Below are 55,358 nucleotides of genomic sequence, written 5' to 3' on the forward strand. Positions count from 1 at the left end.
CGGCTGAGATGGTCGAGCGAGGCGAAGAGGCGGGCCAGGTTGTAGGGCTCGCTGTAGGTGGTGGACGCCGTCGCGATGAGGCCGATCCTTGAGGTGACGGCGGCGATCGCGGAGAGCCAAGTGAAGGGCTCCAGGCGGAATCGGCTCGCGTGGCGGACGTTGTCGGCGAGCGCCGGGCCGTCGGCGAAGAAGACCCCGTCGAAGGTGGCGGCCTCCGCGCGCCGTGCGAGGTCCTGGTAGAAGTCGATGTCCAGGATCCGTGCGGGATCGGACGCATGGTGCCGCCAGGCGGCCTCGTGGTGCCCGCCGGGGTAGACGAAGAGGTTGAGGTGCAGCTCGCGAGGGCTCATGCGACGGCCACCTCTTCCTTGCGGGCGTGCTCGCCGGCGTCGATCCGTGCGGGGTCGGTCCGTGCGGGGTCGCCCTCGGCCGGATCGACCCCCAGTTGCCGCAGCAGCCGCCCCCGCAGCGCCACGTACTCCTGGCTCCCCTGTGCGCGCGGCGCGGGAAGCTCCACCCGTACGTCGGCCGCGATGCGTCCGGCGTCCAGGACGACCACCCGGTCGGCGAGCGCGATCGCCTCGTCGACGTCATGGGTGACCAGGAGCACGGCGGGGCGGTGTGCCTCGCAGAGGCGTCGCAGCAAGGCGTGCATGCGGATGCGGGTGAGCGCGTCCAGGGCGCCGAACGGCTCGTCCGCGAGCAGGAGTTGCGGCTCACGGACCAGGGAGCGGGCCAGCGAGACCCGCTGTTGTTCGCCGCCGGACAGGTCCGCGGGCCAGGCGTCCTCCCGGCCCGCCAGACCCACCTCGGCGAGGGCCGCATGCGCCCGCTCCCGTGCCCCGGCGCCCGTCAGGCCGAGGGCGACGTTGTCCAGGACCCGCTTCCACGGCAGCAGCCGTGCGTCCTGGAAGACCACCGAGACATCACCGGGCGCCGCGAGGTCGCCGCTCCCCTCGACCTCGTGATCGAGTCCGGCGAGCGCCCGGAGGAGCGTGGATTTCCCGGAGCCACTTCGGCCCAGGAGGGCGACGAACTCCCCTGCTGCGATGTTGAGTTCGAGGCCGTCCAGGACTCTTCTCTCGCCGAACGAGCGGACGAGGTTCTCGATGCGGACCGTCAGCCCGCCAATGTGCGTCGCCATGACAGCGCCTTCCTCTCCACGAGCCGTACGAGTGCGTCCGAGACGAGACCGAGGAGGCCGTACACGACGAGGCCGACGATGATGATGTCGGTCTGCCCGTAGGTGCGGGCGAGCTCCATCATGTAGCCGATGCCGCTCGTCGCGTTGACCTGCTCGACCACGACGAGCGAGAGCCACGCCGCGGTGACCGCGAACCGCATGCCGAGCAGGAAGCCCGGCAGCGCTCCCGGCAGGACGACGTGGCGCACGAACCCGGAGCGTGAGAGCCCGACGGTCTCGGCGAGTTCGGCGTAGCGGCCGTCGATCGTCCGCAGGCCGTTGTGGGTGTGGATGTAGACGGGCACGAACACGCCGAGCGCGATGGTGATGACCTTCATCGACTCGCCGATGCCGAACCAGAGGATGAGCAGGGGGATCAGCGCGAGCGAGGGGATGGCCCGCTTGATCTGCACGGGTCCGTCGATGATGCCCTCGCCGATCCTGCTGAGTCCGGCGGTGATCGCCAGCGCGAGTCCGGCCGCGGTGCCGAACAGCAGCCCGAGGGCGGCGCGTTGGGCGGAGGTGGCGAGGTTCGACTGGAGCCGCCCCTCGGCGATCAGATCACCGGCGGTGCTCACCACGGTCCAGGGCGCGGAGAGGTTACGGGCGTCGATGAATCCGGCGGCCGATCCAGCCGACCAGAGCGCGAGCAGCAGCAGGGGGCCGATGGCCCAGCCGTACGGGATGGGCCTGCCGGGGCCCAGCCTGCGGCGGCGCGGCTTGCGGCGGACGCCGGCCACGGGCTCGGCGTGTGGGGCGGTCTTGGTCAGAGCGGGGGCCTCGGCGCTCATGTTCCCTCCCCCGCACCGGATTTGACGGCATCCGCGGCAACCGATTCGTAGCGTCGGTCGAAGAGGACCTCCGCATCGAAGGTCTCCTTGCCGGTCTCCTTCGCGAGCAGGTCGACGGTGTCCTGCTGGCGCGCGATGGCGGCGGTCCAGTCGGCCGGGATGTCCGGATGGCCGATTCCCTTGACCAGGTACTCGCCGTCCGCGCGGGTCAGGCCCTGATCCTTGACGTAGTAGCCGGCGATCCACTCGTCGGGATGTTTGTCGGCCCACTCGGCGGCGCGTGCCCAGGCCTTCACGAACTCCCTGATGGCCGCGGCCTTCTGCGGGTCCTCCACCGACTCGGTCGGCACCCACAGGTGCCCGGGATCGTCCCGCAGGCCGTGCTGGATGGTCTTCGCGCCGTCCTTGCCGTACTTCGCGGGATAGCGCTTGATGTTGACCCCGCCGAGGGGCGCCGCGTCGACCTGGCCGTTGCCGAGGGCGGACGGGTAGACGTCGCCGGTGCTCGGCAGCTCGACGAGCTCCACGTCGTCCTTGGCGAGCCCGGCCTTGGCGAGGATGCGCAGGACCAGGGCGCCCTGCGCCTGCCCCGGGCTGTAGGCGATCTTCTTTCCGCGCAGGTCCTTCAAGGTGTCGATGTCCGCGCCGGGCGCGATGCCGATTTCGTACGTGGGGTGCTTCAGCGGGTCCTTCCGGAATTTCGCGGCGACCAATTTCGTGTCGAGTCCCGTCCAGTGGGCGTGAATGGACGGGATTTCCGCCGCCGAGCACACGTCGAGGGAATTCGCCCGGAATGCCTCTGAGCACTGGGGGCCGCCGCTGATGTTGGCCCATTTCACCTTGAAGGGCAGCTTGTCGAGCTGTCCGGAGAGTTTCAGGGCGACCTGGGATTCCGGCGCCCCGATGGTGAGGGTGGTGTTCGGATCCACCTTCGCCGGGATTTTGGCGGAGACCTGCTTGGCGTCGACGGTCGTGGTCGACGTGGCGTTGTCTGCGCAACCGGCCAGGAGCAAGGGGACGATGAGGGCAGCGCCGAGCGCCGCCCGTATATGTGTGGGCATGAGTTCTTTCCCGGAGTGCGGACCTACACGGCAGGGGAAGACCGGCAGGAGATTTCCCTGCGGCTTCCCACGAGGAAACGCGCGCTGCCAGGTGCGCCGCTGTGCGCGGCGAAACCTGCGTTCCTGAGGTCAGCTACACAGAGCGGCGGCCACGCGCATCAGATCAACAGCGCGCCGCTGCTTGAACCGCCGGGATATTCGCATGGCGTCGAAACTAACCACGGCATCAAGAGAGGGTCAAGCCATCGCGCCCGCACCGGCTTTGCGGAAACGCAGCCTTCGCACTCCGGCCATACGCACGTCACACCACCCCGCGGTGCCCCGTCACCACCGTGCACGGAACGCAATCGCGCCAATGTTCGCGCCCGTGACCTCGTGCCGCTTCCGCCCCGTGAGTGCCATCCGTAAGCTCCTGCGCCTGACACGGGAGTTACTTACGGTAAGGGGGCCGACGCATGGGGTACTCGGGAGCTGCGGGCAGCACGAGGCGGACGTTCGTCGCGGGGGCGGCCGCCGCGGGCGGCGTGGCGGCGCTCGGCGCGGGGGCGCTTCCGGCGGCGGCCGCGGACCGGGCCCCGCGGGCGGATCCGGCGAAGATCTCCGTGGCCGTGCTCGGTGGCGGCGTCGCCGGACTGACCGCCGCGCACGAGCTGGCCGAGCGCGGCTTCGCCGTCACGGTCTACGAGCGCAGGGCGCTCGGCGGCAAGGCCCGCAGCATGGACGTACCGGACAGCGCGAAGGGCAACCGGAAGCCGCTGCCGGGCGAGCACGGGTTCCGGTTCATCCCGGGGATCTACCACAACCTCCCGGACACGATGCGCCGCATCCCCTTCCCCGGGAACGCGAACGGCGTCTGGGACAACCTCGCGGCGCCGCGCGAGATGTCGTTCGCGCGCACCGGACGCGAGGACATCCGGATGCCGATCCCGTGGCCGGGCAGCGAGCCGGAGAAGCTCACCCTGGACGACATCGCGCGGGCCCTGACCGCGCTCCTCGACACCGCCTTCAACCTGCCCGCGCACGAGGTCGCGTACTTCGTGAACCGCGCCCTGGTCTTCCTCACGAGCTGCGACGAACGCCGCGACCGCACCTGGGAGTCGATGCCCTGGTGGGAGTTCACGCGCGCCGCGAAGATGTCGAAGGACTACCAGCGCATTCTCGCGATCGGCGTCACCCGCAACATCGTCGCCACCAAGGCCGAGGAGGCGAGCACCCGCACCGTCGGCACGCTCGGCGAGGCCTTCGTCTTCAACGCGCTCGGGCAGGGCGCGGACGGACCGCCGGACCGGCTCCTGAACGCGCCGACGAACGAGGCGTGGATCGACCCCTGGGTGACCCATCTGAAGTCCCTCGGCGTGGAGTTCAGGATCGGCTGGAGCGTGCGCCAATTGGGCTTCGCGGACGGTCGCATCTCCAAGGCCGTCATCGAGGATCCCGACGGCGTACGCCGCGACATCACCGCCGACCACTACATCCAGGCCATGCCGGTGGAGCACGCGCGCGAGACCTGGGGCGCGGAACTGAGGTCGGCCGACCCGCAGTTGGCGCGCTGCGACAAGCTGGAGACGGACTGGATGACAGGAATCCAGTTCTATCTGACGGAGCGTCCGCCCACCGTCAAGGGTCATTTCAACTGCATCGACTCGCCCTGGTCGCTCACGGGTGTCGCCCAGGCGGGCCACTGGCCCGACCGCGACTTCGCGGCGGACTACGGCGACGGTGTCGCGGTCGAGTGCCTCTCCGTGGACATCTCCGAGTGGGACAAGCCGGGGATCCTCTACGGCAAGACCGCCAAGCAGTGCACACGTGACGAGGTCGCCAAGGAGGTGTGGGCGCAGCTCAAGGCCGCCCTCAACGACACCGGCAAGGTGGTCCTGAGCGACGGCAAGCTGCACTCGTGGTTCCTCGACCCCGGCGTCGACGGCATCGGGACGCCGGATCCGACCAACGAGGACGAGCTGCTCATCCACCCGGTCGGCACCCTGCACAACCGCCCGTCGGCGGCGACGAAGATCCCCAACCTCTGTCTGGCGGGCGACTACGTGGCCGTGCCGATCGACCTCGCGACCATGGAGGGCGCCAACACATCGGCGCGCCAAGCGGTGAACGCCGTCCTGGAGAGGGTCGGTTCGGATGCCGAGCCCTGCACGGTGACCTCCTTGTACCGCGCTCCGGCGATCGAGCTGCTCAAGCGCCACGACCGCACCCGCTACCGGCTCGGCCTGCGCAACGCCCTCGATCTGGGCTGAGAGCGGGAAAGCAGGTGCGTACGGGGTAGGACACCCGTATGGGAACGCGGACACGGACACGACGCACGACGGTGGCGGTGGTGGCGGCCGTCGCCGCCCTGGCGCTGGCACCCGGCTGCACGCTGAGCAACACGGACGGGAAGGGGCCCTCCGCCGGCGAGGGAGGACGCGTGCTCGCCGTGAAGATCGACAACGTGGGTCCGGCCCGCCCGCAGACGGGCCTGGACGCGGCGGACCTCGTGTACGCGGAGCAGGTCGAGGCCGGGCTCAGCCGCCTGATGGCGGTGTACGCGGGCCGGCTGCCGCCGGTCATCGGCCCGGTGCGCAGCGCGCGGGAGACGGATCTGGAGCTGCTGCGGCAGTTCGACGACGCGGCTCTCGTGTTCTCCGGGGCGCAGTCGAAGCTCCTCCCGCTGATCTCGGCGGCTCCCCTGCGTCAGCTGTCGCCCGGCAAGGCGCCGGGCGACGCCTATTTCCGCGGCGCCGACAAGCCGGCCCCGCACAACCTCTTCGTACGCCCGAAGGCGCTGGACGCCGATCCGGGCGACGGGGGCCTGGAGAGCACGGGCTTCAGCTTCGGCCCGCGCCCGAAGGGCGGCACACCGGAACGTGAGCGCACCGTCCGCTTCCCGGCGGCGCGGTTCACCTTCACCTGGGCCGCCGAGCAGAAGCGCTGGCTGGTCTCCATGGACGGCGAACGGGCCCGCACGGCGGGCGGCAGGACACTCGGCGCGTCGACGGTCGTCGTGCAGTACGTGAAGGTGCGCGCGTCGCAGTTCCACGACCGCGGGGGCAACAACACGCCGTTCACCGAGACGGTCGGCTCCGGCAAGGCGCGGGTTTCGCGGGACGGCCGTGCCTACGAGGCGCGCTGGGAGCGGTCCGCTCCGCAGGACGGCACGGAGTTCACGACGGCGGACGACGGCGAACCGCTGCCGTTCGCGAAGGGGCAGGTGTGGGTGGTGTACGCGAAGGCGTGACTCAGCCCTGGGGGGCCGCGACCGGCTCGATGGGGTTGCGCAGGCCCTCCGCCGCGTCCGAGACCCGCTGGATGAGGTCGAAGAACACCGTTTGCTCGGCGGCGGAGAGCGGTCCGAGGAAGACCTGGTTCATCCGGGCCGTCCGCACCGTCAGCTTGCGGTGCGTGCGCCTGCCCTCGTCGGTGAGGTGCAGCAGATACCGGCGGCCGTCCTGCGGGTCGCGGACCTTGTCGAGCAGTTCGCGGCGCATCAGGCGGCTGATGACCTCCGCGATGGTGGACCGGTCGAGGCCGACCCGCTCGCCGACGGTGCGCTGATCGAGGCCCGGCTCGGCGACGAGCGCGTTCAGGACGGCGAACTGCGGCGAGGTGATCTCCTCGGAGACCATCGTGTTCCACAGCAGGTAGTGCGCCTGCTGCAGCCGCCGGGCCAGGTGCCCGGGGTGGGTGGTCAGGTCCACCGCGGCCATGAGTTCCTCCACTGCCTTGAGCCTGCCGGTCGAGCTGTTCGAGCCCGTGATTTCTGTAGGTGCACTGAACAGTACCTGCCCTTGACGGCTTAGTGAACGAGTGGCAGCGTAAGCCGAACTTCGTGGAAATAGTCAGTGCCCTGATTAATGGGCGGGGCATCGAAGGCCTGGAAGAGATGGGGCTCGACAGATGGACAAGGTGGTGGCCTCGGCCGCCGACGCGGTGGCCGATGTGGGGGACGGCTCGTCCCTGGCGGTCGGCGGGTTCGGGCTGAGCGGTGTGCCCGGCGTGCTGATCGCGGCGCTGTACGAGGCCGGTGTGTCGGGCCTGCGGGTGGTGTCCAACAACTGCGGGGCGATGGAGTCGGGCCTTGCCGTCCTGCTCTCGGCGGGCCGGGTCGCGCGGGTGACCGGGTCGTACATCGGCGGCAACAAGGAGTTCGCCCGTCAGTACCTGGGCGGTGAGCTGGAGGTGGAGATGATCCCGCAGGGCACGCTCGCCGAGCGGCTGCGCGCGGGAGGCTGCGGCATTCCGGCGTTCTACACCCCTGCCGGGGTGGGCACGCAGGTCGCCGACGGCGGGCTCCCGTGGCGCTACGACGGTTCGGGCGGGGTGGCGCTCGCCTCGCCGGCCAAGGAGGTGCGGGAGTTCGACGGGCGGGAGTACGTCCTGGAGCACGGCATCCGGACCGACTTCGCCCTGGTGCGGGCCGCCAGGGGCGACCGGCACGGGAACCTCGTGTTCAACAAGTCCACCCGCAACTTCAACCCCCTGGCCGCGATGGCCGGACGGGTCACCATCGCCGAGGTGGAGGAGCTGGTGGAGCCGGGCGAGATCGACCCCGACGCCGTGCATCTCCCGGGGATCTACGTCCAGCGGGTCGTCGAGCTCACCCCCGAGCAGGCCGCCGACAAGCAGATCGAGCGGCGTACGGTCTCCGCGCCGCCGGCACGAGGAACGGTGGACGACTGATGGCCTGGACGCGAGAGCAGATGGCCGCACGCGCCGCACGCGAGCTGCGCGACGGGCAGTACGTGAACCTGGGCATCGGCCTGCCCACGCTGATCCCCAACTACCTCCCCGAGGGCGTCGAGGTCACCCTGGAGTCGGAGAACGGCATCCTCGGCGTGGGCCGCTACCCCACCGACGCCGAGGTGGACCCGGACCTGATCAACGCGGGCAAGGAGACGGTCACCGTCCGCCCCGGCGCCTCCTACTTCGACTCGGCCCTGTCCTTCGGGATGATCCGCGGCGGTCACATCGATGTCGCCGTGCTCGGCGCCATGCAGGTCTCCGCGCGCGGAGACCTGGCCAACTGGGCGATCCCCGGCAAGATGATCACGGGGATCGGCGGCGCCATGGACCTGGTGCACGGCGCCCGCACGGTGATCGTGGCGATGACGCACACCGCCAAGGACGGCTCCCCCAAGATCCTCCAGGAGTGCGCGCTGCCGCTGACCGGCAAGGGCTGCGTGAACCGGATCATCACCGATCTCGGCGTCCTGGACGTCACCGGAACCGGCCTGGAACTGGTCGAGACGGCGCCCGGTGTCACACCCGAGGAGATCGCCGCCAAGGCCGCGGCCAGGGTCCGCGTCCCCGAAGCCCTCTCCGAAGGAACCCCGTCATGAGCCTGCGCGACGTCTACATCGTCGACGCCGTACGCACCCCCGTCGGCAAGTACAACGGCGCACTCGCGGGGGTCCGGCCTGACGATCTCGGCGCGCACGCGATCCGTTCGCTTCTCGCCCGTACGCCGGACCTGGACGCCTCCCGGATCGGCGACGTCTACTTCGGCAACGCGAACGGCGCGGGCGAGGAGAACCGCAACGTCGGCCGCATGGCCGCCCTGCTCGCCGGTCTCCCCGTGACGGTGCCGGGCGTGACCGTCAACCGGCTCTGCGCCTCCGGGCTCGAAGCGGTCATCCAGGCGGCGCGGGCCATCGCGCTCGGCGACGTCTCCATCGCCCTGGCCGGCGGGGTCGAGTCGATGACCCGCGCCCCCTACGTCCTGCCGAAGAGCGACCGCCCCTTCCCCGCCGGGCACACCGAGCTGTACTCCACCACTCTGGGCTGGCGCATGGTCAATCCGAGGATGGAGCCGCAGTGGACGGTCCCGCTGGGCGAGAGCGCCGAACTCATCGCGGACAAGCACGGGATCACCCGCGAGCAGCAGGACGCGTACGCCCTGAGCAGCCATCAGAAAGCCGCCGCAGCACAGCGGGAGGGCCTGTTCGACGCGGAGATCTCTCCGGTCTCCCTACCGCAGCGCAAGGGCGAGCCCGTCCTCTTCGCACGTGACGAGTGCGTACGCGCCGACGCCTCGCTCGAGGCCATGGCCAGGCTCAAACCGTCCTTCCGCACGACGGACGGGACCGTCACACCGGGCAACGCCTCGCCGCTCAACGACGGTGCGGCCGCGCTGCTCCTGGTCGACGAGGAAGGCCTGCGGGCGACGGGCCGAGAGCCGCTGGCCCGCGTTTCGGCGTCCGCCGTCTCCGCGACCGAGCCGCATTACTTCGGCCTCGCGCCGGTCGAAGCCGTCAACCGCGCCCTCGCCAAGGCGGGCAGGACCTTCGGTGACCTGAGCACGCTCGAGCTGAACGAGGCTTTCGCAGCCCAGGTGTTGGGGTGCGCGGCCGAATGGCCCGACCTCGACCCGGCCGTCCTCAACCCGCTCGGCGGCGCGATCGCGCTCGGCCATCCGCTCGGCGCGTCCGGCGCGCGACTCGCCGGGACCGTCGCCCACCAGCTCGCCCGGCGCGGCTCGGGCACGGGCGTCGCCGGACTCTGCATCGGTGTCGGCCAGGGCCTGGCCCTGGTCCTCGAACGCTGACCCGCAGCCCCCCTTCCCCAGCACGCCGTACTCACGGAGCCGAGAGACATGACCCTCACCGAACCCCTTCCCGACGGGCTGAGCCAGCAGGAGATAGACACCGAGGTCGCCAAGGCGCAGGCCGCCGCGGCGCCCTCCGACCACCCGCCGCGTGACTATCCGCCGTACCGCAGCAGCCACTTCCGCCATCCCAAGCAGCCGCTGGTCCCGCTGCGCGACCCGGAGGCGGTGGAGCTGAGCGGCCCCGCGTTCGGCGTCACCGACATCACCGCGCTCGACCGCGACCTCACGCGCCAGCACCTGGGCGAGCCGCTCGGCGAGCGGATCACCGTGTCCGGCCGTGTCCTGGACCGCGAAGGGCGGCCCGTACGCGGCCAGTTGGTCGAGCTGTGGCAGGCCAACGCTTCCGGCCGTTACGCCCACCAGCTGGACCAGCACCCGGCTCCGCTCGACCCGAACTTCACGGGCTTCGGCCGCTGCCTGACCGACGACGAAGGAACGTACAGCTTCACGACGATCAAGCCGGGCGCGTACCCGTGGCGCAACCACGTCAACGCGTGGCGGCCCGCGCACATCCACTTCTCGCTCTTCGGCACGGCGTTCACCCAGCGCCTGGTGACGCAGATGTACTTCCCGGGCGACCCGCTGTTCCCCTACGACCCGGTCCTGCGCTCGGTCACCGACGAGTCGGCGCGGGCGCGCCTGGTCTCCGCCTACGACCACGATCTCTCCGCCCCCGAGTGGTCGCTCGGCTTCCGCTGGGACATCGTGCTCGACGGCCCGTCCGCGACGCTCTTCGAGGAAGGCGACAACCACTGATGTCGTACGCTCCGACTCCCTCTCAGACGGTGGGCCCCTTCTACGGCTACGCGCTGCCCTTCCCGCGCGGCGGCGAGGTCGCGCCGACCGGCCACCCGGACACGATCACCCTGCACGGGCACGTGTACGACGGCGCGGGAAACCCCGTCCCCGACGCGCTCATCGAGACCTGGCAGCCTGCACCGGACGGCTCCCGCACGGGCGCGCCGGGATCGCTGCGGCACGACCCGGTGACCGGCGAGGTCATCGGCCGTGACGGCGTCGCGTTCACCGGGTTCGGCCGTGTCCCCACCGACGCGGACGGGCACTGGACGGTCCGTACGCTCCCGCCGGGCGGCGCCTCGTACATCGCGGTGGCGGTCTTCGCGCGCGGCCTGCTCCATCACCTGTACACGCGCGCCTACCTGGTCGACGAGCCGGGCGACCCGCTCCTCGGCTCCCTCGACCCGGCGCGGCGTACGACGCTGATCGCCCGCCCGGAGGCGAGCCACACGTACCGTTTCGACATCCGCCTTCAGGGCGAGGGCGAAACGGTGTTCCTGGAGTTCCAGTGAGTGGTGACGGTACCGACGTCGGCCTGCTCGCCCCCGGGCGAGCGGGCTCCCCGGCCGAGTCGATGACGAGCGACACGGCCTTCCTGCAGGCGATGCTGGACGCGGAGGCGGCGCTGACGCGGGCGCAGGCAGGGGTGGGCCTGGCCCCGGCGGAGGCGGCGACGGCCGTCGGCGCGGCGGCTTCCGCCGACCGCTTCGACGTACGTGACATCGCGCTTCGCGCGCGGTCCGGCGGCAATCCGGTGATCCCGCTGGTGGCGGACCTGACGGCGGCGGTGCCGGCGGAGGCCGCGCCGTACGTGCACCGGGGGGCGACGAGCCAGGACATCGTGGACACCGCGATGATGCTGGTCGCACGGCGCACGCTCGACCTGATCCTGGCGGATCTGACCCGCACGGAGGCGGCACTGGCCCGCCTCGCGGCGGAACACCGGGACACGGTGATGCCGGGCCGCACCCTGACCCAGCACGCGGTCCCCACGACGTTCGGCCTCAAGGCCGCGGGCTGGCGATCGCTCGCACTGGACGCGCGGGACAGGGTGCGGTCGGTGCGTGACACCCTCCCGGCCCAACTGGGCGGCGCTGCGGGCACGTTGGCGGCTTTCGGGGCTTACGGCGCCTATGGGGCTGACGGTGCTGACGGTGCTGACGGTGCTGACGGGGGCAGTTCGGCGGGGGTGGGCTCCGCAGGGGCTCCCCCCGCTGATAGCAGCCTCGGGGAGGAACTCGTCGCTGCCTACGCCAGGGAACTCCCGTTGGCCGCACCGGCTCTGCCCTGGCACACCCTCCGTACCCCGGTGGCCGACCTCGCCGGAGTGCTCGCCTTCGTCGCCGGCGCCCTGGGCAAGACGGCCGTGGACGTCCTCACCCTCAGCCGCACGGAGTTCGCCGAGCTCTCCGAAGGTGCGGGCGGTGGTTCCTCCGCCATGCCCCACAAGGCGAACCCCGTGCGCTCCACCCTCGTCGCGGCCGCCGCCCGTCGCGCTCCCGCCCTGGCCGCGACGCTGCACGCGTCGATGGCCGCCGAGGACGAGCGCCCGGCAGGGGCCTGGCACGCGGAGTGGGAAGCCCTGCGCGACCTCCTGCGCACGGTGGGCGGCGCGAGCCACCACGCGGCGGAGCTCGCCGAGAACCTCAGCGTTCATCCGGAGGCGATGCGCGAACACCTCGGCCTCACCCACGGGTTGATCGTCTCCGAACGCCTCACCGCGGAGCTGACCCCTCTCCTGGGCCGGGCCCGCGCGAAGGAACTGCTCACCTCGGCGGCCCGCCGTACCCGCGACGAGGGCACGACCCTCGCGGAGGTACTCGCCGAGGAGCCCGGACTTGCCTCCGTGAACCTCACCGAACTCACCGATCCCGCCCGATACACCGGCTCCGCCGGAACCCTCACCGACCGAGCCCTGGAGCGACGATGACCGGCAAGCTGCCGCACCACACGAGCGAGGGCGCCCCGACCGCGCCACCCCTCCTCCTCGGCTCATCCGTCGGCACATCCACCGCCCTGTGGGACGCCGTGGCACCCGAACTCACCACCACCCACCGGGTCATCCGCTGGGACCTGCCCGGCCACGGCAAGTCCCCCGCCGATCTGATCGGCCCGGGGGCGACCGTCGCCGACCTGGCGGGGCTCGTCCTCGCGCTCGCCGACTCCCTCGGCATCGAGCGCTTCGCGTACGCGGGCGTCTCCCTCGGCGGCGCCGTCGGCCTACACCTGGCCGCGCACCACCCGGAGCGCGTGCGGAGCCTCGCCGTGATCTGCTCGTCGGCGCACTTCGGCGGCAGCGCCCGCTGGGAGGAGCGCGCGGCGCTCGTGCGCCGCGAAGGACTCGAATCGCTGGCACGGAGCGCGCCGGAACGCTGGTTCACCCCCGGCTTCACGGTCCCCGGGCTGGTGGAGGACCACCGGACCACCGACCCCGACGCGTACGCCGCCTGCTGCGACGCGCTGGCGGCGTACGACATCAGGGACGCACTGGAGTCGGTCACCGCGCCCACGCTCGTCGTCGCCGGCCGCGAGGACCCGGCGACGCCGCCCGCCCACGCACGCGAGATCGCCGACGCGGTGCCCGGCGCCTCCCTCACGGAGCTGGCGGGCGCCTCCCATCTGGCGCCCGCGGAGCGCCCGGAGGCCGTGGTCGCGGCGTTGCGCACGCACTTGACGGGGGCGGCCGCGAGCGGCATGGCGGTCCGGCGGGCCGTGCTCGGCGACGCGCACGTGGACCGCGCGCAGGGCAACACCACTCCCTTCACGGCCCGCTTCCAGGACTTCATCTCCCGCTACGCCTGGGGCGAGATCTGGACCGACCCCACCCTCGCGCGCCGCGAGCGCAGCATGATCACCATGACGGCCCTGGTCGCGCACGGGCACCACGACGAGCTGGCCATGCACATCCGGGCGGCCCGCCGCATCGGGCTCACCCCCGAGGAGATCGGCGCGGTGCTGCTCCAGACGGCGGTCTACTGCGGTGTGCCCGCGGCCAATTCGGCGTTCGCAGTAGCACAGCGGGTCCTCGCGGAGGAGTAGCGAGGTAGTAGAGGAGTGAACAGCTTCGGGCCAACCCTTTAGGCTGCTGCTGATCAGGGGGATCAGGGGAACCGGGGGGGCAAGAGGCGATGAACGACGCGACCGAGGTGTTCCAGCCGCTGCAGGCGGAGGATCCGCCGGTGGTGGCCGGATACCGACTCGCGGCCAGGCTCGGCGCCGGTGGCATGGGCCGGGTCTATCTGTCGCACACCCAGGGCGGCCGACCGGTCGCGATCAAGGTGGTACGGCCCGAGCTGGCCGACGACCCGGCCTTCCGGCGGCGGTTCGGCCGGGAGATCAAGGCGGCCCAGCGGGTCCGGGGCGCCTACACGGCCGAACTGATCGACGCCGACGCGGACGGCGCACCGCCCTGGCTCGCCACCCTGTACGTACCCGGTCCCTCGCTGACGGAGGCCGTCGCCCGGCGCGGTCCGCTGCCGGTACCCGCGCTGCTGTGGCTGATGGCGGGGATCGCCGAGGCGCTGCAGGCCATCCACGGCGCCGGGATCGTGCACCGTGACCTGAAGCCGTCGAACGTGCTCCTCGCCGCCGACGGCCCGCGCGTGATCGACTTCGGCATCTCGCTGACCTCCAGCGCCACCTCCGCTTACACGGCCACGGGTTCCGCCGCCGGCACGCCCCAGTTCATGGCTCCCGAGCAGGCGTCCGTGGGGGAGGTCACGGCGGCCACCGATGTCTTCGCGCTGGGCCAGACCGCCGCCTTCGCCGCACTGGGTGTGCCGCTGTACGGGGACGGCCCCTCGGTCAGCGTGCTGTACCGGATCGTGCACTCGGAGCCCGACCTGTCCCTTCTGCCCGCGCAACTGCGTCCGCTGTTCGCCATGTGCCTGGCCGCCGATCCGGCGGACCGGGCCACCCCGGCGGAGATCGTCGAGTGGTGCCGCGGGCGTCTTGGCCGGGACACCGACGCGGGTGCGGGCCTCGCCGTCTGGCGGGATGTCATGGGGCCCGAGGTCACGGTCCCGGCGCCGGTCCCCCACCCCACCCCGGTGCAACCGCTGCCGCTGTTCGCCCCGCCTCACCCGTTGCCGACGACCCGGCCGACGGGGACGGACGAGCGGCGGGCCCGCCGAAGACGCAACGCGCTCATCGCGGCCATCGTGACGGGGTGCGCTCTGCTGGTGCTCGGCCTGACGTGGACGGTCATGGACGCGATGGGCCTGCGCGCCCGGGACACGCACGCGAAGTCCGGTGCGGACGCCACCGGTTCGGATGCCTCCGGCCGGTCGTCGGGGTCCACATCGGGCTCCGCGTCCGGATCCACGTCGGGTTCCGGGGACGGCAAGAGATCGGCGACCGGCGAGAACGCCGAGGCCGGTGACAAGAGTGACGGGACATCGGACGCGTCACGCCCCTCCACGAAGTCGTCCGCGACCGCGCCCACCGAGCCGCGCCCCGCCGCGTACCCCCAGGAATGGTTCGACGAGAAGAACTCCGTGAGCCTCCGGGAGCCCATCCGCCGCAAGGACCGCAAGGGCGATCTGCGCTTCGTCTGCGGGCAGGGCCGTTGTTCGCTGGAGAGCGACAAGAGCGTGATCTCCTTGCTGTACAGCAAGCCGGGGGCCACCCTCGACTCGTGCCGCCTCGCCGTCGAGGGCGCCGACAGCCACGACCTCCCGCTGGCCGCGGTGGCGGCCGGCAGCGAGATCTGCGTGAAGAACCCCGCAGGGGACATCGCCCTGCTGGTGGTCCAGGTGAAGTCGACCGCGCTCCCGAACGACGGGTTCAGCTTCCTGACCGCGGACATGACGGTGTGGCGGGCGGCGGCGTAGGAGACGGATGCCGGAGCGGAAGGACCCGGGCACGGTTCCGGCCCGCAAGCCTTGACTAGGTGGCGCTCCGCTCGCTCGCCTCGCGATACCGCCGCTCGATCGCGTCGACGTACGCCTCGTCTCCCGGCCGCCCCGCCCGCAGCAGTCGCCACCACTGCTCGATGCTCCAACTGGCCGGTTCCGTCGCCCCGATGAACTCCTCGACGAGCCCGAGGAAGCGCACCGGATCGGTGTGAAAGGGGAAGTGCCCGGCCCCCGGAAAGATTTCGAGACGGCTGCCGGGCATCGCCTCGTGTGCGGTGTAGGCGTGGTCGACCGGGAGGACACCGTCCCGGTCGCCCCAGACGATGAGCGTGGGCATGCCCTGGGCGAGGTAGCAGCGGTCCAGCATCGTGATCACTTGGCCGCGCCAGTCGACGACCGACCGCAGCGTGCGGATGAACGCGGCCCGCGCCCACACGTCGGGCAGCGCGTCCACCAGACCCATCAGCTCCGGTGCGTCCTGCCCGAGTCCGGTGTCGAGCAGCCGCAGCAGCGCGACGGCCGCCCGCACCGGCAGATCGGCGCCGGGCAGCCCGAGCAGGGAGAGCAGCAGTGCGGCGCCGGGCAGTGAGACGCCGCGCAGCACGGGGGTCACCTGCGGGCCGACCCCTCCGGTGCTCACCAGGACGAGCCGGTCGACGCGCTCGGGGAACTGGTAGGCGAACTGCATCGCGACCCCGCCGCCGAACGAGTGCCCGACGAGGGTGACCCGCTCGATGCCGAGCACACCGAGCAGGTCCCGGACCCCGTTGGCGTACGCGGCCACCGAGTAGTCGGCCCGGGGCTTCTCGGACGCGCCGTGGCCGAGCAGGTCGGGGGCGATGACGGTGTGGGTGCGGGCCAGCCGGGGGATCAGCGGGGCCCACGTCGCGGACGAGTCGCCGATGCCGTGGATCAGCAGAATCGCCGGTCCCTCACCCGCGAGGCGGTACGCGCGCCGGTAGCCGTGCACGGTGTGGAACCGCAGGGTGGGCCCGCTCTCGTCGCCGGTGGGAAGCCGCCTGGGTTGGAAGGGCAGGATCCGCGCCATGGGCCGGAGTGTAGGTGGGTGGCGCGGTGCGGTGGTTTCGCGGGAGTTTCAGGTGGCGCAATTCGGGCGCTTCACCCTGTGCCGCTAAGCGGTGGCGTAGAAACCCAGGAACATGTCGACACCGGCGACGATCAGACGCTCCGTCAGGTCCTCGCTGACGTCGGTTCCGTACGAGCCGAAGACCAGGTGCGGGAAGACCAGCAGGGAGTAGAGCTGGAGGACCGCCGTCTCCATGTCGGGGACGGTGAGCCGCCCTCGCTCGGCGAGCTCGCGCAACGCGCCCGCGATGGCGGGGTGATGACCCTCGGGGCCGCGCGCTCCCCATGCCTCGCCGAGCGAGGGGAAGCGGTGGATCTCCCGGGCCACGAGGTGGCGCAGCGCGTTCATCTCCTGGTCGTTGCGGACGACGTCGACCCAGGAGCGGGCCACGTTCAGGAAGGCTTCGCGCAGGTCGTCCGCGTCGGTGAGGCCGTCGAGCGCGGCGACGGACGACGAGGCGTCGAGGGGTTCGTCGAGCGCCCCCGCGATCACCGCGACGAACAGCGTCTCCTTGTTCCCGAAGTGGTTGTAGACGGTCACCTTGGACACGCCCGCCTCGGCCGCGATGGCGTCCATGCCGACATCGAAGCCCTCCCGCAGGAACAGCGAGCGGGCCGCCCGGACGATCGCCTCGCGCTTGCGCTCCGCGCGCGGGCCCGTGGGACCCCCACTTCTTGCCTCGCCGTTCTTTTCCGTGCGCATACCCGCACTTTAGCAGCGAACTGAACTGAACAGTTGAGTTCACATGAACTAGTCAGTACAGTTCAGATGTGCCGGACCGCGTGGCCTGCCACGCGCCGCCCCAGCTCTTCCCGAGCCCTTCCTCGGCCCCTCCCGTCTGCCCAAGGACCTGCCATGACGCCTTCCCACCCGACCCCGGCCGCCGCGCCCCACACGGCCGCGCCACCCCCCACCGGCTCACGCCCATGGGCGGCGCTCGCCCTGTTGTGCGTCGCCCAGTTCATGCTGGTGCTCGACGTGACGGTCGTGAACGTCGCGCTGCCGAGCATGGCCGCCGACCTCGATCTCGACCGCACCGCGCTGACCTGGGTCATCACGACGTACACGCTCTGCTTCGGCGGCCTGATGCTGCTCGGCGGACGGCTCGCGGACCTCCTCGGGGCGCGCCGCACCCTCCTCTGCGGCCTCGCCCTGTTCACCGCCGCCTCGCTGCTGACCGGCCTGGCGTCGGGCCCGGCGACCCTCCTCGCCGGCCGGACCGCGCAGGGCGTCGGAGCGGCGCTCCTCTCGCCCGCCGCCCTGGCCATCGTCACCACGACCTTCCGGGGGCGCGACCGCCATCGTGCGCTCGGGGTGTGGTCGGCGATCGGCGGTGCGGGCGCGGCGATCGGTGTCCTGCTCGGCGGTGTCCTGACCGATGGCCCCGGCTGGGAGTGGATCTTCTACGTCAACGTGCCCATCGGCACGGCCCTGCTCCTCGCCCTGCCCGCCGTCGTCCCCGCACGCGCGCCTCGGCCCGCCCGCCTCGACCTACCCGGCGCGCTGCTGGTCACCGTCGGCACGGGCTCGCTCATCTACGGCTTGGTGGCGGCGGGCGACACGGGCTGGTCGGGCCCCCGGACGCTGGTGCCGGTAGGCGCCGCGATCGTGGCCTACGGAGCCTTCGCCGCCGTCGAGCGGGCGCAGCGTTCGCCGCTGATCGATCCGGCCGTCCTGCGGCGCCGTCCGGTCGTCGCCGGCTCGTATCTGATGCTGGTCGCGACGGCGTTGCTGATCTCGCTGTTCTTCCTGGGTTCGGTGTTCCTGCAGGAGGTACGCGGCCACAGCGCCCTGCGTACCGGGGTGTTGTTCCTTCCGGTGGCCGTCGCCACGGGGGTCGGCGCGCACCTCGGCGGGCGGTTCGTGGGCCAGTGGGGAGCGCGGCCCACGGCGGCCGCGGGGCTCGCGCTGGCGGGGCTCGGCACGGCTCTGCTCACCGGTGCGGGGGCCGACGGCAACGCGTGGGCGAGCGTCGCCCCGGGGATGTCCGTCGCCGCCCTGGGGCTCGGTGCGGTGTTCGTGGCCGCCACCACCACCGCGCTGGGGTTCATCGCCCCCGAGGAGGCGGGCGTCGCGTCCGGCGTGGTCAACACCTGCCACGAGGTGGGCGGATCGATCGGCGTGGCCGTGGTGTCGACCGTCGCCGCCACGGGGATCGACGGCGGGACGGGAGGCGGTTTCGCGGACGCGTTCATGGTGTGCGCCGTGGCCGCGGCGGTCAGCGCGGCCGCCGCGTTCGCCCTCGTGCCGAGCGGGAAGCCGCGGCTGACCGGCGGGCCGCACGTGCACTGAGTCCGCCAGGCGCCGGGCGGGGCCCGCACACCCCGCCTGTACACCCCGCCCGCGCAGGCGTGCCACGCACATCCGATCGAAGGGTGGCTGTCGCGCCACGTCACCGCGCGATCACTCAGGTGACCGTTTCGGCGGTTAAGTTACTTGGTGACCATGCGAGTTACGCGGCCACGTGAGGACTTTGCCACTGTGACGGGAGCCGGGGTGCGCAGGCGGATGCTGTCCGCGGCGCTGGTCGCCGTGCTCCTGGTGATCGTCCAGTTCTTCGCGCACGGGGTCAACGAGAACGCGTCCGCCGTGGAGTCCCGTACGCCACCGGCCACGGCGCCCTACGCCCAGTGCGGCGAGGACACGCACCCCGAGGAGTCCCAGCGATTCCCGGCACGCGGACGCCCGCACTGCCGTGACCTCACCCCCGACACGGCTCCGCACCTGCACGCCCATCCGCGCACGGCGGCGGACGACGGCACGCGCGCGTGCCGCTCCCTTTCCGTCGCCCACCCCGGGACGAAACCCGCGGGCCGCGAACTACCGGCCCTCCTTCAGGTCTTCCGCTGCTGATCGGGCCCTCCGGCACGGCCATGCCGCCAGGCTCTCCCGCCTGACGCGCCGTCGGCCGGACCCGAACCGGTCCACGTCACACCGATGCGCCCCACGGCGCTCAGGAGTCAACCGACATGCAGCCTTCCCCTGCCTCCCTGCTCGACCGCGCCCGCTCGGTGTGCACGGCACCCGACGGCCCGCGACACGACTTCGCGGCCTCCGTCGTCGTCTTCCTCGTCGCCCTGCCGCTCTGCGCCGGCGTGGCCGTCGCCTCCGGGGTTCCCGCCGAACTCGGCCTGATCACCGGCATCGTCGGCGGTCTCGTCACCGGCCTGCTGCCCGGCAGCAGCCTTCAGGTCAGCGGTCCCGCCGCGGGACTCACCGTGCTCGTGTACGAAGCCGTGCAGCAGTACGGTGTCGCCGCGCTCGGCGCCCTCGTGCTCGCCGCCGGGCTCCTCCAGCTGGTCATGGGCTTCCTCCGCCTCGGCCGCTTCTTCCGCGCCATCTCCGTGGCCGTCGTCGAGGGCATGCTCGCCGGGATCGGACTCATCCTGATCGCCGGGCAGTTGTACGCGATGACGGACAGCGAGGCCCCCGCGAGCGGCCTCGGCAAGATCGCCGGGCTGCCGGGGATGCTCACCGGAGCGATCGGCTCGCAGCGCGCTCTGGCCGCCCTCGGGCTCGCCGTGGGCACCGTCGTCGTCCTCGTGTGCTGGCACAGGCTTCCCGCGAAGGTCCGCGTGGTGCCCGCGCCGCTGGCCGCCGTGGTGCTTGCCACGGGGGCCTCGCTGCTCTTCTCCCTGCCGGTGGCCACCGTCGAGGTGCGGGGACTCGTCGAGGCGGTGCGGGTGCCGGACGCCGCCGCCTTCGGGGAGCTGATGAGTTTCGGCGCCATCGGCACCGTCCTCGCGTTCGCCCTGATCGCGTCGGCGGAGAGCCTGTTCAGCGCGGCCGCCGTGGACCGCATGCACGACGGCCCGCGCACGTCGTACGACAAGGAGCTGATGGCGCAGGGCGCGGGCAACACCGTGAGCGGGCTGCTCGGCGCGCTGCCGATGACCGCGGTGATCGTCCGCAGCTCCGCCAACGTGCGGGCGGGCGCACGCACGAAGGCGTCTCGCGTCCTGCACGGCGTCTGGCTGCTCCTCTTCGCGGCCCTGCTGCCCGCGGCGCTCGGCCTCATCCCGGTGGCGACCCTTGCGGGCGTCCTCGTGCACGCGGGCTGCAAGCTGCTCCCGGTACGGCAGTTGGCGCACCTGTGGCGCGAGCACCGCGGCGAGGCGGTGGTCCTGGTCGTGACGGCCACGGCGATCGTCACGGTGGGCATGTTCGAGGGAGTCCTCGTCGGTCTCGCGCTCGCCGTGGTCAAGTCCGCCTGGGAGACGTCGCACGTGCACGTGGAGGTCGTCGACAAGGGCGTGGGTCCGATCCACGTGCACCTGTCGGGCAACGCCACGTTCCTGCGGCTCCCCAAGCTCCTCGACGCACTGGAGTCCCTGCCCCCGGACCGCCCGGTCGAACTCGACCTCACGGGGCTCCGGCATCTGGACCACGCCTGCCATACGTCGCTGGAGCACTGGGCGGAGCGGCACAGCGCGGAGGGCACGGATCCGGTGCGGGTGGCGTCCGGGGCCTGAGGCTCGCTCGGAGGAGCGCCGGACGGCCTGAGGCTCGCTCGGAGCGGTCGGATGGGCTGAGGCTCGTTCGGAGGAGCGCTGGACGGGCTGAAGCTCGCTCGGAGGAGCGCCGGACGGGCTCGGCGGTGTGGCCGTCCCCCGTCCGGCTCCGGCGGCACTTGGCTCTACCGAGCCCCGTTCACCGGTCACCGAGCCCCGTACACCGGTTGAGGCACCTCGGCCCCGGCGAGCAGCTTGAGCGCCGAGTCGCCCGCCTCCGCCGGGGTCCAGCGTGCGCCCTTGTCTGCCGTCGGCCCCGGTCGCCAGCCCTCCATGACGGTGATGCGCCCCGCCTCGGCCTCGAAGACACGTCCCGTGACCCCCGCGGACGACTCGGAACCGAGCCACACCACGAGCGGCGACACGTTCTCCGGGGCCATCGCGTCGAAGCCGCCGCCCTCGGGGGCGGCCATGGTCTCCGCGAAGGTGCTCTCCGTCATCCGTGTGCGCGCGGCGGGCGCGATGGCGTTGACCCGCACTCCGTAGGAGGCGAATTCCGCGGAGGCGACCAGGGTGAGCCCGAGAATCCCGGCCTTGGCCGCGCTGTAGTTCCCCTGCCCCACGCTCCCCAGCAGCCCCGCCCCGGAACTGGTGTTGATCACGCACGCGTGCCGCGGGCGCCCCGCCTTCGCCTCGCCGCGCCAGTACGCCGCCGCGTGCTTCATCGGCAGGAAGTGCCCCTTCAGATGCACCCGCATCACCGCGTCCCAGTCGTCCTCCTCGAGGTTGACGAGCATCCGGTCCCGTAGGAACCCCGCGTTGTTGACGAGGGTGTCCAGGCTTCCGTACGTGTCGAGCGCGGTCCGCACCAGGGACGCGGCGCCCTCGGTCGTGGCGATGTCACCGCCGTGCGCGACGGCCTCGCCTCCCGCCGCACGGATCTCCTCGACCACCTCGTGCGCGGGCCCGCCGGACGCCCCGGATCCGTCGGCCCCCACACCCAGGTCGTTCACCACGACCTTGGCACCCTCGGCGGCATAGGCGCGCGCGTGCGCGCGGCCGAGGCCACGGCCCGCTCCCGTGACGATCACCACGCGACCCGCGCAGATTCCCGTGCCCGGCTTCTTGGCTGAGGTCATGCGGAACTCCTCGGATACGTTCAGTGGTTGACGGACGCGGCGTCCAGGAACGCGGGGCGTTCGCCGCCCCCGTGCAGATGCAGTGCGGCGCCGCTGATGTAGCGGGCGCCGTCGGAGGCGAGGAACACGCACGCGTCCCCGACGTCCGACGGATCAGCGAGGCGGCCGAGCGGAACGGTGCGGGCGACCGCCGCGACGCCGGCCTCGTCCCCGTAGTGCAGATGGGCGCTCTCGGTGCGGGCCAGGCCGAGCACGACGGTGTTCACGCGCACCTTCGGGGCCCACTCCACGGCCATCGTGCGCGCGAGGTTCTCCAGGCCCGCCTTGGCCGCCCCGTAGGCACCGGAGCCGGGCGAGGGCCGGGAGCCACTGACGCTGCCGATCATGGTGATGCTGCCCCCGCCGTCCTCCTGACCGCGCATCACCTCGTACGCCGCCAAGGACGCGTGGAGCGGGGCCAGCAGATTGAGTTCGACGATCTTGGCGTGGCGGGCCGGGGCCGACTCGGCGAGCAGTCCGAAGGGGGTGCCGCCCGCGTTGTTCACCAAGGCGTCCAACCGGCCGTGATCGGCGGCCACACCGGCGAAGAACGCGTGCGTCGCCGCCGCGTCCCGCAGGTCGAGCGGCCTGAACTCGGCGGCTGTTCCCGCCGCTTCGACCGGGCGGTCCGGCGGTCTGCGGGCACAGACGACGACCCGCGCGCCGGCGGCGAGGAAACTGCGGGCGATACCGGCGCCGACGCCTCGGGTGCCGCCGGTGACGACCACCACCTGTCGGGTGTCAGTCATCGCTGCTACCTTTCCAACTAACAAATGTTTGGTTGAAGGGCCTGGTTGAAAGGTAGCGGATCCTCTGATGTCTGTCTCCACCTCCGCCCCGGACAAGGGCGTGGCCGTCGTCACCGTCGACTTCCCGCCCGTCAACGCCCTGCCCGTACAGGGGTGGTTCGACCTGGCGGCAGCCGTGCGCGCGGCGGGCCACGACTCCGGGACGCGTTGCGTCGTCCTCGCCGCGGAGGGCCGCGGTTTCAACGCGGGCGTGGACATCAAGGAGATGCAGCGCGACAGCGGCCACAGCGCCCTGATAGGCGCCAACCGCGGCTGCTACGAGGCGTTCTCGGCGGTGTACGAATGCGAGGTGCCCGTCGTGGCGGCGGTGAACGGCTTCTGTCTGGGCGGCGGCATCGGCCTGGTGGGCAACGCGGACGCGATCGTGGCGAGCGAGGACGCCACGTTCGGCCTGCCCGAACTCGACCGGGGCGCGCTCGGCGCGGCCACGCACCTCGCCCGCCTGGTGCCGCAGCACCTGATGCGCGCCTTGTACTACACCTCGCGCACGGTGACGGCGGCGGAGCTGCACGCCCACGGCTCCGTGTGGCGGGTCGTCCCGCGCGAGGAACTGCGGGATGCGGCACTGGAGTTGGCGCGTGAGATCGCGCTGAAGGACGGGACGCTGCTGCGGTTCGCGAAGGCCGCGATCAACGGCATCGACCCCGTGGACGTACACCGGAGCTACCGCTTCGAGCAGGGCTTCACCTTCGAGGCGAACCTGAGCGGCCTGGCCGACCGGATCCGCGAGGACTTCGGCGCGGACTCCGGCGCGGACTCCGGCGAGAAGGAAAGGAAGAAGATGGAGGAGGGCAGGGCATGACGGACAAGACCATGACGCCCGACGCGATCGTGGGACGGCTGCGCAGCGGCATGACGCTCGGCATCGGCGGCTGGGGGTCGCGCCGCAAGCCCATGGCACTGGTGCGGGCCCTGCTCCGGTCCGGGATCACGGACCTCACGATCGTCTCGTACGGCGGCCCGGACATCGGTCTGCTCGCCGCGGCGGGGAAGATCCGCAAGCTGATCACGGCGTTCACGACCCTCGACTCGATCCCCCTGGAGCCGCATTTCCGTGCGGCACGCGAGCGGGCCGCCTTCGAACTGGTCGAGCTGGACGAGGCGATGTTCATGCAGGGCCTGACCGCCGGCGCCCAGCGGCTGCCGTTCCTGCCGATCCGCGCGGGTCTCGGCTCGGACGTCCTGCGGGTCAACCCCCATCTGCGTACGGTCACTTCGCCGTACGAGGACAGGGAGATACTGGTCGCCGTACCGGCCCTGCGGATGGACGCGGCCCTGGTGCATCTGAACCGCGCCGACCGCCTGGGCAACGCCCAGTATCTGGGTCCCGACCCGTACTTCGACGACTTGTTCTGCGAGGCCGCCGACACGGCGTACGTGTCGTGCGAGCGGATCGTCGAGTCGAGCGAGCTCACCGAGCAGTCGGCGCCGCAGACGATGCTGGTCTCCCGGCACGCGGTGAAGGGTGTGACCGAGACGCCCAACGGCGCGCACTTCACCTCCTGCGTGCCGGACTACGGCCGCGACGAGCCCTTCCAGAAGGCGTACGCGACCGCCGCGGGCGACCCGGACACCTGGAAGGAATTCGAGGACCGGTTCCTCTCCGGCACCGAGCAGGACTATCAGACGGCCGTCCGGACCTGGCACAAGGAGCAGCGATGACGCGGACCGACCCGACGGCCCCGGCCGGTGCGTCCGAGGCGACCGCCGTCACCCGCGCCGAGTACTGCGTGATCGCCTGCGCGGAGGCGTGGCGGGACGCCGGCGAGATCCTCGCTTCGCCGATGGGCACGATCCCCTCGATCGCCGCCCGCCTGGCCAAGCTGACGTTCTCGCCGGACCTGCTGCTCACGGACGGCGAGGCGCTGCTGATCGGGGATGTGCCCGCCGTGGGTGCGTCGTCGGCGGTGACGGAGGGCTGGTTGCCGTACAGGAAGCACTTGACGATGGTCATGGGCGGCAGGCGTCACGTGATGATGGGCGCGAGCCAGATCGACCGCTTCGGAAACCAGAACATCTCCTGCATCGGCGACTGGGAGCGGCCCGAGCGCCAGCTGCTCGGGGTGCGAGGCGCGCCGGTCAACACCCTCAACAATCCAGTCAGTTACTGGATCCCGCGCCATTCGACCCGTGTCTTCGTGGAGAAGGTCGACATGATCAGCGGTGTGGGATACGACAGTGCGGCAGCAGCAGGGCCGTCCGCGACCCGCTTCCACGACCTGCGCCGGGTCGTGTCGGATCTCGGCGTCTTCGACTTCGGGGCCACGGACCACGCGATGCGCCTGGTGTCCCTGCATCCGGGCGTGACGGTGGAGCAGGTGCGGAAGTCGACCGGTTTCACGCTCGCGGCGGCGGACGACGTGCCCCGCACCCGCGAGCCCACCGCGCAGGAGCTCCGGCTGATCCGGGACGTGGTGGACCCGCGGGGTCTGCGCGAGCGCGAGGTCCGCTCGTGACGCCACCCCCAGCGAGCATGGAGACGGCGCTGACCAAGCTGGTCGGCGTCCGGTGTCCGATCGTGCAGACCGGCATGGGCTGGGTGGCGGGCCCGCGCCTGGTCTCCGCGACGGCCAACGCGGGCGCCCTCGGCATTCTGGCCTCCGCGACGATGACGGCCGACCAGTTGCGTTTCGCCGTCCGCGAGGTCAAGTCCCGTACGGACCAGCCCTTCGGGGTCAACCTCCGCGCCGACGCGGGCGACGCGCGGGAGCGGGTACGGATCATCGTCGACGAGGGGGTACGGGTCGCGTCCTTCGCGCTCGCCCCCTCGAAGGAGCTGATCGCGGAGCTGAAGGACGCAGGGGTCGTCGTCATCCCGTCCATCGGCGCACGCCGGCATGCCGAGAAGGTCGCGGCGTGGGGAGCGGACGCGGTCGTCGTGCAGGGCGGTGAGGGCGGCGGGCATACGGGTGAGGTCGCCACGACCGTGCTGTTGCCGCAGGTCGTGGACGCGGTGGACATACCGGTGATCGCGGCGGGCGGCTTCTTCGACGGCCGGGGCCTCGTCGCCGCGCTGGCCTACGGCGCGGCGGGTGTCGCCATGGGCACACGCTTCCTGCTGACGTCGGACTCGACGGTGCCGGACGCGGTCAAAGCACGTTATCTGGCCGCGTCGGTCAAGGACATCACGGTGACCACGCGCGTCGACGGTCTCCCCCACCGGATGCTGCGGACGGACTTCGTCGCGGCCCTGGAGAAGTCGGGCCGGGCGGCGTCCCTCGCACGCGCCGTGCGGCACGCGGCGGCGTTCCGGAAGGTGTCCGGCCTGGGGTGGCGGGAGATGGTCCGCGACGGGCTCGCGATGCGGCACGGAAAGGGACTGACGTGGAGCCAGACCCTGCTCGCCGCGAACACGCCGATGATGCTGAAGTCAGCGATGGTGGACGGCTCCCCGGAGTCCGGGATCATGGCCTCCGGCCAGGTAGCGGGCGTAATCGAGAACCTGCCGTCGTGCGAGGAGCTGATCACGGAGGTAATGACGGAGGCGGCGGCGGTCGTGGCGCGACTGAGCTGAGCCGTGGCCTGGGGCGGGCCGGTGATGTCCTGCGGCGGGCTGGACAGGGCACTGGACAGCGCCCCGAGGCGGGTCCTGCCCGACCCTGAGTCTCCGGGTGCTCCTGTGGGTTGACTTCGGTTGAGGCCGTCCCGTCCGGAGTGGGTCGGCAGTGACTCGCGGCGAGCTCGACAGGCATTGGCCGGCGACCCAAGGCGAGTCTCCTGCCCGCCCCTCTGCCAGGGCCCGAGACTCCGGCTGCTCCTATGGACTGGCTTCGGCTGAGGTCGGCCGGCCTGGAGTGGGTCGGCAGTGGCTCGCGGCGGGCTGGACAGGCACTGGGTAGCGTTCCGAGGCGGGTTCTGCCCCCCCTGTAGGGGCGCGAGGCTCCGGCTGTCCCCGAGGGCTGGCTTCGGCTGAGGCCGTCCTGCCTGGGGCGGACCGACAGTGACTTGCAGCGGGCTCGACAGGCATTGGCCGGTTACCCGAGGCGACTCTTGCCCGACCCCCTGTCAGGGCCCCAGACTCCGGCCGCTCCTAAGGACTGGCTTCGGCTGAGGTTGGCGGGCCCTGGCCGTTGGTCGCCCCCGCTCAGACCCTCGCCATCTCCAACGAAGCCCGTGCCCGGGCGACCAAGCCGGATGCTCCGCATGATTCGGCCAGGGCAAGGCCGCGGGCCAGCTCGCCTGCTGAGCCCGCCGCGATTCCGTACTCGACGCGGGCGACCGCGTGTTCGTACGCGCACGGCGATGCCTCCAGGCAGGCGACCGCTCGTGCGTACAGCTCGACCGCCCGCTGGCCGCTCTCCAGGGACGCCGCGCACCGCAGCGCCTCGCCGATGGCCGTTTCGGTTCCGAAGTGTTCCGCCTGGACCCGGGCCTCGGCGACCAGGTCGGCGGCCCGCCGCGGGTCCTCGACGGCGACCGCCCGGGCCAGCTCGTACGCCCAGGGGTTGACGACCGTGTTGTAGCAGCCGCGCTCGTTCGCCGTCTTCGCCGCCACTTCCAGTTCGTTGACGCCCTCCGGCCGCTGCCCCGAGGCGATCAGCAGCCGACCGCGCACGTAGTGGATGTCGGGCAGGAAGATCGTGGAGGGGTAGGGCGGCGCGATGCCGTACCGGTTGGCGGCCTCCTGCGCCTCGTCGATCTTGCCGCGGGAGAGCAGCACGTCGATGAGCTTGCACGCGGCGTCCCAGTGCATCGGCAGCCCGCTGCCGACACGGTCGGTGAGCCGGAGGCTCTCCCGCAGCGACGCCTCCGCCTCGGCGAGACGTCCGCGCCTGCGGTACACCAGGCCCAACCAGGCCTTGGCGACAGCGAGATGACCACCGCTCCAGCCCGCCGCCTCATAGGCGCGGACCCCTTCGGCGAAGACACTCTCGGCGCGGTCGAGGCGGTCGGTGAAGATGTAGGCGCCGCCCAGCATCGTCAGGAGCTCGAAGCCCCACTCCGTGTCGGTCCAGCCGAGCCCGGGCGCCAGGCGGCCGTTGACGAGGGACCGGTCGCAGAGCTCGACGACCTCCTCCGCGTTCTCCCCGCGGGTCATGGCGTCGAAGGCACGCAGGATCAGCAGGGCACGCTCGGAGTTGTCGCGTCCCGGCAGCGGCCGGGCGAGCGCGGCGAGACGGCGCGAACGGCCCGTCGCGTCGTTCTCACGCGCGTGGATGCGCTCCCACATGTAGTGGACCCCCTCCAGACGCATCCGGTCGGGTCCGGGGGCGAGGCGCTCGGCCTCGGCGTCCACGACGCGCAGGGCCTCCTCCAACTGGTCGTTGTGCACGAGGGCTTGGGAGAGGCGGCAGACCGCGTCCACCCGCAGCTTCCGGTCGAGACCCGGGGTGTGCAGGGCCTCGCGCAGGTGACCGATGGTCTTGGCGGGCGAGGTGAGGAGTGTGGCGCAGCCCAGCTCGTAGAGCACGCGCGCGTGGGTCTCGGGCAGCGGCGGTTCCCGCAGGGCCCGTTCGAGGCAACGGCGGGCAGCGTCCGGCGCGCCGACCGCGAGGTGCTCGGCCGCCGCCTCACGCAACTGCTTGACCAGTTCGGGGTCGTCGTCCGGATGCACCTCGAGGAGGTGCCGGGAAGCGGCGGCGGCGCCACGGCCCGACAGCGTGACGGCCCAGGCCGCCTGGCCATGGAACGCGGTGCGCGTGGCGGGCGGGATCGAGCGGTAGACGGTGCTCGCGATCAGCGGATGGACGAATTCCAGGCCCTCGTCGGCGCCGAGCAGGATGCGTGCGGTACGCAGCCGCTCCGCGCACCGCTCGGCCGCCTCGCGGGTCATCCCGGCGAGCGAGGCGGCGAGGTCCAGCGGGATGGCGGTGCCCAGGATCGCGGCCGCCCACGCGAACCGCGTGACGTCCGTGCCGAGTCCTTCGAGACGGGCGACGAGCCCACGGCCGCGCGCCGAGCGGTTCAGGGCGCGCAGTTCGGCGGCGGAGCCCTCCACCGGGTCCAGTTCGCTGTCCTGCACCTTGGCGAGCAGTTCCACGGATTCGTACGGGTTGCCGCCGGTGACCGCCCAGACCTCGCGGCAGAACGGGGCGTCCGCGTGCTCGCCGAGGGTGGCGCGCGTGAGGCCCGCAGCCGCGTCCGGGGTGAGCGCGCGCAGCTGGGGCAGCGGGCGGGCCGCCGCGCCGACCGCCGCGAGGTGACGCGCGCTGTCGCCGGTGGCGTCGTCGGGCCGGTGGGCGACCACCACGAGCACAGGCAGTTCGTCGAGACGCTGGGCGAACGCGGCCAGCCAGTGCAAGGTCTCCTGGTCGGCCCAGTGCGCGTCGTCGATGAGCAGGACCAGCGGCCAGTGCACTCCCGAGAGACGGGCGACCGCCTCGACCAGGCCGTCACACACGCCCTGCGGGTCGGCCTGCAGCCCGGTCGGCTCGGCTATGCCGAGGGCGGGGCCAGCGATCTCGTACCAGTCGCCGAGATACTCCCGCGCCTCTTCGGGCGAAAGGCCGACGAGAGCCGGCTGCAGCAACTGGCGTACGACGTTGAAGGGGACGGAGGTGACGGTCTCGCCGCCCCGCGCGGACCACACCACGGCCCGCCCCTCCGCGATACGGCGCACCTCGGCGAGCAGCGCCGTCTTGCCGATGCCCGCCTCGCCCTGGAAGACGAGCAGCCCGCCCGCCGCCGTAGAGTCGGAGCACAGCTCGTCAACAGCCCTCGCGGCAGCGGCGAGTTCCGCGTCGCGCTCCCACAGCGGGGCCCAGGTGGCACCTCCGGGCCGTCCCTGCGTCATCGCGCTACCTCCCGAGGTCGCTCAATCGACGTACAGACATCGAGACTAGCCGGGTGGAAGGCCTCGCGGTGCGGGGTCCGGGCAGCAACTCCCGCAAGGGGTGAAGGTCAGGCCCCGAGCTGGACGCCGTCAGAGGCGCTCGATGATGGTCACGTTCGCCTGGCCGCCGCCCTCGCACATGGTCTGCAGGCCGAACCGGCCTCCGGTGCGCTCCAGTTCGTGCAGGAGCGTCGTCATCAGTTTGACGCCTGTCGCGCCGAGGGGATGGCCGAGGGCTATCGCGCCGCCGTTGGCATTGACCTTCTCCGGGTCGGCGCCGGTCTCCTTCAGCCAGGCGAGGACGACCGGCGCGAAGGCTTCGTTGATCTCGACGAGGTCGATGTCGCCGATGCTCATGCCGGTCTTCTTGAGGGCGTACGCGGTGGCGGGGATCGGCGCGGACAGCATCCGGATCGGGTCCTCGCCGCGCACGGAGAGGTGGTGGATACGGGCGCGGGGCGTCAACCCGTGTTCCCGTACGGCCCTTTCACTGGCGACTAGCATGGCGGCGGCGCCGTCCGACACCTGTGAGGAGCAGGCGGCGGTGATGGTGCCGTCGTCCAGGACGGGCTTGAGACCCGCCATCTTCTCCAGGGTCGTGTCGCGGCGCGGGCCCTCGTCGGTGGTCACGTCCCCGTAGGCGGTGAGTTCGCGGTCGAAGCGGCCCTCGTCGATCGCGCGGACGGCCCGCTGGTGCGAGCGGAGGGCGAACTCCTCCATGTCCCGGCGGGTGATGCCCCATTTCTCGGCGATCAGCTGGGCGCCGTGGAACTGGTTGACCGGCCGGTCCCCGTAGCGGGCGCGCCAGCCCTCGCTGCCCGCGTACGGACCTTCGGTGAGGCCGAGCGGCTCGGCGGCCTGCCGGGAGGCGAAGGCGATGGGGATCATCGACATGTTCTGCGTGCCGCCCGCGACGACGAGGTCCTGGGTGCCGGACAGGACGCCCTGCGCCGCGAAGTGCACGGCCTGCTGCGAGGACCCGCACTGGCGGTCGATCGTCACGCCGGGCACCTCTTCGGGCAGCCCCGCCGCCAGCCAGGAGGTGCGGGCGATGTCCCCGGCCTGCGGGCCGACCGTGTCCAGGCAGCCGAAGACGACGTCCTCGACGGCCGCGGGGTCGACACCGGTGCGCTCGACGAGTGCCTTGAGGACATGGGCTCCCAGGTCGGCGGGGTGGACGGCCGAGAGGCCGCCCTTGCGCCTGCCGACGGGGGTACGGACCGCTTCGACGATGTAGGCCTCAGCCATGACTGCGTCCTCCTCGTGCTCCTCGGGCGGTGCGGTCGCCGGTCGACGACGCGCGCTCTACGTGGTGCGTACGGCGATGCCGTCCAGGACCATCGAGAGGTACTGGCGGGCGATCTCCTCGGGGCTGTGGCCGCCGCCGGGGCGATACCAGGACGCGGCGACCCACACGGTGTCGCGCACGAAGCGGTAGGCGAGCCGGATGTCCAGGTCGTCGCGGAAGACACCCTCCGCGACGCCGCGCTCCAGCGTCGTCAGCCATGTCTTCTCGAAGCGCTGCTGCGAGTCGGTCAGGTACTGGAAGCGCGCCTGCGCGACCAGGTGCCTGGACTCCTTCTGGTAGATCGCGACGGCTGAGCGGTGCCGGTCGATCTCCCGGAAGGACTCGGTGACGAGCGCTTCGAGGGTCTCGCGGGGGCCGAGCCGCGACTGGAGCACGGTGTCGTACCCGTCCCACAGCTCGGTGAGGAAGGTGGAGAGGATCTCTTCGAGCATCGACTCCTTGGAGTCGAAGTGGTAGTAGAGGCTGCCGGCGAGCATGCCCGCCGCATCCGCGATCTTGCGGACCGTGGTCGCGTTGTACCCCTGCTCGGCGAAGACGTCGGCCGCGATGGCGAGAAGTTCACCGCGGCGCTCGGGCGAGGGACTCACCGCGGCCTTCTTGGCAGGAGCCTTCTTGGCCGGGGCCTTCTTGCCACTCGCGCTCGTGCTCGTGCGGGTACTCGTACTCGTGCTGGTGCTCGTACTGGTGCTGGTGCTGCTCTGCTTCGGTTTCGACACACGGTCATTCTCCGCCTAGGCGTGCTGGTTGCTGACCGAGACCGTCTCCCCCGTCATGTACGAGGAGTACTCACTGGCCAGGAAGACGATGACGTTGGCTATCTCCCATGGCTCGGCGTGGCGCCCGAACGCCTCGCGCGCGGTGAGCTCTTCGAGCATCTCCGGTGAGGTGACCTTGGCCAGGTGCGGATGCATGGCGAGGCTGGGCGAGACCGCGTTGATCCGTATGCCGTGGGGCGCGGCCTCGACGGCGGCGCAGCGGGTGAGGGCCATGACGCCCGCCTTCGCCGCCGCGTAGTGCGCCTGGCCGGCCTGGGCACGCCAGCCGAGCACCGAGGCGTTGTTCACGATCACTCCGCCGCGGTCGGCGGCCCGCATGCGGCGCAGGGCGGCCCTGGTGGAGCGGAACGTGCCGTTCAGCGTGACGTCGATGACTCGGTCCCACTGCTCGTCGGTCATCTCGGTGAGCTCGGTCGTGCCGCCGAGTCCCGCGTTGTTCACGACGACGTCCAGACCGCCGTGGCACCGTTCGGCCAGGTCATAGAGCCCCTGCACCTGGGCTTCGTCCGTGACGTCGCACGGCACCCCCTCGACTCGCCCTGCGCCGAACTCCTCGGCCAGCGCCTCCACCGTCTCTTTGGTGCGGCGCGGGTGCGCGTCGCCTATGACGATGCGAGCGCCTTCCTCCAGGAAGCGGCGGGCGGTGGCGCCGCCGATGCCAGCTCCGGCCGCGGCGGTGATGACGGCGGTGCGGCCCGCGAGCAGACCGTGCCCCGGCACGTAGGTGGGCGCGTCCATGCTCAGCCTCCCTCGGCTCTCGACTCGCTCTCGACGACTGACTCGATCTCAGGGTAATCTACCAAACACTTGTTAGGGAAGGCCGCCGGAGAACACAGAGACCGCTGGACCGCTGGACCGCTGGGAGAGAACCGACCGAAGAGGTGGGCCACTGATGGACCTCGACTTCACCGCCGGAGAAGAGGAGTTCAGGCAGCGAGCACGTGACTGGCTCGGCCGGCACGTGCCGGCCGAGCCGCTGCCCTCGTTGGAGACCCGCGAGGGTTTCGCCGCCCACCGAGACTGGGAGAGCCTGCTCGCGGCCGACCGCTGGTCGGTGGTCTCCTGGCCAGAGGAGTACGGCGGGCAGGGCGTCGACATTTTCAAGTGGCTGGTGTTCGAGGAGGAGTACTTCGCGGCGGGCGCCCCCGGCCGGGTCTCGCAGAACGGCATCAACCTCCTCGCGCCGACCCTCTTCGACTTCGGCACCGAGGAGCAGCGCGCCCGGGTGCTGCCCCCGATGGCGAGCGGCGAGGTGATCTGGGCGCAGGCCTGGTCCGAGCCGGAGTCGGGCTCGGACCTGGCGTCGCTGCGCTCCACCGCCCGCCGCACGGGCGGGGGTTGGCTGATCAGCGGGCAGAAGACCTGGTCGTCGCGGGCCGCGTTCGCCGACCGCGCCTTCGGCCTGTTCCGCAGCGACCCCCTGGCCGACTCGACCAAGCCGCACCGCGGCCTGACCTACCTGATGTTCCCGCTCGACGCGGACGGCGTGACCGTCCGCCCCATCGGGCGCCTCGACGGCAAGCCCGCGTTCGCCGAGCTCTTCCTCGACGACGTCTTCGTGCCGGACGAGGACGTGATCGGCGAGCCGGGCCAGGGCTGGCGGATCGCCATGTCGACGACGGGCAACGAACGCGGCCTGACCCTGCGCTCCCCCGGCCGTTTCGTCGCCGCGGCGGACCGTCTTGTGGGGCAGTGGCGCACGCACGGCGACCCCTCGGACACCGCACTGCGCGACCGGGTCGCCGACGCCGTGATCGGGGCCCGTGCCTATCAGCTGTTCACCTGGGCCAACGCGTCGCGCTTCGCGGCGGGCGAGACGATCGGGGCGGAGTCGAGCCTGAACAAGGTCTTCTGGTCCGAGTACGACATCGCGCTGCACGAGACCGCACTCGATCTCCTGGGCGCCGAGGGCGAGTTGGCGGACGGCGGCGAATGGGCCGAGGGGTATGTCTTCTCGCTCGCCGGCCCGATCTACGCGGGCACCAACGAGATCCAGCGCGACATCATCGCCGAGCGGCTGCTCGGACTGCCGAAGGGACGCCGCTGATGAGGTTCCTCCTCGACGACGAGCAACGCGAGTTCGCGCGCTCGCTCGACGCGATGCTGACCGCGGCGGACACCCCGGCGGCCGCACGGGCGTGGGCCGCCGGGGACCACGCGCCGGGGCATGCCGTGTGGGGCCGCCTCGCGGACGCGGGCGTGTTCGCCCTGGCCGTCCCCGAGGAGTACGAAGGCGTGGGGCCGCTCCCGGTGGAAATGGCCGTCTCCATGCTTGAGTTGGGTCGGCACGCGGTGCCGGGCCCGGTGGTCGAGACGGTGGCGGCGGGCGCGCTGCTCACCCGCCTCGCCGGACTGGGCGACGCGGCCCCCGCCAAGCGGCTCCTCGCGTCCGTCGCCTCCGGGGAGGCCATCACGACGCTCGCGCTCCCCGAAGGAGGGCCGTTCGCTCTGGACGCCGACTCGGCGACACTGCGACTGGCCTCCGTGGGCGGCGAGTTGCGCCTGGCGACCGGGCACGCGCGCGTGGAGCGGTCGCTGGATCCGGCGCGGCGCCTCGCCCGGCTCCTGCCCGGGGAACTGCTCACCTCGGGCCCGTCGGTGTCGGAGGCTTCCCGGTACGCGGCCGACTGGGCCTCGCTCGCGACAGCGGCGCAGGCCCTGGGTGTCGGGCTGGCGCTGCTCGACAAGACGGTGGCGTACGTCAAGCAGCGCACCCAGTTCGGCACACCGGTCGGCGGCTTCCAGGCGGTCAAGCACCGGCTGGCGGATGCCCTGATAGGCCTTGAGTTCGCCCGGCCCCTCGTGTTCGGGGCGGCGTTGACCCTGGAGACGGCGGACGTGGCCGCGGCGAAGGCGGCGGCGAGCGACGCCGCGTACGGCGCCGCGCGGGCGGCACTCCAGCTTCACGGCGCCATCGGTTACACCGCGGAGTACGACCTGTCGCTGTGGCTGACGAAGGCGCGGGCGCTGCGTGGCGCGTGGGGCAGCCCCGGCGAGTGCCGGCGGCTGGTGTTGTCCGGGGGCCGGGAGGCCGGTCGGCCGCGGAAGTGAGTTCTAACCACACGTCATCCGCCTGTGCATATGATCAAGGGCATGCCGCTGCGACTCGTGAACGTCAATTTCAAGGCCCGGGACGACTCGGCGCTCGGCCGGTTCTGGGCGGAGGCGCTCGGCTGGGGCATCTCCAGCGAGGCCCCCGGCGTCACGAACGTCGAACCCGAGGGCGTCGCCTGGCCGGACCCCTCCGCCATCGGCGTGGATGTCGTCACCGTCCCGGACCCCGAGACGGTGAAGTACCGCGTGCACATGGATCTCGCCACCACCTCTGAGGCCCATCAGGCGGAACTGGTCGCGCGCCTGAAGGATCTCGGCGCCACGCCCGCCGACGTGGGCCAGGGCGACGTCCCGTGGACGGTCCTGGCCGACCCGGAGGGCAACGTGTTCTGTGTGCTGGAGCCTCGGGAGCTCTACCGGGACACCGGGCCGGTCGCGGCGATCGTGGTCGACTGCGCCGATCCGCGGGCCATGGCCCGGTTCTGGGACGAGGCGATGGACTGGACCCTGCACGAGGTGTCCGACGATCATGCCCGGATGCGTTCGTCCAAGGGCGTCGGCCCGTATCTGGAGTTCCTCCGCACCTCCGGCGAGAAGACCGTGGTGAGCCGCGCCCACCTCGACGTGGCGCCGTACACCGGGGACGACAAGGCGGCGGAGGTGGCCCGGCTGCGCGCGCTGGGCGCCACCGACGCCGACGTGGGCCAGGGCGACGCTCCGTGGACGTGCCTCGCGGACCCGGAAGGCAACGATTTCTGCGTCCTGTCCCTGCGCTGAGCCGTCGCGGGCCGGGTCCACCACGGCCAGCAGCAGCGGATCCGCGGTCGCCCCTTGTGCAAGGAGCGGATGGTTCCCGGCGGTCCAAGGGCACAAACCGGGCCGGGGCAGATCGCGCGCTTCCAGGAGCAGGCCGTTCCAGGCGCCGTCGGTTCGGGTGAGGTTCGTGCGGCGCACTCCCGGGCGCGGACCGGGCGATCCCGTGGCGGGCATGGACAAGTCGCCCTCCCTCCGCGTCGATGGCCTGAACTGGATCGTACGTGCGAGTGCGCTCGCCCCTTCTTCGCTGCAATGATCAAACGCACTGGTGAGGAGAGCGAAAGGGGCAGCACGTGCGCGTAATCGGGCTCATGTCGGGGACTTCGTACGACGCGATCGACGCGGCGGCGGCCGACCTGACGATCGACGGCGACCGCCTGCTGCTCTCCCCGCTGGGTCTGATCACCCGCGGGTACGACGAGGAGGTGCGCACGGCGCTCGCCGCCGCGCTCCCGCCCGCCGCCACCACGTTGGCGGATGTGTGCCGGCTCGACACCCGCATCGGCCAGGCCTTCGCCACCGCGGCGGCCGAGGCGGACCGCGAACTGTGCGACGGACGAGCCGAGTTGGTCGCGTCGCACGGCCAGACGGTCTACCACTGGGTCGCGGACGGCCAGGTGCACGGCACGCTGCAGATCGGACAGCCCGCGTGGATCGCCGAGGCGACGGGCCTCCCGGTCGTCGCAGATTTCCGCCCCCGCGACATCGCGGCGGGCGGCCAGGGCGCGCCCTTGGTCAGCATCGTCGACCGGATGTGGCTGCGCGGCAGGCCCGGCGCCCCCGCCGCGCTGAACCTCGGCGGCATCGCCAACATCACCGCCGCGGACGGCACCGCCTTCGACACGGGCCCCGCGAACGCGCTCGTCGACGCCGCCGTGCGCGAACTGACCCGGGAGCGGCTCACGTACGACATGGACGGGGAGATGGCCGCACGCGGCACCGTCGACGAGGGACTGCTCGCGGCCCTGCTCCGCGAGCCGTACTACGCGCGCCCCGCCCCGAAGACCACCGGCAAGGAACTCTTCCATCTGCCCTATCTACGGGCGGCGCTCACCGGGTACGAGGCGCTCGCCCCGCAGGACGTCATCGCCACGCTCACCCTCCTGACCGCCCGCACGGTCGCCGACGCCGTCAGGTCGGTGGACGCCTCCGAGGTCATCGCCTCCGGCGGCGGTACCCGCAACCCGACTCTGATGGCTTTCCTGCGGGCCGAGTTGGGCGGCAAGATTCCGGTGCGCACGTCCGACGAGCTCGGACTGCCGTCGGCGGCGAAGGAGGCCTACGCGTTCGCGGTCCTCGGTTTCCTGACGGCGCACGGGCTGCCGGGGACGGTGCCCGAGAGTACGGGTGCGCGGCATGCGAGCGTGCTCGGGTCGATCACTCCGGGCCGGGCCGGCGTGCGGGTGCCCGCTCCTGAGGGCGACGGCCCGGTGCGGTTGGTGGTGGACGACCGGGCGCGGTGAACTCGCCCCTCCCTCCGGGGAGTACAGCGGCGGGCAGAGCGCTGCGTGCCTCCGCGTGCAGCCGAGTACAGCGGCCGAACGGTGACCTCAGTAGCGGCCCCCTCTCATGCCGCTTTCACCGAATGCTCATACCCTGACGCCCATGACCCAGGTAACCCCTCCCGGCTGGTACCCCGACCCCGGCCAGACGACTGACGGCCCCCGTACCGAACGCTGGTGGGACGGGAACACATGGACGGACCAGGTCCGCGCGGTGGGATCCGCCGCCGGGTGGGGTGGTTCCGCCCCGGCGACTCCCCCGACGGCTCCCCCGGCCTATCCGCCCGGCGCCCCGGCGGGCGCCGCGGGCGCGTACCCGGCCTATCCCGCCTATCCGGGCGGGCCCACCGCCCCTCGGCGCGGCCTTCGCACAGGCATAGCCATAGGCGTGGCCCTGGTGGTCCTGGCCGGGATCGGCGGCGGCGTCTACTTCCTGACCGCCGATGACGACGGGGACGGTGACAACACCGCCAAGAACCCCTCGTCCTCCGCCCCTTCGAAGCCCGGCTCTCCCCAGGACCCGCAGGGCCCGCAGGACCCCGAGCAGTCCCAGCCGCCGGGCGACGGCTCGGCCCCGCCGTCGGAGGAGGGGTACGCCACCGACCCCCTCAGCGGCATCAGCCTCCCGGTGCCGGACGGCTGGACCGGGGCGGCCGGCCAGGGCGGCGGCGCATCGGTGACCACGGGGCCCTATCCCTGCCCCAGGGAGACCTCCAAGACCTGTACCCGCGGCGGCGCCTACGGCGGACTCGCCGAGGGCTTCAAGATCGACGCCAAGACCGCGGAGGCTGCCGCCAAGGCCGACATCTCCGTCAACGCCAAGGAGTCGTACGGCGGCAAGACCTACGGCAAGATCACCTCGCACAAGGAGCTGGAGTCCAAGGCGGTCACCGTGGCCGGCCAGAAGGGCTACCTCGTGCGCTGGAAGGCCGTCACCGAGAAGAGCGACGACGGATACGTCCAGTCGCTGGCCTTCCCCTCCCCCACCCTGAAGTCGAAGCTCGTCATCGTCCGCTTCGGCATCGACGTGAACGACAAGTCCCCGAAGCTGTCCGTCATGGATGAGATCACCAAGGGGATCAAGGCCGCGTCGGGCGGCGGGGGCGGCAACGGCCAGGAAGTCTGACGGGCCCCGGGAACGTCTGAGCCGGGCGGGCGGAACCACGAGGATTCCGCCCGCCCGGCCAAGAGCGGCCACGCCACCCCCGTCCCCACGGTGCGGCGCGCCAGGCAGATCGGGGCCCGTCATCCGGCGGGCCCCGGTCCACGATCAGGTGGCTCTGGTCAGGCCCAGCGCCGGCAGCACGCAGGCCTCCACGAAGTCGGACAGGTACTCCTCGTCCGCTTGCTTGCCCTCCAGGACGGGACGGGCCCGGACCACGCCCATGAGCTGAGCCGTGATGAACTTCGTGGCCGGGTGGTCGGCGGCGATCTCGCCCCGGGCCACCCCGCGCTCGATCAGTTCGTCGAGCGCCCTGGTCTCGGGCTCGACCAGCGCTTCGCGCAGCGCGCTGCGCAGATCCTCGTCCTGGAGCACCGCGTGGCTCAGCGCCTGGACCAGCATGCTGTCCCGGGTCGACCACTCCCCCGCGGCCCGTGCCGCCTCGCGCAGATCACCGGCGAGCGTGCCGGTGTCGATGCCGGCGAACCGCACGCAGCGGTTGGCGCGCAGCGCCGCGGCCACGAACTGGGGCTTCGTCTTCCACTGGCGGTAGAGCGTGGACTTGCTGCACCGGGTGGTCGCGGCCACGCCCTCCATGGTCACGGCGTCGTACCCGCAGGCGCGGAGCTGGTCGAGGACGGCCTCGTAGAACTCCTGCTCGCGCTCGGGCGTGATCTTGGAGCGGCGCGAGGAGCCCGTGGGGTCCGTCGTGCCTGCTTCTGCTGCCCGGTCCGGCGACGTCATGACTCTTCTCCTCGGTGCGGCGGCTTCGACCGACCCTATCGATACGCCAGTGTACCGGTACGCCCGCGTATCGGTACACTGGCGTATCGGTACACTGGCGTATCGATGAGTGCGGCGCTCCACGACTGCGCGAGGCGCTTCCCCACTCACTACCCGCACCACCCAGTCGTCACGTAAAGGGGCCGGGGGATGGAATCCCGAACCGAGCCTGCCGAAAGGGAACCGGACATAGCCGTCCGGGAGCCGGACACATCTGCCCGACCGCCCCTCGTCCGCGAGCTCCTCCTCGTCGTAGGACTCTTCCTCGTCTACAAATTCGGCAGGCAGCTGGCCAACGGCCACACCGGTGAGGCCTTCCGCAACGCCCACCACGTGTGGGACGCCGAACGCACCCTGCACCTGCCGGGCGAGGGCGCCGTACAGCACGCGCTGCTCAGCGGCGACACCCTGGTACACATCGCGAACACCTACTACGCGACCGTGCACTTCCCGGCCACCGCGCTGTTCCTGGTCTGGCTCTACCTGCGCAGGCCCCGGCACTACGTGTGGAGCCGCCGGGTGCTCGCCGCGCTGACCGCGGCGGCCCTCGTGCTGCACCTGATGTTCCCGCTGGCGCCGCCCCGGATGCTGGCCGCGACCGGCCTCGTGGACACCGGGCAGGTGTACGGGCCGACCGTGTACGGCGCCACCCCGCAGACCGACTCGATGGCGAACCAGTTCGCCGCGATGCCGTCGCTGCACTTCGGGTGGGCGCTGATGGTCGCCGTCGGTCTCATCGTCGCGACCTCCTCGCGGTGGCGCTGGCTGTGGCTGCTGCACCCACTGATCACCCTGCTCGTGGTCGTCGGGACCGCCAACCACTACTGGCTCGACGCCCTCGTGGTGACCGCGCTGCTCGGCATCGCGCTCGCCGTGATCAAGCTGCCGGATCCCGCGCGCTCGCGAGTCGTACGGCGGTACGCGCCCACGCGTGAGCTGGCCGCTCCCGGGGTCCGCCGATGAACGCCACCCTCCTCGCCGTCGCGCTCTCGCTCGTCTCGGCCGCCGCGTACGCCTGCGCCGCCGTGGCCCAGGAACGCCTCGCCACCCGCATCACGGACTCCGGCAACGGCTTCCTGCGGCTGCTCGGCAGCGGTCCCTGGTGGTCGTCGGTCGGACTCAACGCGTCCGCGGCGCTGCTCCACGTGGCGGCCCTGAAGTACGGACCTCTCACCCTGGTGCAGCCGCTCGGCGCGCTCACCCTGGTCGCCGCCGTGCCGCTGGGCGCCCGCCTGGCGGGTCGGCGCGTGACCCCGCCGGAGTGGCGCGGCACCGGGCTCACGCTCATCGGCCTGGGAGCCCTGCTCCTCACTGCTTCCGGGCCCGCACCCGACGACACGCTGACGCTGACGGAGGCGCTGGCCGTCGCGGGCATCACGATGGCCGTGATCGGCGTGCTCTCCCGTCCCGGTACGCGGCCCGGGCTGCGTCACGCGACCGCTTCCGGGTTCGCTTCGGGCGTCGCCTCCGCGCTCACCCAGACCGTGACGGTCGCCGCGACGGACCGCTCGGGTCCGCTGCTCGGCCCGCAGGTGATCGTCGTGGCGCTGCTCGTCGCCGCGTTCGCCGTGGGCGGTCTCCTCCTGTCCCAGACCGCGTACCGCGGGGGCCTCGGAGCACCGCTGGCCGTCGTCACCCTGGCCAACCCGGTGGCCGCCGCCGTCATCGGTCTCACCCTGCTCGGCGAGCGGCTGCAGGGAGGCGTGGCCGGGCTGTTCATGGCCGCCGGGGGCGCGGCGATCGCGGCGTACGGAGTGGTCGTCCTGACCCGCTCACCACGGGACGAGCCGCACGCGACGGCACCCTCGGAACTGACGCCGGAGTACTTCCTGCCGTCCATCCCGAGCCAGACGGAACCAGCCGCGCTCCCCATGCGGTGACCCCGCAAGGGACGCGGGGAACGGAAACGGCATCGGCGCCCTGGATCCAGGGCGCCGATGCCGTTCGTACCGCTCGGGTGGGGTGAGGACCACCCTCACCCGAGGCCGCGTGAGTCCTGCTTCAGGGCCGTGTCCACCGTCAACGCCGTCGCCACGACGAGGCTCAGGAGCGGCTCGGGCAGCTGGTAGTGGATCTGCAGGACGTAGTTGTCCGCCGTCGTGAACATCGTCTTGGCGAGGCCTTCCCAGGTCTTCGTGATCCGGGCGACCTCGTTGTCCGCGTGGTCGACGATCGAGAAGTTCCAGGCGCGCCAGTTCTCGGCCTTGATCGCGCCGGCCTGCTGACCGTTCACCATGATCGCGAAGTTGATCTTCCCGATCATGTTCTGCTGGACGATCTCACCGATCGGCTGGCCGTCGGCGCGCTCGACGATGACCCGCGACTTCATGAACTTGCGGGGGCGCGTCAGGTTGAGCACGGGCTGGCCGTACGCGTCACGGATCTCGAGCTTGTGCGTCATGAACTGGTCGACACTGGAGACGAAGCGCGCGACCTTCTTCAGCGTGCTCTGACCGACCTGCACGACCGAGCCGAGCGTGTTGCCCGCCTGGTCCATCACGCTGTACTCGTTCGTCAGCTCGATGAGCTTGGCCTTCTGGTTCACCACCAGGACCGGCTCGGTGAAGAGCGAGCCGCCGCCCTGCGACGTGGGCGTGACGCCCGCCTGCTGCTGGACCTGACGCTGCACCTTGGCCGGGTCGGCCTGCGGGGCCCCCTGCTGGGGGTGGCCGTACTGCGCCTGCTGCGGAGCCTGCTGCTGGACGGCCTGCTGACCGAACTGCCCCTGCTGCTGGCCGAACTGGGCCTGCGGCTGGCCGTACGCGGCCTGCGCCTGCTGCTGGGCCGGCTGCTGCTGGGCCGCGTGAGCCTGCTGCGGGACCTGCTGAGGCTGGGCCTGCGCCGCCTGCTGACCTCCGGCCTGCTGGCCCGGGTTGGTGTGCTGGGTCCACTGGGAACCGTCCCACCAGCGCAGGAGCTGGGGCGCGCCCTGGGGGTCCGGATACCAGCCTGCAGGAGTGTTCGATTGCGTCGTCACCCGGGCACACTACCCCGCGAATGGGGGCGCTTCGCCAGCCCCTCGCGCCCCCTGTGACACCTGACTCACCCCGGCTATCGCCTGGGGAACATGACGTCGCTGGCCGCGTTGACGAACGGCGCCGCCATCCCGGCGAGCGCCGAGGCGCCCTGCGAGAACGGCTTGAGCGGATCGACCGAAGCCGACTTGCCTCCGGGCTTCTGCCCGTCGGCCGTCGCGGACGCACCACCCTGCAGGGCGGTCAGGACAAGGAGGACGACAACGGCACGCTGGTAGACACGAAGAGTTCGCATGCCTGGCACAACGACGGATCGCACACCTGGTCACAGACCGGATGTAAGTGTGATCAAAAGGGCGATCAGATGGTGCGAAGTCAATTGCGTGCACACTGCCATCACTTCGGCTGACGCCACCGCCGCCCGGGCACGTCCCGCCGCACCACTGCACGCGCTCCCCGATGATCGTGGCCTACCCCCCACCCTTTTATCGGAAGGTGCGTGCCGCCATGGGATCCGAACTGTCCGAAGTGGAACTGCCGCCGCTTTACTGCCCGCTGGAATCCGCCGTCCACCCCCATGTCCTGCCGATCCAGAAGCAAGCCGTGGAATGGGTGGAAAGCAGCGGCATGTGCGCATCGGAAAGGGAAAAGGCGTGGGTCGTCGCGACGCACAGCGGTCAATTCTTCGCCCGGTTCGCTCCGGTGGCCGACGACGAGCGACTCCTGGCCGCGGTCCTGTGGGTGTACTGGGGCTTCGGCTTCGACGACGCGCGCTGTGACCACGGTCCGCTGAGCGGCCGCCCCGCCCAGTTCAACGTCCTGGCCGGCCGGTTGCAGCGGGCCTGCGAGACCGACTCGGCGCCGGCCGGCGACCGGTTCATCGGTGCCCTGCAGGACATCATGCGCCGCTTCCGCTCCTTCGCCCCGCCCACGCAGGTCCACCGGTTCGTGCAGGCTCACCGCGCCTGGCTGGCGGGCGTGTCCTGGCAGATCGGCAACCAGGCGGCGGGCCGCATGCCGGGCCTCGACGAGTTCCTGGTGATGCGGATGCTGTCGGCGGGCGGCCACCCCACCCTCGCGCTCCTCGAGCTGGCCACCGGCGCCGAGGTGCCCGACCGGGAGATGCATCGCCCGGCGGTACAGGCGCTGACCGAGATGGCGATGATGGTGGCCTCCCTCGACAACGACCGGCACTCGCTGCACAAGGAGCTGAGCCGGGGCCACACGGATCAGAACATCTACACCGTGCTCATGGCTGAGCGCGGGATCCCGCTGCAGCAAGCCGTCCACGAGGCCAACGCGCTGCGCGACCGCATGCTGCGGCGCTTCCTCCACCTGCACGACCGTGTCCGGCCGACCGCGGGCACGGACCTGGCCACGTACCTGCAGGGTCTGCGGTACGGGGTGCGCGGGAACAACGAGTGGGGGCTGCGGGTCCCCCGCTATCTGAGCCTCGGCCACTGGCCGGACGAGATGGAGGATCTGTCGCTGACGTGGGCCGACGAGCCCTGCGACCGCCGGCCCGGCCCGGTGGAGGGCGCACCCTCCGTCGCCTGGTGGTGGGACCCGGACCTCGGCTGACCTCAGTGCGCCGTGGCCAGGTCCAAGGTCCACCAGAGGCTGCTCCCGCCTGCCGCTACACCGGCACCCGCCTCGGTGTAGCGGCAGTTGAGGATCACGGCACGGTGCGGGGGGCTGTCCCGCCAGGCGTCGACGGCGGCACCTGGCGTGGCGGGACCGGAGACGATGACCTCGCCGCTGCGGGCGGGACTGAATCCGGCGGCCCGCATCCGGTCGGCGGGACTGCTCCCGTCCGCCCCGGTGTGGGTGAGCCGTTCGCGGTCGGCCATGTCCGCGCTGTGCTCCTGGGCCGCCCGGTTGAGGGAGTTCCGCAGCCGGATCGGCGGGCACCCCTCGTCGGATCGGAGCCGGTTGATCTCGGCGGCGACGGCCGACGCCGGATCGGGCTGCGCCGCCGCGGCCGTCGGGGTGCCGGGCAGCAGGGCCACGAAAAGCAGGCACACCGCATGGAGGAGCGTCATCCTGCATTTTCCGGTCATCGTTCTTCACCCTTTCCTTTTTCCTTTTTCCGGCCACTCGAAGGAATTCGGCATTTCCTTGACCGGCGTCGCTCACGCTACAACTAGGCTGGATTCACGCACCGTTCGTGCATTTCCATGTCCACCAGTAGGAGGATTTTCATGTCATTGCGCATTCGCCGTATCGCCGTCGTATCGATTGCCGCTCTCGCCCTGACCGCTGGCGCCGCGGCGACAGCCACCGCCTCGACCCTGCCGCCCCAGGCCATGGCGTACCCGATCCCCGACGACGATGACGACGACTACGACGGCCACGGCCGCGGCCACGACCACCCCATCCACGTCGGTCCGTTCGACGTCCCGCGCAGCGGCACCGTGTCGAGCGGCTTCGCGTGGGACCTCAGGGACTGAGGCGCCTCTGACGGAGACCGAACGCGACGGCCTCCTCCCGGATGTCCGGGAGGAGGCCGTTCGTCTGTGCCGGTGTCAGCGCCGGTGTCTGTGCCGGTGTCAGCGCTTGAGTGTGGCGGCGCTCGCGACGAGCACCATGATCACGCAGGCCAGGATCAGGAGGGTGTCCCGCACGAACAGGCCGGTGATGCCGGAGTGTTCGGCGGCCTCGACCGCGGCTTGCACGGCGTAGGTCATGGGCATCACCTGGGCCACACCGGACAGCGCACCCTGCATCTGGTCGCGCGGCACGAAAAGACCGCACACCAGGAACTGCGGCAGGACGCCCGCCGGCAGGAACTGCACCGCCTGGAACTCGTTGCGGGCGAAGGCGCTCACCAGCAGCCCGAGTGCCAGGCCGAGCAGGGCACCAAGCATGGCGACGACCATCAGCAGATACGCGGGGCCCTTGATGTCGAGGCCCAGCGGGCCGACGGACAGGAGCGTGGAGAGCACCGCCTGCAACAGTGCGAGGAAGGTGAAGGCGAGGCTGTAGCCGAGCACGATGTCCAGGCGCCGTACCGGCATGGTGAGCAGTCGTTCCGCGGTGCCCGTGGTGCGTTCCCGCAGCGTGGAGACGGACGCCACCAGGTACATCACGATGACGGGGAAGATGCCGAAGACCTGGGGTCCCACGCGTTCGAAGCTGTCCTCCGAGTCGTGGAACATCAGCTTGAGCAGCACCATGAGCATGCAGGGGATGCCGAGCAGCAGGGCGGTGCTGCCCTTGTCGCGGGAGATCTGCTGCAGGACACGCACCGCGGTCGCGCCGGTGATGGTGGGCGAGAACGGCAGCCGGTCGGCCAGGCGGGTCTGGTTCATGACGCGGCGTCCGTGGCGAAGAAGGCCCGCTCCGCCTCGGGCGCCGCGGCCTGGTCCATCAGACCGGGAAGGACGGGCGACAGGCTCTGCGCCACGGCACGTTGCCGGGCGCGCGCGTCGGCCTCGGTGGCGGCCTCCACCAGGCGCATGAACGCCGCTTCCACATCCGCGCATCCGGTGTGGTCCAGCAGCGTGGCGCGGTCGGCGCTGGCGAGCAGCTTGCCCGAGCGCATCAGGAGCAACCGGTGGCAGCGGTCGGCCTCGTCCATCACATGACTGGAGACCAGCAAGGTGGTGCCCCCTTCGGCAAGGCGCTGGAACACCGACCACAACTCCCTGCGCACCATGGGGTCGAGCCCGACGGTGGGTTCGTCCATCACCAGCAGATCGGGCTCGTTGAGCAGGGCCACGGCGAGCGAGACCCGTGAGTACTGACCGCCCGACAGGCGGGCGACGAGCTTGTCCGCGTAATCGGCCAGGTCGACTTCCTTGACCACCCGCACCACCGCGTCCTCCCTGCGCCAGCCCCGCATGCCCAGGGCTGCGGCGAAGTAGCGCAGGTTCTCGAGGACGGTGAGATCGGCGTACACCGAGGGGGCCTGCGTGACGTAGCCGACGCGGGTCTTGAGCTGATGGGCGCCGGCCGCGTGCCCAAGGACCTGCACGTGGCCGGCCGTTGCCTGCTGTACGCCCACCACCGAACGCAGCAGTGTCGTCTTCCCGCAGCCGCTGGGGCCCAGTACCCCGACGATGCAGCCGCGGGGGATGGTGAACGTGACGTTGGCCAGCACCGTGGAGCTGCCGCGGATCACCTGTAGCCCGTAGGCGGAGACCGCGGGAAGGTCACCCGGGAGGTCTGGGCTGGGCTCGGTCTTTCGCACAAGTTCCCCGCGTCTCTTCACCACGTTCCCGTTTCGAGTGCCCAGGTCACGGCCGGGAAGGGCACCAACGGCCATCGCACGGACAACGGCCCACCCGGACCGAAGTCACGCCTGCGGTCGCTCCTCTTTCGAACGCGTTCACCGGTCAAGAATCCCGTCGGATCATCGCCCAGGCGATCTCCTGCAGCTGCCGGTAGGCGTCTGCCGTCGGCCGGGCACACGACAACGCCCGCAGCGCGGCGGCCATCTGACGGCGCGCCTCCTCCTCAGCCGCCTCACGGCCGCCGGCCTTCTCGACCAGTTCACGCATCAGGGTGATGTCCTGCTCCCCCAGCGGATGCGACGAGCCATACAGGGCTCGCAGTTGCTCGGCGGCCGGGCCGGTCCCCGCCAGGGCGGCCGCCACGGGAAGTGACTTCTTGCGCGCCGCCAGATCCGCTCCCACCGGCTTGCCGCTGCGCAGGGAGCGTCCCCAGATGCCGAGCAGGTCGTCGGCGCACTGGAAGGCGACACCGAGGCGGCGGCCGAACTCGCGCAGACCGCCCACCCGTTCGGCGTCGGCGCCCGCGAGCACCCCGCCCAGGGCACAGGCACACCCCATCAGTGACCCGGTCTTCCCCTCGGCCATGGCCAGATACTGCGCGACCGACACCGTGGACGCCTCCTCGAAGGCGACGTCGAGGCTCTGGCCCTCGACCAGTTCGAGCAGGGTTCCCACGAGTTCCCGCACCGCGGTGGTCGCCACGTGGGACGGCGCGTCGGTCACGACTCGCATCGCCGCGACGAGGAGTGCGTCGCCGGTGAGCACCGCCGACGGTGTGCCGAACACCGACCACGCGGCCCGCCGGTGGCGGCGCAGGGCATCGCCGTCGATGACGTCGTCGTGCAGCAGGGTGAAGTCGTGCACCAGCTCCACGGCCACCGCGCCCGGCAGAGCGCACCGTGCGGTGCCGCCGACCGCCACGGCGGACAGCAACGTCAGCGCCGGCCGGACGACCTTGCCCCGGCCGGAGACCACCGGCACGGGCACGCCATCGGAATCGCACCAGCCGCGGTGGTAGCCCGCCACCCTCCGCTCGGCTCCGGGAAGAGCGGCCACCGCCGCCTCCAGCGCCGGACGAAGCAGGTCGTCGACCCAGCCCAATCGTGGAAAGACGGCGCCCGGGACCGAATCGGTGATCTGCGACATGCGGCACTCCTCGTAACCACGCTGAGAGACAGCGCGGACATCCCGTGCCGCGCCACGTGCTCCCAGTCAATCGGTGTCGCCGCCACGTACGTGCCGCAGCACACCGCCCCGCTAAAGGATCACTGAGGCGGACGCAGCCTTCATACCTTGCAACCAACAAACGATCACAAGACTGCCGCCCCCACCTGCGAGGACGTCGGTCATCACGTGGCGAGGCCCGAGGCCGGACGGGCATCTCGACCGGGCGCGGCAGGAGCGGCGGCCCCAGGTGCTGACGCTCCTGGGGCCGCCGGGTGTCAGGCGGAGATGATCGCCGGGTCGCTGACGCCTGCCTGGCCGTTCTCCACGTGCCCGGAGAAGCGCCGCAGGAAGGTGGCGTCCGCGTCGGACTTCACCGTCACGTCGTACCAGCGCTTGCTCGCCCGCAGGTCGACGGTGTGCTCGACGGTGCCGCCCGCCTTCACCTTGAACGTCTGGGCGGCGCCGCCGTAGGCGTTGGAGACGCTGAGGTTCACGTCGGCGGTGCCCGCGTTCCGCAGGGTGAGCCTGAGGTTGCCGGTGGTCTTGTCGTGGCGGGCGGTGACCTCGGGGCCCGCGGTCTTGCCGGGTCCCTTGAAGACGCGCAGGAAGCCGTTCGGCCCGAACACCGACAGGTCGTACGCACCCTTCGAGTACGCCGAGTTCCAGGTGTCGGAGATCTTCTTGCCGGCCTCCGTGGTGTACGTCCAGGGCCCGTCCGTGCGGTTGCCGGAGCGGACGTGGAAGCAGGCACCGGCCGCGTCACCGCCGCTGAAGGTGAGCGTGAACTTGCCGTCGGCGGGCGTTGCGGCTCCGTCCACCAGGGGTGCGTACGGCAGCGGGCGCGCGGGCCGGGAGCCGGACTCCTGCTTGGGCAGGCTCCCCTTCGCGGGGGCCTTGGGCACGTAGTCGGGGTGGCGCTCCTTGTCCGGCGGCTCGTAGGCGGAGGTGTCCGGCATCGCGTCGGGGTCCATGTCCTTGCCGCCGAAGTCGAAGGCGGAGGTCAGGTCGCCGCAGATGGCGCGGCGCCACGGCGAGATGTTGGGCTCGCGTACGCCGAACCGCTTCTCCATGAACCGGATGATCGACGTGTGGTCAAAGACCTCGGAGTTCACGAAACCGCCGGTGCTCCACGGCGAGACGACGACCATCGGGACGCGCTGGCCGAGGCCGTAGTGTCCGGCGGCGTACTGCGCGTTGCCCGGGAAGTAGTCGAGCGCGGTGTCGACGGTGGACTTGCCCTGGTTGGCGTCCTTGGGGACGTACGGCGGGACGACGTGGTCGAAGTAGCCGTCGTTCTCGTCGTACGTGATGAAGAGCGCCGTCTTCGCCCACACGGCGGGGTTGGAGGTGAGCGCGTCCAGGACCTGCGCGATGTACCAGGCGCCGAAGTTCACCGGCCAGTTGGGGTGTTCGGTGAAGGCCTCGGGCGCGGCGATGTAGGAGACCTGCGGCAGCTTGTCGGCCTTCACGTCGGCCTTCAGGAGGTCGAAGTAGCCGTCGCCCGCCTTCACGTTCGTGCCGGTGCGCGCCTTGTCGTAGAGGGGGTCGCCGGGCTTGGCGTTGCGGTACTTGTTGAAGTAGAGCAGCGAGTTGTCGCCGTAGTTGCCGCGGTAGGCGTCGTCTATCCAGCCCCAGTGCCCGTCCTTGTCCAGGCCGTCGCCGATGTCCTGGTAGACCTTCCAGGAGACCCCGGCCTGCTCCAGGCGCTCGGCGTACGTCGTCCAGTCGTAGCCGGCCTCCTGGTTGCCGAGTACCGGGCCGCCGCCCTTGCCGTCGTTGCCGACGTGGCCCGTCAGCATGTAGTAGCGGTTGGGGTCGGTGGCCCCCATGAACGAACAGTGGTAGTCGTCGCAGACGGTGAAGGCGTCGGCGAGGGCGTAGTGGAACGGAATGTCGTCGCGCGTCAGATACGCCATCGTCCGCTCGGACTTGGCGGCGATCCAGTTGTCGTACTTGCCGCCGGCGAAGGCGCTGTGGCCGCCGGCCCAGTCGTGGTCGAGGCCCGCGATGAACTGCATGCCGAGGTCTTCGGCGTCCGGGTGGAAGGGCAGCACTTCCTTGCCGCCGCCGGACTGGTTCCAGACGGGTTTACCGCTGGGCAGGGTCACGGGGCGCGGGTCGCCGAAGCCGCGTACGCCCTTCATCGTGCCGAAGTAGTGGTCGAAGGAACGGTTCTCCTGCATCAGGACGATGACGTGCTCGACGTCCTCTATGGAGCCGGAGCGGCGCTGTGCGGGCAGCGATGCGGCGCGCGCGATGCTCTGCGAGAGCGACGCGAATGCCGCGGTGCCTCCGGCGAGTTGCATGAACCGGCGCCGATTGAGTTCTGGCATGAGTGGATTCGACCTCGTGGTGTGGGGTGTGGGGGGCGTGAGCGGGTGAAGTGTGTCAAGGGGAGCAATGATCAGGGAAGGGGCCGTGACCTGGATGTGAAGAGAAGTCCAACCCTTGGTGCGCGGGACACAAGGACTGACCTTATGGGGGCAAAAGCCCCTTGTTTACGGCCCGGTCAGCTCGTGAGGAATCAGCTCGTGAGGACGACGAGTTGCTGGGTCGCGCGGGTCATCGCGACATAGCGGTCGACCGCGCCTTCGACACCCTCGCCGAAGTGGTCCGGGTCGACGAGGACGACCAGGTCGAACTCGAGTCCCTTCGCGAGCTCCGGGGTCAGCGACCGGACGCGGGACGTCTCCCGGAAGGCGGGATCGCCGATGACACAGGCGACCCCGTCGGCGTGGGCGGCGAGCCAGCCGTCGAGGACCTTGTCGAGGTCCGTCACCGGCCCGTGCACCACGGGGATGCCGCTGCTGCGGACGGAGGTCGGCACGTTGGCGTCCGGGAGCGCGGCCCGGATGACCGGCTCGGCCTCCGTCATGACCTCCTCCGGCGTCCGGTAGTTGACGCTCAGGGAGGACACCTCGATCCGGTCGAGCCCGATCCGCTCGAGGCGCTCCTGCCACGACTCCGTGAAGCCGTGCCTGGCCTGCGCTCGGTCGCCGACGATGGTGAAACTCCGCGACGGGCAGCGCAGCAGCAGCATCTGCCACTCCGCGTCCGTCAGTTCCTGGGCCTCGTCCACCACGACGTGCGCGAACGGCCCCGCGAGGCGGTCCGGGTCGGCGGGCGGCAGCTCGGACTCGTCGACCAGGCTGACCTGGGCGTCCTGGCCACGCAACATCGTCACCAGGCCTTCGCCGTCGTCTCCGTCGGCGCCGGAGGCGGACGCCGCGTCGATCAGGTTGTCGACGACCTGCGCCATCTGTTCACGCTGGGCGGCGAGGATCGCCTCGTGCCGCCGCTTCTGCCGGGCCGCCTCCGGGTCGCCGAGCCGCTGGCGTGCCGCGTCAAGGAGCGGCAGGTCGGAGAGCGTCCAGGCCTGGGGCGCCGCCTTGCGCAGCAGTGTGCGCACCTCGTCCCGGTCGAGCCAGGGGGCGCACATCCGCAGGTAGGCGGAGTTCGACCACAGGTCTCCGACGAGGTCGGCCGCTTCGAGCAGCGGCCACGCCCGGTGCAGGGTGGTGACGAGCTCCTCGTCGTGCCGCAGCGAGCGCTCGAAGAGCTCGCCGGGGACGTCGCCGTCGATCTTGTCGAGGAGGATCGCGACGAGCTCCTCCCAGATCTGCTCACGCGCCTCGTTGTGCGGTGTGCCGCGCCCCGCCGCGTCGAACGCCTCCGCCCAGTCGTCGGCGCTCAGCCGGACGTCCGCCCAGTCGGTCGAGACCGTCATCCCCGTGGTGGGCGGCTCCTCGTAGAACCCGACGGCCTTCTCGATCGCCTTCACCATGTCGGCCGACGACTTCAGGCGGGCCACCTCCGGGTCGCTCTCGGCCTGCGCCGCGGCTCCCTCGGTGACCAGGTCCTGCAGGATGCAGGTCTGTACGCCCTCCTCGCCGAGGCTGGGCAGGACGTCGGCGACGTAGTTCAGGTAGGGCCGGTGCGGGCCCACGAAGAGCACGCCTCCCCGGCTGTGCCCGAGACGCGGGTCGGAGTAGAGGAGATAGGCGGAACGGTGCAGGGCGACGACGGTCTTGCCCGTGCCCGGGCCGCCGTCGACGACGAGAGCACCGCGGGAGCCCGCCCGGATGATGGCGTCCTGGTCGGACTGGATGGTGGCGAGCACGTCGCGCATCCGCGACGAGCGGTTGCCGCCCAGGCTGGCGATGAAGGCGGACTGGTCGTCCAGCGCCGCGTGCCCGTCGAGCCCGTCGGCGGTGAACACCTCGTCCCAGTAGTCGCTGATCCGGCCGTCGGTCCAGCGGTATCTGCGGCGGCTCGCCAGACCCATCGGGTCGGCGTGGGTCGCCGCGAAGAACGGCTCGGCCGCGGGGGCGCGCCAGTCGAGCAGCAGGCGGCGCCCCTCGCTGTCGGTGAGGCCGAGCCGGCCGATGTAGACGGGCTCGGGGTCGTCGGCGGTCACGATGTGTCCGAGGCACAGGTCGAGGCCGAAGCGGCTCAGCGTGCGCAGGCGGCCGGACAGGCGGTGGATCTCCAGGTCCCGGTCCATCGCCTCACGGCCGATGCCACCGGGCGCCCTGCGCTGGGCATCCAGACGCCCTGAGACCTCGGCGACGGTCTCCTCAAGGGTCTGTGCGACGGACGCGAAGTGCTCCTCGTCCCGGGCGATCAGCGCCGGGTCGGCCTTGGCGGCGAGGCGGGCAGGAAGGTCGAACGCGGACAGCAACGCAGGCACTTAAAGAATCTCCCGTTTTCGCAGGTCCTGGGCTTAGGCCTGCGATTGTGCGGTATCACGGGGGCCTTGCCGCAAGCCCCCCACTGCGCTATAAATTAAGAGTGGCAAGGAGTGGGAACACCTCCTTGCCTTCTTTTTTTGCCTCCTGCCGGGCCGGCGCTTCCAGCGATCGAGGAGAGTCATGACCGCACGTATCCACGGAACCGTAGCCCCGGGATTCGAGGGCGTACGCGAGGAGTTCGAGCGCAACTTCGCCGAGCGCGGCGATCTCGGGGCTTCCGTCGCGGCGACGGTCGACGGTGAGTTCGTCGTCGATCTGTGGGGCGGGGACGCGGACAAGACGGGCACGCGCGCGTGGGAGCGCGATTCGCTGGTGAACGTGTACTCCACCACCAAGGGGATGACCGCGCTGTGCGCGCATCTGCTTGCCGACCGGGGCGAGCTCGACCTGGACGCGCCCGTCGCCCGCTACTGGCCGGAGTTCGCCCAGGAGGGCAAGGCCGACATCCCGGTGCGCTGGCTCCTGAGCCACCGCTCCGGGGTGATCGCGCCGCGCGAGCCCATGACGCCGGATGACCTCTACGACTGGGAGAAGGTGTGCGGTGCGCTGGCCGCGACACCGCCGTGGTGGAAACCGGGTTCGGCGCAGGGGTACCACGCGCTGAGCTTCGGCTATCTGGTCGGTGAGGTGGTCCGGCGTATCACCGGGGCCTCGCTCGGCACGTTCCTGCGGAGCGAGGTCACGGGGCCGCTGGGCGCGGATGTGTACGTGGGCACTCCGGAGAGCGAGCACGGCCGGTGCGCGAACATGGCGAGGCCGCTCGCTTCGGACGGCCCGCGCAGCGCGCTCGGCTCCGCTCCGCCGCCCGCGCCGCCGGTGGCCTCGATCGACGCCCACCCGATGGCCGTCGTCACGCTCGCCCTGCAGTACCTGCCCGTCGGCAACGTGAACAGCGCGGCCTACCGGTCCGCCGAGATCCCCGCGGCCAACGGTCACGCGTCCGCCCGGGGGCTCGCGACGGTGTACGCGGCCCTCGGCGGCGGCGAATTGCTGAGTTCCGCGGCGCTCGAACGGCTCCGGACACGGCAGGGCGAGCCCGACGAGCCGGACCTGGTGCTCGCGGCGGGCACGGCGTGGGGCGAGAAGTGGGACTGGGGGCTCGGCTACATGCTGAACCGGTACGGGCAGGCGGGGCCCAATCCGCGGGCCTTGGGGCACGGGGGTGCGGGCGGGTCCTACGCGTTCGCCGATCCCGAGAACCGTGTCTCGTACGCGTACGTGATGAATCGGATGGGCGGCGGGACCTCCGGGGAGGATCTGCGGAGCGTGCATCTGGTGGGGGCGCTGTACCGCGGGCTGAAGCAGGGCTCGGGGTGAGGGATCGGGGGTGAGGGATCGGGGGTGAGGGATCGGGGGTGAGGGGAGGGGGTCGGGGGAACGTAATCTGCCCCCATGGAGCAGCGCACCCCCCGCCACCGCCCGTCAGGGCAGTACGCCGCCGCCGATTCCCGCAGGGCGGCCATCATCGACGCGGCGCTCGCGCTGTTCGCCAAGGCGGGCTATCTGAACTCCTCCCTGGCGAAGATCGCCGAGGAAGCGGGTACCTCCGCCACCGTCATCACCCACCACTTCGGGTCGAAGCAGCGCCTCCTGATGGCGGTGCTCGAGGCACGCGAGGAGCGCACGGTCCGTACGTTCGGGCGGCTCGGCCCCAACTCCGGCGGTGACGACGTGCGCGCGCTGTTCCACGCGGTGCTCGCGCTGGCCGCGTACAACCTCACCCAGCCTGGGCTCATCCAGCTCTACACCAAACTGTCGGCGGAGGCGGGCGACCCCTCGCACCCTGCGCACGCCTACTTCGCCGAGCGGTACGAACGCGTCGCGCACACGCTCGCCTCGATGCTGCAACGCGCGGTCACAGCGGGCCAGTTGAGGCCGGAGACGGACCCGGAGGGTGTCGCGCGCGAGATCCTCGCCGTGTCCGACGGGCTCCAGGTGCAGTGGGCCATCGCCGAAGGGCGCCTGGATTTCGTCGGGTTGTACCGGGCGCATCTGGACCGGCTCACCCGAGCCCTCGCCGTGGACGGCGAGGGACTCGGGGAGCCGGCCGAGGCGGAGCGGCTCCCCCAGTCCGTCTCCGCTCCCCCCGCCGGCCCCTAGCGCGCCACCCCCGTCAGCCGGATGTCGCGGGACGACGACCCCACGTACACCGCGCGCCGCCCCTCCGGGCGCACCCAGTGGCCGCGGTCCGTGTCCCAGTACGACAGCTGCCGCTCGGCGACCCGCACCCTGACCCGGCGCGACTCCCCCGCGCGCAGCTCGACGCGGTCGAAGGCGGCCAGCGTCCTGACGGCCATCTCGACACGGGCACCGCGTGGCGCGCCCACGTACACCTGCGGGACCTCCACGCCGGAGCGCCGCCCCCGGTTCGTCACCGTGAACGACACCTCGTACCCCTCGCCCGCCCGGCGCACGGACAGGTCGCGGTAGCCGAACTCCGTGTAGGACAGGCCGTGTCCGAAGGGGAAGAGGGGCTCGATGTCCGCCTTGTCGAAGCCGCGGTAGCCGGTGAAGATGCCCTCGCTGTACGTGACCACGCCGTCGACGCCGTAGTAGCGCTCGGGGTGTGCCGGGTCCAGGGTGGGGTGGTCCGTGTCCTTCTTCGGCCAGGTCACCGTGGCCTTGCCGCCGGGGTTGGCGCGGCCGGTGAGCAAGTCGGCGGTGGACCAGCCGCCCTCTTGTCCGACGTAACCGGTGTGCAGGATCGTGCCGACCTCGCGGCGCCAGGGCATCGTCGCCGGGCAGCCGGTGGTCAGGACGACGACCGTACGCGGGTTGGCCCTGGCCACCGCCGTGATCAGTTCGTCCTGGTGGGCGGGGAGCGTCAGCGTGGTGAAGTCGCCGCTGCCGCCCACCGAGCCCCCCGAGCCGTTGAAGGCGAAGACGACCGGAGTGTGGACGCGCCGGGCCAGCCGCGCTGCGGCCTCGATCGAGGCGGTGCGCTGCTGCGGTGTCACCCAGGCGAACCGCACCTGGACCGGGCCGCGTTCGGCGATGGTGGCGGCCCAGCCGGTGGCCTTGACGACGACCTGGTAGGACGTGCCGGCGGTGAGCTCGACGGGGTCGGCCTGGCCGTTGTCGAGGCCGTCGGTGGTCGGGACGATGGAGGACCACTTGCGGGCGAAGCTGTCGCGGGCGCCGCCTGCCGTCGTCAGCTCCTTGCCGTCGAGGCTGAGCGAGACGGCCGCGCCCCAGCCCTGGATCTTGAGCGCGTACTCGCCGGTGGTGGGCGGCACGAAGGTGC

Annotated in this window: 52 protein-coding genes (2 of these 52 cut by a window edge); 29 read left to right on the plus strand and 23 right to left on the minus strand. The window is 71.5% G+C overall.

Annotated features, from left to right (window positions below; all coding sequences use genetic code 11):
• The 4 genes in view from ACWGIH_RS00720 to ACWGIH_RS00735 are tightly spaced (each overlapping or abutting the next) and all read right to left on the minus strand, a layout consistent with a single transcriptional unit that may run on beyond the window.
• On the minus strand, positions 1-350 hold the start of the coding sequence (locus tag ACWGIH_RS00720; RefSeq protein ID WP_453443987.1) for an LLM class flavin-dependent oxidoreductase. The gene continues 973 nt to the left of window position 1, outside the view; 350 of the gene's 1,323 nt are visible here — the first part of the coding sequence; its start codon is at positions 348-350; the stop codon falls past the left edge of the window.
• Positions 347-1,144: an ABC transporter ATP-binding protein gene (locus ACWGIH_RS00725; RefSeq protein WP_453443985.1), complete on the minus strand. Its 798-nt coding sequence runs from the start codon at positions 1,142-1,144 to the stop codon at positions 347-349. The genes ACWGIH_RS00720 and ACWGIH_RS00725 overlap by 4 nt, the downstream gene beginning before the upstream one ends.
• Positions 1,120-1,974: an ABC transporter permease gene (locus ACWGIH_RS00730; RefSeq protein WP_453443983.1), complete on the minus strand. Its 855-nt coding sequence runs from the start codon at positions 1,972-1,974 to the stop codon at positions 1,120-1,122. The genes ACWGIH_RS00725 and ACWGIH_RS00730 overlap by 25 nt, the downstream gene beginning before the upstream one ends.
• A complete protein-coding gene (locus ACWGIH_RS00735) occupies positions 1,971-3,035 on the minus strand; it encodes an ABC transporter substrate-binding protein (protein ID WP_453443981.1) in 1,065 nt (354 codons plus the stop codon). The genes ACWGIH_RS00730 and ACWGIH_RS00735 overlap by 4 nt, the downstream gene beginning before the upstream one ends.
• Positions 3,036-3,490: 455 nt before the next feature.
• Between ACWGIH_RS00735 and ACWGIH_RS00740 the strand changes: the two genes are divergently transcribed.
• Both ACWGIH_RS00740 and ACWGIH_RS00745 read left to right on the plus strand, forming a co-directional pair.
• Positions 3,491-5,284: a hydroxysqualene dehydroxylase gene (locus ACWGIH_RS00740; RefSeq protein ID WP_453443979.1), complete on the plus strand. Its 1,794-nt coding sequence runs from the start codon at positions 3,491-3,493 to the stop codon at positions 5,282-5,284.
• A gap of 38 nt (positions 5,285-5,322) precedes the next feature.
• On the plus strand, positions 5,323-6,264 hold the full coding sequence (locus ACWGIH_RS00745; RefSeq protein WP_453443977.1) for a DUF3048 domain-containing protein: 942 nt from the start codon (positions 5,323-5,325) through the stop codon (positions 6,262-6,264).
• A 1-nt stretch (position 6,265) separates the two neighbouring features.
• Here ACWGIH_RS00745 and ACWGIH_RS00750 read toward each other — a convergent pair whose 3' ends face one another.
• Positions 6,266-6,733, minus strand: a complete 468-nt coding sequence (locus ACWGIH_RS00750; protein ID WP_453443976.1) for a MarR family winged helix-turn-helix transcriptional regulator — start codon at positions 6,731-6,733, stop codon at positions 6,266-6,268.
• A gap of 190 nt (positions 6,734-6,923) precedes the next feature.
• On the opposite strand from ACWGIH_RS00750, the gene ACWGIH_RS00755 reads away from it, so the two are divergent.
• The 8 genes from ACWGIH_RS00755 to ACWGIH_RS00790 all read left to right on the plus strand — a co-directional run bounded on the left by ACWGIH_RS00755 (position 6,924) and on the right by ACWGIH_RS00790 (position 15,263).
• The gene (locus tag ACWGIH_RS00755; RefSeq protein WP_453443975.1) at positions 6,924-7,706 is read left to right on the plus strand and encodes a CoA transferase subunit A; all 783 of its coding nucleotides are present in this window, start codon (positions 6,924-6,926) and stop codon (positions 7,704-7,706) included.
• On the plus strand, positions 7,706-8,365 hold the full coding sequence (locus tag ACWGIH_RS00760; protein WP_453443973.1) for a CoA transferase subunit B: 660 nt from the start codon (positions 7,706-7,708) through the stop codon (positions 8,363-8,365). The genes ACWGIH_RS00755 and ACWGIH_RS00760 overlap by 1 nt, the downstream gene beginning before the upstream one ends.
• 2 nt (positions 8,366-8,367) lie before the next feature.
• The gene (locus ACWGIH_RS00765) at positions 8,368-9,570 is read left to right on the plus strand and encodes a thiolase family protein (protein ID WP_453444053.1); all 1,203 of its coding nucleotides are present in this window, start codon (positions 8,368-8,370) and stop codon (positions 9,568-9,570) included.
• A gap of 48 nt (positions 9,571-9,618) precedes the next feature.
• Positions 9,619-10,389 carry a protocatechuate 3,4-dioxygenase subunit beta gene (pcaH, locus tag ACWGIH_RS00770; protein ID WP_453443971.1) on the plus strand — a complete coding sequence of 257 codons (771 nt, stop codon included), beginning with the start codon at positions 9,619-9,621 and terminating at the stop codon, positions 10,387-10,389.
• Positions 10,389-10,943, plus strand: a complete 555-nt coding sequence (gene pcaG, locus ACWGIH_RS00775; RefSeq protein WP_453443969.1) for a protocatechuate 3,4-dioxygenase subunit alpha — start codon at positions 10,389-10,391, stop codon at positions 10,941-10,943. Before pcaH ends, pcaG begins: the two co-directional genes overlap by 1 nt.
• Positions 10,940-12,361: a 3-carboxy-cis,cis-muconate cycloisomerase gene (gene pcaB, locus ACWGIH_RS00780; protein ID WP_453443967.1), complete on the plus strand. Its 1,422-nt coding sequence runs from the start codon at positions 10,940-10,942 to the stop codon at positions 12,359-12,361. The genes pcaG and pcaB overlap by 4 nt, the downstream gene beginning before the upstream one ends.
• Positions 12,358-13,470 (plus strand): bifunctional 3-oxoadipate enol-lactonase/4-carboxymuconolactone decarboxylase PcaDC, encoded by a 1,113-nt coding sequence (gene pcaDC / locus ACWGIH_RS00785; RefSeq protein WP_453443965.1) that lies wholly within the window; start codon positions 12,358-12,360, stop codon positions 13,468-13,470. The genes pcaB and pcaDC overlap by 4 nt, the downstream gene beginning before the upstream one ends.
• Positions 13,471-13,559: 89 nt before the next feature.
• Positions 13,560-15,263 carry a serine/threonine-protein kinase gene (locus ACWGIH_RS00790; RefSeq protein ID WP_453443964.1) on the plus strand — a complete coding sequence of 568 codons (1,704 nt, stop codon included), beginning with the start codon at positions 13,560-13,562 and terminating at the stop codon, positions 15,261-15,263.
• A gap of 55 nt (positions 15,264-15,318) precedes the next feature.
• On the opposite strand, the gene ACWGIH_RS00795 is transcribed toward ACWGIH_RS00790, so the two are convergent.
• On the minus strand, positions 15,319-16,335 hold the full coding sequence (locus ACWGIH_RS00795) for an alpha/beta fold hydrolase (protein WP_453443962.1): 1,017 nt from the start codon (positions 16,333-16,335) through the stop codon (positions 15,319-15,321).
• Positions 16,336-16,419: 84 nt separating this feature from the next.
• Positions 16,420-17,076 carry a TetR/AcrR family transcriptional regulator gene (locus ACWGIH_RS00800; RefSeq protein WP_453443960.1) on the minus strand — a complete coding sequence of 219 codons (657 nt, stop codon included), beginning with the start codon at positions 17,074-17,076 and terminating at the stop codon, positions 16,420-16,422.
• Between the two features lie 153 nt (positions 17,077-17,229).
• Between ACWGIH_RS00800 and ACWGIH_RS00805 the strand changes: the two genes are divergently transcribed.
• From ACWGIH_RS00805 to ACWGIH_RS00815, 3 genes are all read left to right on the plus strand, one after another.
• Complete coding sequence (locus ACWGIH_RS00805) at positions 17,230-18,666, plus strand: DHA2 family efflux MFS transporter permease subunit (RefSeq protein ID WP_453443958.1); 1,437 nt, start codon at positions 17,230-17,232, stop codon at positions 18,664-18,666.
• 189 nt (positions 18,667-18,855) lie between these two features.
• Positions 18,856-19,227, plus strand: a complete 372-nt coding sequence (locus ACWGIH_RS00810; protein ID WP_453443956.1) for a hypothetical protein — start codon at positions 18,856-18,858, stop codon at positions 19,225-19,227.
• Positions 19,228-19,343: 116 nt separating this feature from the next.
• On the plus strand, positions 19,344-20,846 hold the full coding sequence (locus ACWGIH_RS00815) for a SulP family inorganic anion transporter (RefSeq protein ID WP_453443955.1): 1,503 nt from the start codon (positions 19,344-19,346) through the stop codon (positions 20,844-20,846).
• Between the two features lie 185 nt (positions 20,847-21,031).
• On the opposite strand, the gene ACWGIH_RS00820 is transcribed toward ACWGIH_RS00815, so the two are convergent.
• Together ACWGIH_RS00820 and ACWGIH_RS00825 are read right to left on the minus strand one after the other, a co-directional pair.
• A complete protein-coding gene (locus ACWGIH_RS00820; protein WP_453443953.1) occupies positions 21,032-21,964 on the minus strand; it encodes an SDR family oxidoreductase in 933 nt (310 codons plus the stop codon).
• 20 nt (positions 21,965-21,984) lie between these two features.
• The gene (locus ACWGIH_RS00825) at positions 21,985-22,752 is read right to left on the minus strand and encodes an SDR family oxidoreductase (RefSeq protein ID WP_453443952.1); all 768 of its coding nucleotides are present in this window, start codon (positions 22,750-22,752) and stop codon (positions 21,985-21,987) included.
• 67 nt (positions 22,753-22,819) lie between these two features.
• Here ACWGIH_RS00825 and ACWGIH_RS00830 point away from each other — a divergent pair, with 67 nt between their 5' ends.
• From ACWGIH_RS00830 to ACWGIH_RS00845, 4 genes are read left to right on the plus strand one after another with little or no spacing between them, the layout of a single operon-like run.
• Positions 22,820-23,614, plus strand: coding sequence for an enoyl-CoA hydratase family protein (locus ACWGIH_RS00830; protein ID WP_453443950.1), 795 nt, complete (start codon positions 22,820-22,822; stop codon positions 23,612-23,614).
• Positions 23,611-24,474, plus strand: a complete 864-nt coding sequence (locus ACWGIH_RS00835) for a CoA transferase subunit A (RefSeq protein WP_453443948.1) — start codon at positions 23,611-23,613, stop codon at positions 24,472-24,474. Before ACWGIH_RS00830 ends, ACWGIH_RS00835 begins: the two co-directional genes overlap by 4 nt.
• Entirely contained in the window at positions 24,471-25,268 is a 798-nt protein-coding gene (locus ACWGIH_RS00840) for a CoA-transferase subunit beta (protein ID WP_453443946.1), read from the plus strand. The genes ACWGIH_RS00835 and ACWGIH_RS00840 overlap by 4 nt, the downstream gene beginning before the upstream one ends.
• A 17-nt stretch (positions 25,269-25,285) precedes the next feature.
• Positions 25,286-26,326, plus strand: coding sequence for an NAD(P)H-dependent flavin oxidoreductase (locus tag ACWGIH_RS00845; protein WP_453444051.1), 1,041 nt, complete (start codon positions 25,286-25,288; stop codon positions 26,324-26,326).
• Positions 26,327-26,896: 570 nt separating this feature from the next.
• On the opposite strand, the gene ACWGIH_RS00850 is transcribed toward ACWGIH_RS00845, so the two are convergent.
• The 3 genes from ACWGIH_RS00850 to ACWGIH_RS00860 form a co-directional block, all read right to left on the minus strand.
• Positions 26,897-29,545, minus strand: coding sequence for an ATP-binding protein (locus ACWGIH_RS00850; RefSeq protein ID WP_453691570.1), 2,649 nt, complete (start codon positions 29,543-29,545; stop codon positions 26,897-26,899).
• A gap of 129 nt (positions 29,546-29,674) precedes the next feature.
• A complete protein-coding gene (locus ACWGIH_RS00855; protein WP_453443942.1) occupies positions 29,675-30,832 on the minus strand; it encodes an acetyl-CoA C-acetyltransferase in 1,158 nt (385 codons plus the stop codon).
• Between the two features lie 57 nt (positions 30,833-30,889).
• Complete coding sequence (locus tag ACWGIH_RS00860) at positions 30,890-31,480, minus strand: TetR/AcrR family transcriptional regulator (protein ID WP_453443941.1); 591 nt, start codon at positions 31,478-31,480, stop codon at positions 30,890-30,892.
• Positions 31,481-31,505: 25 nt separating this feature from the next.
• On the opposite strand from ACWGIH_RS00860, the gene ACWGIH_RS00865 reads away from it, so the two are divergent.
• A complete protein-coding gene (locus ACWGIH_RS00865; protein WP_453443939.1) occupies positions 31,506-31,628 on the plus strand; it encodes a hypothetical protein in 123 nt (40 codons plus the stop codon).
• On the opposite strand, the gene ACWGIH_RS00870 is transcribed toward ACWGIH_RS00865, so the two are convergent.
• Complete coding sequence (locus ACWGIH_RS00870; RefSeq protein WP_453443937.1) at positions 31,625-32,407, minus strand: SDR family oxidoreductase; 783 nt, start codon at positions 32,405-32,407, stop codon at positions 31,625-31,627. The genes ACWGIH_RS00865 and ACWGIH_RS00870 overlap by 4 nt on opposite strands.
• 154 nt (positions 32,408-32,561) lie before the next feature.
• On the opposite strand from ACWGIH_RS00870, the gene ACWGIH_RS00875 reads away from it, so the two are divergent.
• The 5 genes from ACWGIH_RS00875 to ACWGIH_RS00895 all read left to right on the plus strand — a co-directional run bounded on the left by ACWGIH_RS00875 (position 32,562) and on the right by ACWGIH_RS00895 (position 38,167).
• Positions 32,562-33,716, plus strand: coding sequence for an acyl-CoA dehydrogenase family protein (locus ACWGIH_RS00875; protein WP_453443935.1), 1,155 nt, complete (start codon positions 32,562-32,564; stop codon positions 33,714-33,716).
• Positions 33,716-34,720 (plus strand): acyl-CoA dehydrogenase family protein, encoded by a 1,005-nt coding sequence (locus tag ACWGIH_RS00880; RefSeq protein WP_453443933.1) that lies wholly within the window; start codon positions 33,716-33,718, stop codon positions 34,718-34,720. Before ACWGIH_RS00875 ends, ACWGIH_RS00880 begins: the two co-directional genes overlap by 1 nt.
• A 42-nt stretch (positions 34,721-34,762) precedes the next feature.
• Positions 34,763-35,500 carry a VOC family protein gene (locus ACWGIH_RS00885; RefSeq protein ID WP_453443932.1) on the plus strand — a complete coding sequence of 246 codons (738 nt, stop codon included), beginning with the start codon at positions 34,763-34,765 and terminating at the stop codon, positions 35,498-35,500.
• Between the two features lie 332 nt (positions 35,501-35,832).
• Positions 35,833-37,002: an anhydro-N-acetylmuramic acid kinase gene (locus tag ACWGIH_RS00890; protein ID WP_453443930.1), complete on the plus strand. Its 1,170-nt coding sequence runs from the start codon at positions 35,833-35,835 to the stop codon at positions 37,000-37,002.
• Positions 37,003-37,144: 142 nt separating this feature from the next.
• Complete coding sequence (locus ACWGIH_RS00895; protein WP_453443928.1) at positions 37,145-38,167, plus strand: DUF2510 domain-containing protein; 1,023 nt, start codon at positions 37,145-37,147, stop codon at positions 38,165-38,167.
• 144 nt (positions 38,168-38,311) lie between these two features.
• Here the strand turns inward: ACWGIH_RS00895 and ACWGIH_RS00900 are convergent, their stop codons facing one another.
• Positions 38,312-38,947, minus strand: coding sequence for a TetR/AcrR family transcriptional regulator C-terminal ligand-binding domain-containing protein (locus ACWGIH_RS00900; RefSeq protein WP_453443926.1), 636 nt, complete (start codon positions 38,945-38,947; stop codon positions 38,312-38,314).
• A gap of 189 nt (positions 38,948-39,136) precedes the next feature.
• Between ACWGIH_RS00900 and ACWGIH_RS00905 the strand changes: the two genes are divergently transcribed.
• Both ACWGIH_RS00905 and ACWGIH_RS00910 read left to right on the plus strand, forming a co-directional pair.
• Positions 39,137-39,949, plus strand: coding sequence for a phosphatase PAP2 family protein (locus tag ACWGIH_RS00905; protein WP_453443924.1), 813 nt, complete (start codon positions 39,137-39,139; stop codon positions 39,947-39,949).
• Positions 39,946-40,866, plus strand: a complete 921-nt coding sequence (locus tag ACWGIH_RS00910) for a DMT family transporter (protein WP_453443922.1) — start codon at positions 39,946-39,948, stop codon at positions 40,864-40,866. Before ACWGIH_RS00905 ends, ACWGIH_RS00910 begins: the two co-directional genes overlap by 4 nt.
• A 95-nt stretch (positions 40,867-40,961) precedes the next feature.
• On the opposite strand, the gene ACWGIH_RS00915 is transcribed toward ACWGIH_RS00910, so the two are convergent.
• Together ACWGIH_RS00915 and ACWGIH_RS00920 are read right to left on the minus strand one after the other, a co-directional pair.
• Positions 40,962-41,963 (minus strand): phospholipid scramblase-related protein, encoded by a 1,002-nt coding sequence (locus tag ACWGIH_RS00915; RefSeq protein WP_453443921.1) that lies wholly within the window; start codon positions 41,961-41,963, stop codon positions 40,962-40,964.
• Positions 41,964-42,037: 74 nt separating this feature from the next.
• Positions 42,038-42,256 carry a hypothetical protein gene (locus ACWGIH_RS00920; protein WP_453443919.1) on the minus strand — a complete coding sequence of 73 codons (219 nt, stop codon included), beginning with the start codon at positions 42,254-42,256 and terminating at the stop codon, positions 42,038-42,040.
• A gap of 212 nt (positions 42,257-42,468) precedes the next feature.
• On the opposite strand from ACWGIH_RS00920, the gene ACWGIH_RS00925 reads away from it, so the two are divergent.
• Positions 42,469-43,542 (plus strand): terpene synthase family protein, encoded by a 1,074-nt coding sequence (locus ACWGIH_RS00925; protein ID WP_453443917.1) that lies wholly within the window; start codon positions 42,469-42,471, stop codon positions 43,540-43,542.
• Positions 43,543-43,544: 2 nt separating this feature from the next.
• On the opposite strand, the gene ACWGIH_RS00930 is transcribed toward ACWGIH_RS00925, so the two are convergent.
• On the minus strand, positions 43,545-44,003 hold the full coding sequence (locus ACWGIH_RS00930) for a CAP domain-containing protein (RefSeq protein WP_453443915.1): 459 nt from the start codon (positions 44,001-44,003) through the stop codon (positions 43,545-43,547).
• A gap of 159 nt (positions 44,004-44,162) precedes the next feature.
• On the opposite strand from ACWGIH_RS00930, the gene ACWGIH_RS00935 reads away from it, so the two are divergent.
• On the plus strand, positions 44,163-44,411 hold the full coding sequence (locus ACWGIH_RS00935; protein WP_453443913.1) for a hypothetical protein: 249 nt from the start codon (positions 44,163-44,165) through the stop codon (positions 44,409-44,411).
• 99 nt (positions 44,412-44,510) lie between these two features.
• Here the strand turns inward: ACWGIH_RS00935 and ACWGIH_RS00940 are convergent, their stop codons facing one another.
• From ACWGIH_RS00940 to helR, 5 genes are all read right to left on the minus strand, one after another.
• Entirely contained in the window at positions 44,511-45,272 is a 762-nt protein-coding gene (locus tag ACWGIH_RS00940) for an ABC transporter permease (RefSeq protein ID WP_453443911.1), read from the minus strand.
• A complete protein-coding gene (locus ACWGIH_RS00945) occupies positions 45,269-46,153 on the minus strand; it encodes an ABC transporter ATP-binding protein (RefSeq protein ID WP_453443909.1) in 885 nt (294 codons plus the stop codon). The genes ACWGIH_RS00940 and ACWGIH_RS00945 overlap by 4 nt, the downstream gene beginning before the upstream one ends.
• 145 nt (positions 46,154-46,298) lie before the next feature.
• Positions 46,299-47,342 (minus strand): polyprenyl synthetase family protein, encoded by a 1,044-nt coding sequence (locus ACWGIH_RS00950; RefSeq protein WP_453443907.1) that lies wholly within the window; start codon positions 47,340-47,342, stop codon positions 46,299-46,301.
• A 296-nt stretch (positions 47,343-47,638) separates the two neighbouring features.
• Complete coding sequence (locus tag ACWGIH_RS00955; protein ID WP_453443905.1) at positions 47,639-49,696, minus strand: phosphocholine-specific phospholipase C; 2,058 nt, start codon at positions 49,694-49,696, stop codon at positions 47,639-47,641.
• Between the two features lie 191 nt (positions 49,697-49,887).
• The gene (helR, locus tag ACWGIH_RS00960) at positions 49,888-52,053 is read right to left on the minus strand and encodes an RNA polymerase recycling motor ATPase HelR (RefSeq protein ID WP_453443903.1); all 2,166 of its coding nucleotides are present in this window, start codon (positions 52,051-52,053) and stop codon (positions 49,888-49,890) included.
• 181 nt (positions 52,054-52,234) lie between these two features.
• Here helR and ACWGIH_RS00965 point away from each other — a divergent pair, with 181 nt between their 5' ends.
• Positions 52,235-53,431 (plus strand): serine hydrolase domain-containing protein, encoded by a 1,197-nt coding sequence (locus tag ACWGIH_RS00965; protein ID WP_453443901.1) that lies wholly within the window; start codon positions 52,235-52,237, stop codon positions 53,429-53,431.
• Between the two features lie 75 nt (positions 53,432-53,506).
• The gene (locus ACWGIH_RS00970) at positions 53,507-54,214 is read left to right on the plus strand and encodes a TetR/AcrR family transcriptional regulator (RefSeq protein WP_453443899.1); all 708 of its coding nucleotides are present in this window, start codon (positions 53,507-53,509) and stop codon (positions 54,212-54,214) included.
• Here the strand turns inward: ACWGIH_RS00970 and ACWGIH_RS00975 are convergent.
• Positions 54,211-55,358, minus strand: the final stretch of a protein-coding gene (locus ACWGIH_RS00975) for a beta-glucosidase (RefSeq protein WP_453443897.1). It continues 1,453 nt past the right edge of the window; 1,148 of the gene's 2,601 nt are visible here — the last part of the coding sequence; its start codon lies off the right edge, out of view; the stop codon is at positions 54,211-54,213. The genes ACWGIH_RS00970 and ACWGIH_RS00975 overlap by 4 nt on opposite strands.

The sequence above is a fragment of the Streptomyces sp. NPDC054872 genome (assembly GCF_053610705.1).

What these genes read in the sequence shown, in the direction of transcription:
- ACWGIH_RS00830 (WP_453443950.1), top strand. Translation starts at nt 22,820, where the DNA reads ATGTCTGTCTCCACCTCCGCCCCGGACAAGGGCGTGGCCGTCGTCACC.
- pcaG (WP_453443969.1), top strand. Translation starts at nt 10,389, where the DNA reads ATGTCGTACGCTCCGACTCCCTCTCAGACGGTGGGCCCCTTCTACGGC.
- ACWGIH_RS00940 (WP_453443911.1), bottom strand. Translation starts at nt 45,272, where the DNA reads ATGAACCAGACCCGCCTGGCCGACCGGCTGCCGTTCTCGCCCACCATC.
- ACWGIH_RS00800 (WP_453443960.1), bottom strand. Translation starts at nt 17,076, where the DNA reads ATGCGCACGGAAAAGAACGGCGAGGCAAGAAGTGGGGGTCCCACGGGC.
- ACWGIH_RS00795 (WP_453443962.1), bottom strand. Translation starts at nt 16,335, where the DNA reads ATGGCGCGGATCCTGCCCTTCCAACCCAGGCGGCTTCCCACCGGCGAC.
- ACWGIH_RS00895 (WP_453443928.1), top strand. Translation starts at nt 37,145, where the DNA reads ATGACCCAGGTAACCCCTCCCGGCTGGTACCCCGACCCCGGCCAGACG.
- ACWGIH_RS00900 (WP_453443926.1), bottom strand. Translation starts at nt 38,947, where the DNA reads ATGACGTCGCCGGACCGGGCAGCAGAAGCAGGCACGACGGACCCCACG.
- ACWGIH_RS00970 (WP_453443899.1), top strand. Translation starts at nt 53,507, where the DNA reads ATGGAGCAGCGCACCCCCCGCCACCGCCCGTCAGGGCAGTACGCCGCC.
- ACWGIH_RS00905 (WP_453443924.1), top strand. Translation starts at nt 39,137, where the DNA reads ATGGAATCCCGAACCGAGCCTGCCGAAAGGGAACCGGACATAGCCGTC.
- ACWGIH_RS00730 (WP_453443983.1), bottom strand. Translation starts at nt 1,974, where the DNA reads ATGAGCGCCGAGGCCCCCGCTCTGACCAAGACCGCCCCACACGCCGAG.
- ACWGIH_RS00875 (WP_453443935.1), top strand. Translation starts at nt 32,562, where the DNA reads ATGGACCTCGACTTCACCGCCGGAGAAGAGGAGTTCAGGCAGCGAGCA.
- ACWGIH_RS00750 (WP_453443976.1), bottom strand. Translation starts at nt 6,733, where the DNA reads ATGGCCGCGGTGGACCTGACCACCCACCCCGGGCACCTGGCCCGGCGG.
- ACWGIH_RS00855 (WP_453443942.1), bottom strand. Translation starts at nt 30,832, where the DNA reads ATGGCTGAGGCCTACATCGTCGAAGCGGTCCGTACCCCCGTCGGCAGG.
- ACWGIH_RS00950 (WP_453443907.1), bottom strand. Translation starts at nt 47,342, where the DNA reads ATGTCGCAGATCACCGATTCGGTCCCGGGCGCCGTCTTTCCACGATTG.
- ACWGIH_RS00725 (WP_453443985.1), bottom strand. Translation starts at nt 1,144, where the DNA reads ATGGCGACGCACATTGGCGGGCTGACGGTCCGCATCGAGAACCTCGTC.
- pcaDC (WP_453443965.1), top strand. Translation starts at nt 12,358, where the DNA reads ATGACCGGCAAGCTGCCGCACCACACGAGCGAGGGCGCCCCGACCGCG.
- ACWGIH_RS00815 (WP_453443955.1), top strand. Translation starts at nt 19,344, where the DNA reads ATGCAGCCTTCCCCTGCCTCCCTGCTCGACCGCGCCCGCTCGGTGTGC.
- ACWGIH_RS00870 (WP_453443937.1), bottom strand. Translation starts at nt 32,407, where the DNA reads ATGGACGCGCCCACCTACGTGCCGGGGCACGGTCTGCTCGCGGGCCGC.
- ACWGIH_RS00805 (WP_453443958.1), top strand. Translation starts at nt 17,230, where the DNA reads ATGACGCCTTCCCACCCGACCCCGGCCGCCGCGCCCCACACGGCCGCG.
- ACWGIH_RS00850 (WP_453691570.1), bottom strand. Translation starts at nt 29,545, where the DNA reads ATGACGCAGGGACGGCCCGGAGGTGCCACCTGGGCCCCGCTGTGGGAG.
- ACWGIH_RS00930 (WP_453443915.1), bottom strand. Translation starts at nt 44,003, where the DNA reads ATGACGCTCCTCCATGCGGTGTGCCTGCTTTTCGTGGCCCTGCTGCCC.
- ACWGIH_RS00840 (WP_453443946.1), top strand. Translation starts at nt 24,471, where the DNA reads ATGACGCGGACCGACCCGACGGCCCCGGCCGGTGCGTCCGAGGCGACC.
- ACWGIH_RS00880 (WP_453443933.1), top strand. Translation starts at nt 33,716, where the DNA reads ATGAGGTTCCTCCTCGACGACGAGCAACGCGAGTTCGCGCGCTCGCTC.
- ACWGIH_RS00820 (WP_453443953.1), bottom strand. Translation starts at nt 21,964, where the DNA reads ATGACCTCAGCCAAGAAGCCGGGCACGGGAATCTGCGCGGGTCGCGTG.
- ACWGIH_RS00740 (WP_453443979.1), top strand. Translation starts at nt 3,491, where the DNA reads ATGGGGTACTCGGGAGCTGCGGGCAGCACGAGGCGGACGTTCGTCGCG.
- ACWGIH_RS00760 (WP_453443973.1), top strand. Translation starts at nt 7,706, where the DNA reads ATGGCCTGGACGCGAGAGCAGATGGCCGCACGCGCCGCACGCGAGCTG.
- ACWGIH_RS00790 (WP_453443964.1), top strand. Translation starts at nt 13,560, where the DNA reads ATGAACGACGCGACCGAGGTGTTCCAGCCGCTGCAGGCGGAGGATCCG.
- ACWGIH_RS00920 (WP_453443919.1), bottom strand. Translation starts at nt 42,256, where the DNA reads ATGCGAACTCTTCGTGTCTACCAGCGTGCCGTTGTCGTCCTCCTTGTC.
- ACWGIH_RS00965 (WP_453443901.1), top strand. Translation starts at nt 52,235, where the DNA reads ATGACCGCACGTATCCACGGAACCGTAGCCCCGGGATTCGAGGGCGTA.
- ACWGIH_RS00910 (WP_453443922.1), top strand. Translation starts at nt 39,946, where the DNA reads ATGAACGCCACCCTCCTCGCCGTCGCGCTCTCGCTCGTCTCGGCCGCC.
- ACWGIH_RS00885 (WP_453443932.1), top strand. Translation starts at nt 34,763, where the DNA reads ATGCCGCTGCGACTCGTGAACGTCAATTTCAAGGCCCGGGACGACTCG.
- ACWGIH_RS00745 (WP_453443977.1), top strand. Translation starts at nt 5,323, where the DNA reads ATGGGAACGCGGACACGGACACGACGCACGACGGTGGCGGTGGTGGCG.
- ACWGIH_RS00835 (WP_453443948.1), top strand. Translation starts at nt 23,611, where the DNA reads ATGACGGACAAGACCATGACGCCCGACGCGATCGTGGGACGGCTGCGC.
- ACWGIH_RS00935 (WP_453443913.1), top strand. Translation starts at nt 44,163, where the DNA reads ATGTCATTGCGCATTCGCCGTATCGCCGTCGTATCGATTGCCGCTCTC.
- ACWGIH_RS00925 (WP_453443917.1), top strand. Translation starts at nt 42,469, where the DNA reads ATGGGATCCGAACTGTCCGAAGTGGAACTGCCGCCGCTTTACTGCCCG.
- ACWGIH_RS00825 (WP_453443952.1), bottom strand. Translation starts at nt 22,752, where the DNA reads ATGACTGACACCCGACAGGTGGTGGTCGTCACCGGCGGCACCCGAGGC.
- ACWGIH_RS00955 (WP_453443905.1), bottom strand. Translation starts at nt 49,696, where the DNA reads ATGCCAGAACTCAATCGGCGCCGGTTCATGCAACTCGCCGGAGGCACC.
- ACWGIH_RS00845 (WP_453444051.1), top strand. Translation starts at nt 25,286, where the DNA reads ATGGAGACGGCGCTGACCAAGCTGGTCGGCGTCCGGTGTCCGATCGTG.
- pcaH (WP_453443971.1), top strand. Translation starts at nt 9,619, where the DNA reads ATGACCCTCACCGAACCCCTTCCCGACGGGCTGAGCCAGCAGGAGATA.
- ACWGIH_RS00735 (WP_453443981.1), bottom strand. Translation starts at nt 3,035, where the DNA reads ATGCCCACACATATACGGGCGGCGCTCGGCGCTGCCCTCATCGTCCCC.
- ACWGIH_RS00755 (WP_453443975.1), top strand. Translation starts at nt 6,924, where the DNA reads ATGGACAAGGTGGTGGCCTCGGCCGCCGACGCGGTGGCCGATGTGGGG.